The sequence below is a fragment of the Erwinia sp. PPS120 genome, assembly GCF_047918655.1.
GTDB lineage: Bacteria > Pseudomonadota > Gammaproteobacteria > Enterobacterales > Enterobacteriaceae > Erwinia > Erwinia tasmaniensis_A.
Genome location: NZ_JBLREF010000034.1, coordinates 1 through 55,975 on the forward strand (window position 1 = coordinate 1; position 55,975 = coordinate 55,975).

Genomic DNA, 55,975 nt, shown 5'->3' on the forward strand with positions numbered 1-55,975 from the left:
GATTTGTGATGTTTGGCGATTGATCAGATCGCACAATCCGGGCTGAGTTCCCTCAAAGTGATCTATTATTCGGAACAGCTATTTAGACGATATACGCCAGCTAGTTTTACTTTTTCGGTAATGAGAATTAATATATCGATTTCACTTTTCTTAGGGACTATCATCGAAACACCATGTACAAGACGATTTCTAATTTGAGTAATATGTTTAATAAAATCTGCGTCCTGCGCAGAAATTATTTTATTTTGTACTAAAACATCGACTACTTTTCCTACAAAAAGAGGGCGTTTAGGTTCTTCTACCGAACAAACATTATACCTTGCAACTTTTTCAAAATTAATCCAAGCAGAGATAAAGCAAGTAAATCCGGATACAAACATATATTCTTCATGATCAATATCCGGTAGGTGCCCGACAACTGAACGAATCATATCATCTGGTAAGTTGAAAAGGTCGTGCTCAAGATCCTTCGCTACAATAACCCCAGTATCAATCAAGTTAAAATCACTTTGCAAATTAATTAACTCCTTGTGCAACTGCGGCAAGGAACCCTTATATTTATCATTTAAGACAAAGTAGTATTTTTTAATATGGCATATATCATGCCAGTATTCCATTAACCCTTGAAAATCATCTTTTATTTTATTTACAGCAGCTAGTACATTGTTAGATGCATCTTCTGGCGCATACACCTGATAATAAACTCCCTCATCCTTAATAAAACCATCATTCTTTCTATCTCCAACATTCCCATAGGGTTTAACCTGCTGAAAACCTTGCGATTTATAGTACATTATTTTTGAAAACAAGTCTTCAAAGCGAACTCCGTCAGACTCATAAACTTGGAGGTGAAACATGTTTCTTGCAATAGATAATGAGATATCATCCATAGTCAGACCTTGCATAATTATAACAAATCCATTGACATTTATTAGCTAAGTTATATGAAAAACGACGTTACCACAATAACAGGAAATATTAAATTGTTAGTTCTTCTAACTTGCTCCATGTTGATTAGCACAGCGCGATTTAAGTAATGCTGTTATCAGAGGTTAGAACAGTTACCCGCTTCAGCTTTTCGCTCATAGCAGACGTCATGTTCCTCAAGCCTGCCTGCTTCGTGTCAGAAATAGTCTTCAGAACCCGATTTGACATGTTGCAATAAAGAACGCTGCGTGCAATATTGCACGTAATGATCAATAAAGAACATTATGTTCAATACGGACGAGCAGGTATTGTGAATAAATTGTATGAACTAAAACATTTTGTGAAAGGCGACAGGATTCATGTTCAGGCTCAACAAATCTGGCTAATTCTCGTTAGCCATATCGAAAGTTCCAAACTCAGTAACCCTCGCCCACGATGGGTGCAACCTATCACGTAAGTGAAGTCGCTTCCCGCATGAAACGTAAGGAGCCTAACGCCGGATTGTTTCTTTCGAGACAATTGGGGATCCTGGGAAATTTGTGCCTTGAAAATGGCTTACCGCCCATCAACTGCATTGTTGTGAACAAAAGTACTCGTGTACCGGGAAGTGAAGTCGTGCTGACAGGTGATGATTCGCTTGATGACGATCAGAAGGCAGTGTTCAGTTATGACTGGTTTAGTGTAAGAGTACCTACAACAGGAATGCTGCGTAGCGTCTGGGAAGACAGGGCTAGCTGGAAATAAAATTCGCCAGACCGAAGCGCACTAAAGTGTTTAGGATATCTGGCCTGTGTTTTAATGCCCAAACCGCGTAAGAAAACTTCTCGCGCTGCTTTTCCAGCCTAGCCATTGGACCAAGACAGGACGCGCCTTCCGGGTTACTTTCAATGAAGCTACTCCATTCTCCGGGAAGCCTGAAGAAGGCGAATAGTGTGGCCCATCGGTGCAGTATCAAAAATGATATGATCAAAACGAGTTAGCAGAGAAGTGTATGTTAATAAGCCAATGAACTCATCGAACGCCGTAATTTCAGTCGAACAAGCTCCTGCAAGCTGCTCAATGATATTATTGGGTATCACCCCTCCATCACCGTTTCACCATCCAGCAACAGCAGCGGAAGCCCTTCAGCTCCTGATGCTTCGAGCAATGATTTCACTTTTTCGTTCTGAACGAAGCTCATAGGCTGTTGCGCTAGCTTGTAAAGTTCGACCTGTACACCATGCCCTTTACAGCCATTGCACAACAGCAGAAAAATCGAACAGAACTTCAGTTTTTTCAATAACGAGTTTACATCACAAAAAGAGAGGATATCATCATTAAAAGTGTTCATCATGGATGCAGGGGCATATGAGTTCAACAAATCAAGAATACCTATACCGACAGTTCTTTCGATTGAAAGTTCATGAAAGCATGGGGGACGCCTTCCAGGCTCTTTTCTCGAAGGTAATGCAGTATACAACCCCTGGATTTCAAGCCGTGTCTCCATGGGGGAATTGGGGAGATGGGGGAAATGATGGGTGGATAGATACCGAAGCTCATTACTTTCAAGTTTACGGTCCTAAACCTTCAAATCAAATCAAAGAACTAGAAGCTGTTAATAAATCTATTGGCGATTTTGATAAGTTAGTTGCTAAGTGGGGAAGGGTCTCGAAATATACCTTTGTCATGAATGATTATTTCAAAGGTATCCCTGCCCCTGTGGGGCATTCACTAAAAAAACTTGCAGCGGAAAAATGTCTTGAATATTCAGGAGCAATGGGAGGAATGGAGCTTCTGAAAGAATTCATGTCATTATCAGAATGCGACAAACAAGATATTGTAGGATTGATACCAAAAGTTGACTTAGATTTTGTTGATAGTCGCGCAGTTGGTGAGGTATTGAGTTTCTTAGCGTATAAATCGTCGTCGAGTTTAGCTTTTTTAAGCGAAACTGCTCCCGACTTTGATGAGAAAATAAAAATTAATGGCATTACAAAACCTATAAAATTGCGGCTTGAAACCTTTAGCTATCAGCTGTATTTAATAAATGAGTTCCTTCATTCTGTCGATAACGGTTTGGAACAAAGCATAGCCCAGGAAGTAAAAGAAACTTATGCGCAAAGTAAATTAGCCGTATCTGAAAATATCCCTGATTGCTCAGACTTAAGGTATTTATGGATGATTGATAAACTACTTCCACCTGGAGTTCATGCAAGTGCTGTTGCAAGTTATAGGTTCGCAGCTGAACTGATTTTAGCCAAATATTTCGAGACATGTGATGCGTATGAACACCCAAACAATACTTCTGCCACATAAACATATTAGGTTTAGTAACTCTTTAGTCGCAATTGCAGGATACATACGTACAATTATCGACGAGCCCATCTCTATCGATGAACTCTGGTTAAAAGTGGAACAAAGAAAAAACACAGAATTAATAAAGCCATCATTTACACAACTTATATTTTCTATCGATATTCTATTTTGCATCAAACAGATAATTGTTGATGAAGAAGGCCGAATAATTTTAACGACTCAAATCGATAATAAATAATAGCCGAAGGGAAGCTAAATGAAACTGATTCGTTTAACTTGTGATCAACCAACATTTCATCCAGTATATTTCAATGATTCTGGATTAACATTGATCATAGGTGATAGCTCAAAAGAAAAAGAAGGTAGCAGCAATGGCGTTGGTAAAACACTGGTCCTCGGTCTTGTACATCATTGTTTAGGAGCCAATGCCGATAAAAAATTAACTTCAGCTGTTCCTGACTGGTGGTTTTCATTACTTTTCTCGCACAATGGAACTGAATACTTAGTTTCAAGAACCGGTAATGGTAAAAAGATTTTATTAAATGATAAGCCTATATCATTAAAAGCTTACAAAGATCTATTGGACAAGTGTGGCATATTTAATCTAAATAATAACATTCCATACCTTTCCTTTAGATCGTTATTCAAGAGATTTTCTCGATACACAAGAGATGACTGCATAAATCCAGCTCGAACTAAAAAAGAACAAGATTTTGATGCATTGCTTCGCACAACTTTTCTATTAGGCATCGATCACACTCTAATTTTGTCTAAAAGAAATAACAAGCAAGATTTAGATAAAGTAAGCCAATCTTTGAAAAATTGGCAGCAAGATGATGTTTTAAAAGATATGTTTAGAGCTGGCTCTCAACCCAAAGTTCGTTACGAATGGCTTGAGCGAGAGATTCCAAGGCTACAAGGTGAGCTAAATGCATTTCAAATCCATGAAAAATATAGAGCTATTGAAGAGGAAACAAATAGCTTAACGAAAACGGTTCGAGAACTTGAAAAAAATAAAAATATAATTGAATTTAAAATAAATAACATAGAGAAAACTCTATTATCACATCCTGACATATCAAGAGAGGATCTTCTTGAGTTATATTCCGGTCTACAGGATATTTTTAAACCAGAAACTTTGGTACATTTTGAGACAGTTGAGAACTTTCATAACTCACTTTCTTTTAACCGAAAGAAACGATTAGAGAATGATAAAGTCAGACTGTTATCTGAGTTGGAAATACTCCAATTCAATATTACTGAAACTTCGATGCTGCGCGATTCAAATTTACAATCTCTACATGGGAAAAGGGCACTTGATGAATATGCAATCATTGCAAGGCAACTTGCTGAATTTGAAGAAGAAAAAATAAGACTGAACGATTATTTAAACTTCTCAGTCAACCTTCAAGAAAAAGCACAAAAATTGAGAGAGCGAAAAGTCGAGCAGGACAGATTGGCCGTTGATTATGCATCAACGAACCCTTTATCAGAATACGATAAAATATTCGCAGAGCTTGCTGAAATAATGTATCCGAGAGTGCCAGCTGGCATAGTTTTAGATGTAAATACTGGTGATAATCAAATTCGCTACGATTTAAGCATTCAAATAGAAGGTGATGACTCTGATGGTATTAATGATGCTAGAATACTATGTTTTGATTGGTTAGTATTTATGTTTGGTGAAAATCATGCAATGAATATGTTATGGCATGACAATCGCCTATTTGCTGATATTGACCCGGGAGTACGTTCAAGGTGGTTTGCTTTCGTCAATCAATCAGCAAAACTAAGTGGTAAACAGTATATAGCAACGTTAAATACAGAAAATTTCCAAGCTATGGCTGCAACTCTGTCTGAGCAAGAAATGAAAGAATTGGCATCACAAATTGTTCTCACTCTGCGAGGAGACAAGCCTGGAAATAAACTCCTAGGTATACAATTTGGAAGCAAAAAATAAAACATTTTAATAAATATCACTCAACTTAATACTGGCATCTGAGTTTTTTAATTTATCATCCCCCTTTGGTTTTCTGGGCGAAGACATTAGTCTTCGCCCAGAAGTATTTCATTTTTTCCTTTTGGTATTTTCAGCGGTTATTCCAAAAGAAATCTTTGAAAATATTTCATTAAATTCAGGTGGCAGTTTTATAGCTTGTTGCAGATATTCAGAAGCAAGTAAAATGAATTTTGTTGCATATGGATTTTCATTTGCAATATCTAATTGAAAATTGGTTTGTTCAGAATTAGTTAACATGCAAAGAGATAACTCTCGAGCTAATAAAGCAGCAGCCATAGCTTGCTGTGGGGCTTGCATTATTTCTCTAATCAAATGTTCAAATTTATTTGTTTCTGGAAAAATACTTAATGCATCACCTTCATTTTGACCAGTTGCTAGGCTACGAATTTTAATAGCTGCATTAAGGTTCTCATAACCTCCATATAGGTATGCTAATACAAGAGAGGAAAAATCATCTTTCTCAGTTGGTGAAATTAATACTAGCAGTAATTTATTTGCTATGTTTGAAATTGTCATCAAAAATAATGAAAGAGCATCACCAAATATGCATAAATGTTCATTCTTAGATGGATCTAACTCTGATCTTATTCTTCTCAGTTTAGCGACAACCTTCCTACACTGTTCGCCTGGCTCATTTATCATCCAAAAAGATGAACTAGAAAATAAAAGATATTCTGACATGTTAGGATATTTTTTGTTAAGTTCCGACAACTTTTCCCATGCTGAAATATCTGCCGCTACTGAATAGTCTATATTTATAGACGTCGTCCCACCGGTACCGATAGATAAACTTTCAAATTCATTTTCTTTAAGTAATGAAATATGTAGATCTGCTGCAGTTAATCTGTGATCTTTCCCAATATTTATTTTCGAGTTCATCAGGATAAAACCGTGGGATGAGTGCGTTTTTTCCATTACTCCTTTTAACCAAAAAACACGTCCTATCGGTGATTCTCTGTTTCCACTTTTACAATCGAAAATAAATTTAACCTGTTCGCCGACAGGAGATAAAGCAATAGCAAGAACATCTAAATCAGTAAGCAGTAAATTTTGCTTTTCAATTCGCTTGCTTGACTCTATATTTACCTCGAGTTGTGGTAACCAGCGTTTGGATATACAAAATTTCAAAGCTAGTGCTTTTTGGGCTCTGTCTTTTAACATTAAATCTTCTCCAAAAGCAACTGTGTTAATTCATTCTGTGTTTCTTCAGAAAGCGATATATTTTCCTTTTCACGCATTAATTTGGAACTAACTAAAGACTCTACATATTCACGATCACCTGCCATCGCTTTCATTACATCATTATCAACTACTAGTTCGGGTATTTTATCTCCTTGAACTAATTGATATGCAATTTTTAAGGACTCTCTATTTTCCGGTGTATCAATAATATCGAGTTGATGATAGCCATTATTAAGGGTGACCAGTTTTGCTATACGTAAGTGCTGAAGATTTTGATATTGTTCAGCATAATCACTGGTTGGTGCCAGCTTAAGCTCGGTTTTCAATTTGTATAAAACAGCTCCAGGGCTTCTAATTCTGTATTTATTTGGTAATAGTTCTCCCTGCCGTATAGCAGAAACAATTGCTAGGGCCCGTTCATATTGCTCTCTTTTAAACGGGCTAATGTTTGTAAAATTAGGTGTAGGAGTAAATATAAATGAGTTATCCCCAGAGTAAGAGGTGATGATAGATGGTGGTTTTACCATACCGTCTTGTGCCAACCTTTTGATCAAGCTAGTTTCATCGTCGGAGAGAGAGTACCCGGATATTTCCTTAGTTTTCAAGATTAGTGATAGAGGCCACCCTTGAGCTTTTTCTAGCAGACGTAGAGTTTTTTGTACTGTTCTAGCTCCTGACTTTGCGACTTGATCGGCAAATATATCTGCATTCTCGGAAAAATATGTAGGATTCAGAAGTATTTTTTTAGATCTACATCTTCTGGAGTAGATATAATTTCCTTTTTCTCCAATCTCAATACTTTGATCAAAGTCTTTTCTATCAGCACCTAATTTATTTGCTAGAGAATCAATATTAAAAGGTGATCCTGCCAATGAATCTACTATTATAAGGGACAGTTTCTCGAACTCATCAGGATTCGACTGATTTTCAAAATACTCACCGATCCCGTCATATAAATCTTCGAAATAAGGAACATTAGGTAGTACAGCTTTAATACTTTTTCCTTCAGAGTGAATTTTAACAAATCCAATCTCTGCCAAAAGATTGACGATTCTATCAACAGCTAACCGAGGTATTCCTATAAGAGAAGTCGCCACCATTTTTAGAAGATCATATTCAATAATCGGTAGTCCTCTTATGTGAAGAGCTAATTGCACCGCCATTCCTATTTCAGGTATTTTTTCAAACTTAGTAACTTCTTTATCTCGTATAGCCAATTGGATTTCATGACATCTTGCTACTGCGATTTTTCTATCCATGCCACCCTCGAAAGTTTTCACATTAATTTGCACTTATGCTAAACGTTTTATCTAAAATGCGACTAAGTAAATAAGTAGAATTGGCACCTTAATGTATAAGCATTTCAAGGGCCTTTCAATATTTTTTCTTTTCAAAAAAGCGGTATTATTTCTAAATATCACCTACTGGACATCTAGCCGTTAACATAGCTAGATGTCTTTTTTTCATGAGACGTTTTTTAAGTTACTTGCAGAAAGGCTGTGAATATATTCCGCATACCACTGCAACATCCCCCTACGCTGCTCTAGGTACTGCGCATGGTTGTACGTGCCACGAATGGTGTTCTTATCCACATGAGCAAGCTGTAACTCGATCCACGCTGTGTTATAGCCCTGTTCATGAAGGATAGTACTCATCGTGTGCCGGAAACCATGTCCTGTCGCCTTCCCGTGATAACCAATCCTTTTTAATACCTGATTGATACTCGCTTCACTCATCGGTTTAGTGATGTCGTTACGCCCAGGGAAAACAAGATTATAACGACCTGTCACCACTTGAATCTCACGAAGTGACGACACAACTTGATCCGATAAAGGCACCAGATGCGGGCGACGCATCTTCATCCTTTCTACCGGGACCTCCCAAACACGTTTCTCGAAATCAAATTCTTTCCATTCAGCCATACGCAGTTCAATAGTACGAATGCCTGTTAACATCAGAATCTTTGTCGCTAGCCGGGTTATTGGGCTGCCGGAATAATCAGCAAGAGCTTGTAAGAAAGCCGGAAAGTCATCTGCTAACAGGTGAGGGTAATGAACAGATTTTGGTGGGGTTAACGCACTCGCCAGCTCTGAGGCTGGGTTAGTTTCAGCTCGACCAGTGACAATGGCGTAACGAAATACCTGATTACAGGCCTGGCGGATTTTGCGCAGTTTGTCTAAAACACCACGTTTTTCGAGTTTACGAAGTGAACTGAGAATCTCCAGAGGCTTTATCTCTGCAATTGGGCGCTTACCGATATCCGGGAAGATATCGTTTTCAAACGCTTCCATAATGTCTTCAGCGTAACCCTTCGACCAGTTAGGGCGCTTGTACTCATGCCACTCCAGTGCGATAGCTTTGAAGGTGTTTTCTACCGTCGCTTTGCGAGCTTGTTTGTCAACCTTTTTCTGTTCACTGGGATCAATAGCGTTAGCGACTTGCCGTTTAGCTTCATCTCTGCGTTGTCTGGCTTCAGATAACGAAATCTCTGGATAGATACCTAACGCCAGCATCTTTTGTTTACCGTCAAAGCGGTACTGTAAGCGCCAGTATTTAGATCCATTGGGATGAACCATTAAATGCATTCCTTCGCCATCGGTAAGCTTGTAAGGCTTATCGGTAGGCTTTGCACTTCTTACCTTTACATCGGTTAATGCCATTTAAGGCCCTCCGTTGCTGGCTGTTGGTACAAGATTTTATTGAACGGGGATGTACCATCACATATACCAACAGATACTACTTGATGCTGGTAGATGTAGGTAGACTTGCAGAGAATCTCGACGCACTAAAATCAACCAACTTACTGAATTTTAGGCATAAAAAAAGACGCCGATTGACGTCTATTTACTTCGAAATGGTACGCCCTACAGGATTCGAACCTGTGACCTACGGCTTAGAAGGCCGGTGCTCTATCCAACTGAGCTAAGGGCGCATAGTGAACTGCGTCGAATTATACGGAGCGGGGCTGCTGAGTCAACGATTTTACCTGATGCGGAGCGCTGTTGCTGCACTATTGCACAGTAGCCGGCAAAACTGTGCCTGACAGCGGCCGCCGCTTCTGACAAAATAGGCGCCATTCCCCGTTTTAACTCAACACAGATGGATCCCCTCTCTGATGGTAGCAAAGATTATTGACGGTAAAACGATTGCGCAGCAGGTACGCCAGGAGGTTGCTGAGAAAGTGCAGCAGCGTCTGGCCGCTGGAAAACGGGCGCCTGGGCTGGCCGTGGTTCTGGTGGGTGAGAACCCGGCTTCGCAGATTTACGTAAGCAGCAAGCGTCGCGCCTGCGAAGAGGTGGGCTTTATCTCCCGCTCTTACGACCTGCCCGCGACCACCAGCGAAGCAGCGCTGCTGGAGCTGATTGAGCAGCTGAATAACGACGGTGAAATCGACGGTATCCTGGTGCAGCTGCCGCTGCCGGCAGGCATTGATAACGTTAAGGTGCTGGAGCATATTTCGCCAACCAAGGACGTGGATGGCTTCCATCCTTATAACGTTGGCCGCCTGTGCCAGCGTGCGCCTAAGCTTCGCCCCTGTACGCCTCGCGGCATCGTTACCCTGCTTGAGCGCTATAATATTGATACTTTCGGGCTTAATGCGGTGGTGATTGGTGCATCTAATATCGTGGGCCGTCCGATGAGTATGGAGCTGCTGCTGGCGGGCTGCACCACGACCGTAACCCACCGTTTTACCAAAGATTTACGTCGTCACGTCGGGCATGCGGATCTGCTGGTCGTTGCCGTCGGCAAGCCTGGCTTTATCCCCGGCGACTGGATTAAGCCCGGTGCGATTGTGATAGATGTGGGCATTAACCGCCTGGAGAGTGGCAAGGTCGTCGGCGATGTGGATTTTGAAACCGCCTCCGCGCGCGCGTCGTATATTACGCCGGTTCCTGGCGGCGTTGGCCCGATGACGGTCGCCACGCTTATCCAGAATACCCTTCAGGCATGTGAAGAATTTAATGATGGAGCAGCACAGTAATGGCAACGTTCTCTTTAGGTAAGCATCCGCACGTCGATCTCTGCGATCTGCTAAAGCTGGAAGGCTGGGTAGAAAGCGGCGCGGTAGCGAAATCGCTGATAGCCGAAGGCTATGTCACCGTTAATGGCAAGGTTGAAACCCGTAAGCGCTGTAAAATCGTCTCAGGCCAGAAGGTGGAGTTCGACGGCAACAGCATTACGGTGACCGAATAAGATTACCTCTTCCCGGTGCCCCGCCCGCAGGCTGAGCACCGGGAGAAGCGTCAGGAGCGAGCGCCCTGACGCTGTTTACTACTTCCGACGCCAGCTGGTGCCCTGCGGGCCATCTTCCAGCACAATACCGAGTTCGTTCAGCTTGTCGCGCGCAATATCCGCCTGCGCCCAGTTTTTCTCTCTACGGGCGTTAATCCGCATCTGCACCAGCGCATCAATTTCCGCCGAGTTATCATTCGCGTCCTGTGCTCCGCTCTGCAAAAATAGCTCCGGATCCTGCGCCAGCAGGCCCAGTACGCCAGCAAGCGAGCGTAGCGTTGCGGCCAGACCGTCAACGGCGGCAACGTTCTCAGCCTTCATGCGGTTCACTTCGCGCGCCAGATCGAACAGCACCGAGTAGGCTTCCGGCGTGTTGAAGTCATCATCCATCGCCTCGCGGAAGCGGGCCTCGAATGCTTCCCCCCCCGCGGGTGACGCCGACGCATCCGTATTACGTAGCGCAATATAGAGGCGTTCCAGCGCCGATCGCGCCTGTTTCAGGTTATCTTCGCCATAGTTCAGCTGGCTGCGATAGTGGCCCGACATCAGGAAGTAACGCACCGTTTCCGCATCATAATGTGTCAGCACGTCGCGCATAGTGAAGAAGTTACCCAGCGACTTCGACATTTTCTCACGGTCTACCATCACCATGCCGGAGTGCATCCAGTAGTTCACATAGGGACCGTCGTGCGCACAGCTGGACTGGGCGATCTCGTTCTCGTGGTGCGGGAACATCAGGTCCGATCCGCCGCCGTGGATATCAAAATGGTCGCCCAGCTGCTTGCAGTTCATCGCCGAACACTCAATATGCCAGCCCGGACGGCCTTCGCCCCATGGAGAATCCCAGCCCGGCTCGTTGGCTTTCGACATCTTCCACAGCACAAAGTCCATCGGATTGCGCTTGACGTCTTCCGCCACGTCCACACGGGCACCGGCCTGGAGCTGATCCAGATCCTGACGGGAGAGCTGGCCATAATTCCGATCGCTGTCCACCGAGAACATCACGTCGCCGTTGCTGGCAACATAAGCGTGATCGCGCGCGATCAGCTTTTCGACAATTTCAATAATTTCGCCGATATGGCGCGTGGCGCGTGGCTCGCAATCCGGCGGCAGGATGTTGAGAGCAGCAAAATCTGCATGCATCTCGCTAATCATCCGGTTGGTCAGCACTTCTATCGACTCGCCGTTCTCGTTGGCACGTTTGATTATCTTGTCGTCAACATCGGTGATGTTACGCACGTATTTTAGCGAGTAACCCAGATAGCGCAGGTAGCGTGCCACCACGTCAAAGGCAACAAACGTGCGTCCGTGTCCAATGTGACAGAGGTCATAAACGGTAATGCCGCACACGTACATGCCGACAGCACCAGCATGAATGGGTTTAAATTCCTCTTTTTGACGACTCAGGGTGTTGTAAATCTTTAGCATTGAGACATTCCGTTTTTAACGTGTGCGGGATAAACCAGTTTGGTATTCTGCCGTATTGTTAACGTAACCGCCACGCAAAGCAAGGCGCTGGCGCGGTCCCGTTATGCAGCAGGGCTGACTCGACATAACAATTTGTGATATAAAAGCGGTCTGCCAAAAGCGTGCGAATGCCCTGAGGGCACCGGCACTTGCTTACCGATAAATACTTCAATTTCGACAGGATGATAATATGGTTACTTTCCAGACTAATCATGGCGATATCGTTATCAAAACCTTTGATGACAAAGCGCCCGCTACCGTTAAAAACTTCCTGGAATACTGCCGCGAAGGTTTTTATAACAACACCATTTTTCACCGCGTTATCAACGGCTTTATGGTTCAGGGCGGCGGTTTCGAACCGGGCATGAAGCAGAAAGATACCAAAGAAGAGATCCGCAACGAAGCCAGCAACGGTCTGAAAAACACCAAAGGTACGCTGGCCATGGCCCGGACTCAGGCTCCTCACTCCGCGACCGCGCAGTTTTTTATCAACGTGGCGGATAACGACTTCCTGAACTTCCGCGACGAAAGCCTGCAGGGCTGGGGTTACTGCGTATTTGCAGAAGTGGTTGAAGGTATGGACGTGGTTGAGAAGATTAAAGCCGTTGCCACCGGCCGTAGCGGTATGCATCAGGACGTGCCAAAAGAAGACGTTATTATTCAGAACGTGATCGTTAGCGAATAATGTCCTGCACGCTGTTTATCGCAGATTTGCATCTCTGCACTGAAGAACCGGCAATTACTGCCGGTTTTCTTGCTTTTTTGCGACGTGAAGCTTTCCACGCCGATGCCTTATATATTCTCGGCGATCTGTTTGAAGCCTGGATCGGCGACGACGATCCGCAGCCGCTGCATGCAGAAATCGCCCTTGCCCTGAATGCGTTAAAGCAGCGTGGTATTCCCAGCTACTTTATTCATGGCAACCGTGATTTCCTGCTGGGGAAGCGCTTTGCCGCCGCCTGCGGCATGACGCTTCTGCCCCAGGAGACGGTGCTGGAGCTGTACGGTAAACGTATTCTGATTATGCATGGCGATACGCTCTGCACTGACGATGCAGGCTACCAGCAGTTTCGCCGACGGGTACATCAGCGCTGGCTGCAAACGCTGTTCCTTGCCCTCCCCCTCTCCCTGCGTCAGCGCATTGCTGCGCGTATGCGATCCGGCAGTAAACAGGCTAACAGCAGTAAAGATGTCGCAATTATGGACGTCAATTCCGCTGCGGTCAGCGAGTCGATGTCCCGTCATCAGGTGCAGTACCTGATACATGGCCATACCCACCGACCCGCCGTTCATCAGCTCGAGGTTAACGGCCAGCCGGCCGAGCGCATGGTGCTGGGCGCCTGGCACACCGAAGGCTCCATGATCCGCGTCAGCCCCGATGAAACGGCATTGATCGCTTTCCCCTTTTAGACGGTTGAATGCGTTTTTTTTGCGGATGAAGGGCATACGCAACCGTTTTCCTTGCCCTCCAGTCATGTTATTCTCTCAGCCCTTCCCATCCGGCGGCCCGCTCAAGTAAGTGCAGGTCTTCCGATGACGTATGTACAATCACAGGAGTCAGACCCGCATGTCTTCCAACGCCGCATCGGCCCGCATTGCTATTGTTATGGGTTCCAAAAGTGACTGGGCAACCATGCAGTTTGCTGCGGAAATTCTCACCGGCCTGGCCGTTCCCTTTCACTGTGAAGTCGTTTCGGCCCACCGCACGCCGGACAAGCTCTTTAGCTTTGCCGAACAGGCGCAGGAAAACGGCTTTCAGGTGATTATTGCCGGTGCGGGCGGTGCGGCCCATCTTCCGGGTATGCTGGCTGCAAAGACGCTGGTGCCGGTCCTCGGCGTTCCGGTACAGAGTGCAGCCCTGAGCGGCGTCGACAGCCTCTACTCTATTGTACAGATGCCGCGCGGTATCCCGGTCGGTACGCTGGCCATTGGCAAGGCGGGCGCGGCAAACGCAGCGCTGCTGGCTGCGCAGATCCTGGCGCTGCATGATGCAGGCCTGGCTGCACGCCTCACCGACTGGCGCAAAAGCCAGACCGACGAGGTGCTCAATAATCCAGACCCACAGGTGACCCCATGAAGCCCGTCTGCGTACTGGGTAACGGACAGCTGGGGCGCATGCTGCGTCAGGCCGGTGAGCCGCTGGGCATTGCCGTCTATCCTGTTGGCCTTGACGCCGAGCCGGAGGCGCTGCCCATCCAGCAAAGTGTAATCACTGCTGAGATCGAACGCTGGCCGGAAACGGCGCTAACGCGCGAGCTGGCCAGCCATACCGCTTTTGTTAACCGCGATATCTTTCCGCTGCTGGCGGATAGGCTGACGCAAAAACAGCTCCTCGACCGGCTGGGCCTGGCCACTGCGCCCTGGCAGCTGCTGGCCGATGCCAGCGAGTGGCCGCAAATTTTTGCCACTCTGGGCGAGCTGGCGATCGTTAAGCGCCGCACCGGCGGCTACGATGGCCGGGGCCAGTGGCGTTTACGCCAGGGCGAAACCGATGCGCTGCCCGCTGACGGCTACGGTGAATGCATTGTGGAAAAGGGCATTAATTTTTCCGGCGAAGTGTCGCTGGTCGGTGCGCGGGCACCTGATGGCAGTACGGTTTTCTATCCGCTGACGCATAACCTTCATCAGGACGGTATTCTGCGCACCAGCGTGGCGCTACCAGAGCCGGATAAGGCCCGTCAGCAGCAGGCAGAAACGATGCTGTCGGCCATTATGCATAAGCTCAACTACGTCGGCGTGATGGCGATGGAGTGCTTTGTGGTGCCGGAAGGTCTGCTGATCAACGAACTGGCCCCGCGCGTGCATAACAGCGGGCACTGGACGCAAAACGGCGCCTCCATCAGCCAGTTCGAACTGCATCTGCGCGCAATCCTGAACCTCCCTCTGCCGAAGCCGGTGGTCAGCACGCCGTCAGTAATGATCAACCTGATCGGCACCGGGGTGAATGTGCAGTGGTTAGATCTGCCGCTGGTGCATCTCCACTGGTACGAAAAAGAAGTTCGCGCGGGCCGGAAGGTTGGACATCTCAATCTGAACGATGTCAGCGTGAAATCGCTACAGGTGGCAATGCGTAACCTGGTGCCGCTGCTGCCGGAAGATTACGCCAGTGGAATAGCCTGGGCGATTGAAAAGTTAAAGGGTTAAGTGAGATCAGATGCAGCCTGCGTAGGGATACGCAGACTGCATCTTACCGCACAAGTGACAGCGGCTAAAAAATCGCCACCAACTATACTTAAGTAGAGCTATCCTTTTTGCCAAAGAAAATTTATCTTATAGCTAAACCAATTTAGTGATTCGATATTTTTAAATTGCCAATATACAGGGATCTTTTTTCATAAATTTATAAAACCCACCCACTCCATGATTGTGTCAGGCTGAATTAATTTAAACCTGCGTCAAAGACAGGTAAACGGTGTACCCGTTTTGTATTTATAAAACCAGACAGGGTTTTTCGAGGAAAGGATATGATTCAGCCCTTGTTCAATAAGGAAGCTATTAATGCAGTCATTCAGGACTACCTGGAAGTGGAACTGAAGACGCTTAAAAACATTAACTACGCATATGCGATCCGAAATAAGAATAATCCAGCCGATTTTTCGATTATCTCCAACAGGCGTGAATGGTTTGAGATCTATATCGATAATAGCTTTCACCATATCGATCCTGTTCTGAGTCGTGCCCAGCAAAGGCTTACCCCTTTTTTCTGGGATGAAAAAAGCCTTATGCAACGAGGGGTCCAGATACCACGCCTGTTTGATATGGCATGTCATCATAATATCACCAGTGGCTGTACCTTCGTTGTCCACGACCAGCACAATTACCTGCAACGCCAAACACGCCATCAGGCTGGGTGTTGAATTAGATATCATCCGACCCCACTACCCCATTTAGTCATCAGGCTGGCTGCCGAACGTACTCCCGCCAGCCAGCCTGATGACTATGCCGCGTTAAACCCTCTAAACAGCGCTTTCCCTTTCAACAGCCGCACGCCCAGCCATCCTCCGCACAATGACAGCAGTAGCGCACCCGCTAGCGGCAGTACAAGCCAAATCAGCAGGTCAGGCTGCCACGGGAAATCAAATACGTAGCGTTGCAGGCCCCACAGGGCCGCTTCGGCACCGGATGCGGCGGCCAGTCCTGATACGGCACCCAGAAGCGCAAACTCACACCACAGCGTATGCCGCAGAAGCTTTTTACCGGCTCCCAGCGTACGACAGACCACCAGCTCCTGTCTGCGCTGGCGCATTCCAACCTGAATCTGCGCCAGCAGCAGCAGGATGCCACAGGCGGTCACCAGAATAACTATCACTTCCAGCGCCCTGCTGACCTGGGCAAGAACCTGCCCAATCTGCCGCAATAGCGTACCGATATCCAGCAGGCTGAGACCAGGAAACGCGCGGTTTAACTGGGCCAGCATCGCCGTGTTGCCCTCAAGCCGAAAACTGGTTAGCCAGGTTTGCGGCTGGGCATCCAGCGCGCCTGGTGGGAAAATAAAGAAAAAGTTAGGTTTCAGGCTCTCCCAGTCTACCTTGCGCAGGCTGGTAATTTTGGCCGAGAAATCCTGAGTGTCACCGGTGAAGGTCAGCGTGTCACCCAGCCCTACCCCCAGCCGGCCGGCAAGCGCCTCCTCCATTGACACCTCTCCCGTTTTTGGTGGCCAGCTACCCGCCACCAGCGGGTTGTGATCGGGGAGCTGCGTCTGCCAGGTTAAGTTAAGCTCGCGGTTAAGGGCGTTATCGCGCGTCGGATCGGCAGGCTGGTGGTTGATCCCCGTCAGCCTGACCCGGGCGATCGGATAAAAGGTCTGTGGCTGGACCTGATGCTGTTCGAGGAATGCCCTGACCTGCGGTACCTGATCCTGCGTCAGGTTCAGCAGAAAGTAGTCAGGGCTGCCGGGCGGCATCTGCTGTTGCCAGCGATCCAGCAGATCTCCGCGCATAATCAGCAGCAGCGCCAGCAGCATAAATGAAAGTGAGAAGGCCGCCAGCTGGCTGAGAGTCGTCCACGGCTGGCGCAGCAGCCGGTTTATCGCCAGACGAAATGGCAGACTCCGCCCGGTCAGTCGACGCATAACCCATAATCCGGCCCAGCCGACTGCGCCCAGCAGTAGTGAAAGCAGCACAATACCCGCAACCAGCGCCCAGAGCAGGCCGCTGCCGCCAACCAGTATGGCCAGCAGTGCCACCACTGCCAGCCCCATGACGGGCAGGTAGAACTTCAGGGGCCAGACGTTGGCGACAGCATCCTGCCGGAGAACCCGCAGCGGCTGCGTAGCCAGCAGCAGACGATAGGGGCGCAGCCCCACCAGCAGTGAAATAATAAACAGCGATCCCAGCGCCCAGAGCCACGGCCAGCCGCTCGCTGGCGGCAGCTGCGCCGGCAGCACCGGCCCGAGCAGAAGCAGCAGAATGCGCTCAAAGGCCAGTCCGAGTACGCTGCCGCCCGTTGCCGCCAGCAGCAGTACCGCCAGCCACTGACCGACAATCAGCTTTCTGAGGGCGGTGCGACCCGCTCCCAGCGTCTTAAGGACCGCCACCAGATCGTAGCGGCTGCGACAGTAGTGGCTCATGGCAACGGCGACGGCCGCAATGGCCAGCATCAGCGTTAACAGCGCCGACAGCAGCAGGAACTGCTGCGCACGCTGCATCGATTTACTCAGGGCATCCTCTGAGTTTTCCACGCTTATCCAGCGCTGATCGGGTTGGAGATGCGCAGCAATGAAGCTGTCATACCGGCTGAGCTGGGCGGGCGTACCGGCGAACTTATAGCGCCAGGTAACCCGACTGCCAGGCTGAATTGCGCCGGTCTTCTCCACGTCGGCCAGGTTCATTAACAACCGTGGCGCAGTCTGGAACGGATTGAAACCCGCATCCGGCTCCTGAACGACCACGCCCGCGACGCGCAGCGTCGCATCACCAACATCCAGCTGACTGCCTGCGGGCAGATTAAGCAGCGCCTGCAGGCGCGGTGCCACCAGCACCGTCCCCACTGCGGGTTTTAGTGCCGCAGGTTCGGTCGCCAGCTGTCCTGCCAGGGGGTAGCTGTCATCAACGGCCTTTACCGAAGCCAGCTGGGGCGTATCGCCGGAAAAGGTCATGGTCATAAAGGTGAGCTGCCGCCCCACCCTCAGCCCCAGCTGTTGCGCGTTATCAAGCCACGCCTGGGGTACCTCGCGGGCACTTTGCAGCGTGCGATCGCCTGCCATGTAGTCACGACTCTGCTGAGTCAGTCCTTTTTCCATCCTGTCGCTGAGTGAACCGAGTGCCAGTACGCAGGCCACCGCCAGCGTGAGCGCCAGCCAGACAATCAGCAGCGAGGGGGACTTCCACTCTCGCCAAAACCAGCGCCAGATCATGCCTCCTCCCACAGTTTACCGTCACGCACGCGTAGCCGCCGATCGCAGCGGGCAGCCAGCTGTTCATCATGCGTGACCAGAATCAGCGTGGTCGCATAGTCGCGGTTGAGCCCGAATAGCAGGTCGGCAATGCGATCGCCGGTTTTACGATCGAGATTTCCGGTAGGTTCGTCGGCAAACAGCAGCGCGGGACGTCCGCTGAACGCGCGGGCCAGCGCTACGCGCTGCTGCTCACCGCCTGAAAGCTGTGCGGGCAGGTGCGTCATGCGCGCGGCAAGGCCAAGCTGGGTTAGCAACGCCTGCGCCTGAGCACGACTCTGCCTGTCGCTATCGCCGCGCAGCAGTGCCGGAAGCTGAACGTTCTCCAGTGCGTTGAGCGTGGGAACCAGCATAAAAGACTGAAAAACAAAACCAATACTCTTCGCCCGTAGCGCGGCCCGCTGCTCCTCATCCATCTGATGAAGGGGCGAACCCAGCAGCCTAACCTCTCCCCCGGTCCCATCATCAAGCCCGGCTAAAATACCCAACAGGGTTGACTTGCCGGAGCCTGACTCGCCAATCAGTGCGAGGGTTTCAGCTGGTTTGACAACCAGCTCAACTCCGGTAAGGATGGAGAGCTGATGCTCACCCCGACCGACGGACTTACTAAGACGATGAACTTCAAGAATGTTTTCCGCTGGCATTACCCTGTCCTTTTATTACTGGCTTTGATATCGCTACGCGCGGCGGCGGCAGATAGGCTGCTGGTGCTCGGTGACAGCCTGAGCGCTGGTTATCGCATGTCCGCCAGCGCCGCATGGCCCGCGCAACTTAATGATAAGTGGCATAGTTCGCCCGCTGTCGTTAACGGTAGCATAAGCGGCGACACCGTGGCGCAGGGGCTGGCTCGCCTGCCAGCTCTGCTTAAACAGCATCAGCCGCGGTGGGTATTGATCGAGCTGGGTGGAAATGATGGACTGCGCGGCTTCCCGTCACAGGCTATCGAGAAGGATCTTAGCGCGATTATCAGCCAGGTCAAAGCGGCCGGTGCTCAGCCTTTGCTGATGCAAATCCGCCTGCCTGCCAACTATGGCCGACGCTATACCGAATCCTTCGGTGCCATTTACCCACGGCTGGCGAAAGAGAACGCCATTCCGCTGGTACCTTTTTTTATGGAGCAGGTCTACCTGAAGCCGGAATGGATGCAGCAGGATGGTATTCATCCTAACCCTGATGCTCAGCCCTTTATTACCGGGCTGATGGCCAGCGAACTGGCTCCGCTGATTAAGCAAAAATGACCGGTTGTGATGACCGCTCACAGGTAACCCTATGCAAAAAAATATTGTTATTACCGGCTGTTCCAGTGGAATAGGCTTAATTGCTGCCAACGACCTGCTGCGCCGTGGGTACCGGATTCTGGCTGCCTGTCGTAAACCCGAAGATGTACAGCGTATGAACGCGCTGGGTTTTACCGGCATCCAGCTCGATCTCAACGACAGCATCAGCGTGGAGCGGGCTGCCGGGGAAATTATCGCGCTGTGCGATAACCGCCTGGATGGGCTTTTCAATAACGGCGGCTATGGCGTATACGGGCCGCTGGCTTCCATCTCTCGCCAGCAGCTGGAGCAGCAGTTTGCCACCAATCTGTTTGGTACACATCAGCTCACTACGCTTCTGCTGCCCGCGCTGCGCACCAGCGGCGATGCGCGCATCATTAATACCAGCTCGGTACTGGGTCTGATTTCCACACCCGGACGCGGTGCTTATGCAGCCAGCAAGTACGCGCTGGAGGCATGGACTGATGCGCTGCGCATGGAGCTGCACGGCAGCGGTATACGCGTGAGCCTGATTGAGCCCGGACCAATCAGTACCCGCTTTACCGACAACGTTAGCCAGGCCGAGCGCGATAAGCCGGTAAAAAATCCCGGTATTGCCGCACGCTTTACCCTGCCGCCGGAGGCAATATTACCCAGGTTGCGCCATGCTTTGGAGAGCAAACATCCGCGGCTGCGCTATCCCGTGACGCTGGTCGCGCACGCAATGACGATATTACGGCGCTTACTTCCGGGCTGGATACTGGATCGCATTTTGCGTGGTAAGTAGCCTGCTGATGTCATCAGGCCTTGAAGCTTACGCGGTCGCCCCAATACAATGAGAAACCCTGATAAGAGACGAACTCATGTCACCACAAGCTAGCATCATTACAATTGACGAAACTAACCTCCAGCAGACGCTTGAACAGTCGATGCAGGTGCCCGTGCTGTTTTACTTCTGGTCTGCACGAAGCCAGCACTGTCAGGAGTTAACCCCGGTGCTGGAGCGCCTGGCGCAGGAATATGCCGGGCAGTTTGTCCTTGCGGAGCTGGACTGCGATGCACAACCCGCCGTCGCGCAGCAGTTCGGCCTGCGTTCCATCCCGACCGTTTATCTTTTCCAGAATGGTCAGCCGGTGGATGGCTTCCAGGGCCCACAGCCGGAAGAGGCTATTCGCGCGCTGCTGCATAAGGTGCTGCCAAAGGAAGAGGAGCTGAAAGCGCAGGAAGGTATGCGCCTGATGGATGAAGGCAAGGTGCTGGATGCCCTTCCCCTGCTTAAGGAAGCCTGGCAGCTGAGTAATCAGAACAGCGAAATGGGCTTTTTGCTGGCCGAGGCGCTAATTGCCCTTAACCGCAGCGAAGAGGCGGAAGAGGTGCTCAAAGTCGTGCCACTTCAGGATAAAGATACGCGCTATCAGGGGCTTATTGCGCAAATCGAACTGCTTAAGCAGGCCGCCGACACGCCGGAAATTCAGCAACTTCAGCAGCAGATTGCGTCCCAGCCGGACAACGCTGAGCTGGCAACGCAGCTGGCTTTACAGCTGCATCAGGTAGGACGCAATGAAGAAGCGCTTGAGCTGCTGTTTGGTCACCTGAAAAAAGATCTCGGCGCGGCTAACGGCCAGGTACGTAAAATATTGCAGGACATCCTTGCGGCGTTGGGCACCGGCGACGCGCTGGCAGCTAAATATCGCCGCCAGCTTTACTCCCTGCTTTACTGATTGCTTCTGTACTATTAAGAAGCAGCTAACCGCCCGACATGCTGTAGAATGATGGGCGCGGGCCGAATGATTCGGCCCTGGCAGCAACAATCCGGAGGTTAATTTATGCTTACTGTTATTCCTGTCATTATCATCCTGGCGTTGATCGTCGTCTGGTCAGGCATCAAAATCGTTCCACAGGGCTATCAGTGGACGGTAGAGCGGTTTGGCCGCTATACCAACACGCTCCAGCCCGGCCTTAACCTGATTGTGCCCTTTATGGACAGAGTTGGCCGTAAAATCAATATGATGGAGCAGGTCCTCGATATTCCTTCGCAGGAAATTATCTCCCGGGATAACGCCAGCGTAACCATTGATGCCGTGTGCTTTATTCAGGTAGTGGATTCTCCTCGCGCCGCTTATGAAGTCAGTAATCTGGAACTGGCGATCATCAATCTGACCATGACCAATATGCGTACCGTGCTGGGTTCGATGGAGCTGGATGAAATGCTGTCTCAGCGTGACAATATTAATACCCGGCTGTTACGCATTGTGGACGAAGCCACCAACCCCTGGGGCATCAAAATAACCCGTATTGAGATCCGCGATGTTCGCCCGCCTGCCGAACTGATTGCCTCAATGAATGCCCAGATGAAAGCTGAGCGAACCAAACGCGCAGACATTCTGGAGGCCGAGGGGGTTCGACAGGCAGCGATCCTGCGCGCCGAAGGGGAAAAGCAGTCGCAAATTCTCAAGGCTGAAGGCGAAAGGCAGTCGGCATTTCTTCAGGCGGAAGCGCGTGAAAGAAGCGCAGAAGCCGAGGCGCAGGCGACTAAAATGGTGTCGGAGGCTATCGCCGCGGGGGATATTCAGGCAATTAACTACTTTGTTGCGCAAAAATACACTGACGCGCTGCAAAAAATTGGCACGTCCAGCAACAGCAAAATGGTGCTGATGCCGCTGGAAGCCACCAGCCTGATGGGCTCCATCGCCGGTATTTCTGAGCTACTCAGTGAGAGTAAGAAGGATCGGAAAATCTGATGATGAGCGATCTGCTGGCAACACCCTGGGTGCTGTGGCTGACGCTGGGCGGTGTCCTGCTGGCGGCGGAAATGCTCGGTGCCAGCGGTTACCTGCTGTGGAGCGGCGTGGCCGCTGTACTGGTCAGCCTGCTGGTATGGCTGGTGCCGCTGCCCTGGGAGTGGCAGGGGATCAGTTTCGCCCTGCTAACAATCCTTTCAGCGCTGTGGTGGAACCACTGGCTGAAAGATCAGGACCGCAAAAAACCTATTTCCACCCTCAACCAGCGTGGTAGTCAGCTAATTGGCCGACAGCTAACGCTCGATGAAGCGCTGACAGATGGTTTTGGGCACGTGCGGATTGGTGACAGTAGCTGGCGCGTTCAGGCCGGAGAAGACTTTCCTGCCGGGACGCCGGTTACCGTAGTTTCCGTAGAGGGTATTACCCTGCGCATTATCAGACGCCCTGCCAACGCCGGAGGGACGGACACCAGAGTGATACGCTGAACGGATCTGCCGGGATGCTATGTTGCCCATGCCAGTAGCTGCAAATGTTACTAATGATGCTGCTGGCGCAACTCATGCTGCAATGCTGCAGGCACGAATCATGCTACAATGCTGCTGGCATGAATTATGCTGGGGGGCTGCCTGTGCAGCTACAGCTACCGGGGCTGCTCATTTCTGGCAAATGCGGCTTAGGGGTGGCAGCAGCCTGCAAAATTATTGATAATCGGGCACTCGGCACTATCATCGCCGGGGCAACTCTCTGCCAGAGCCAGCAGACGCGTACGCATCAGGTTCAGCTCGTGGATATGTGATTCAATTTCCGCCACTTTATCCAGGGTACGCGCTTTAACATCCGCACTGTGCCGCTGAGGGTTATTGAACAGGCCGATCATTTCACGGCACTCCTCAAGGTTAAATCCCACCTGCCGCGCCTGTCGCAGCAGCGTCAGTTCCTCAATGTGCTTACTGGTATAGCTGCGATAGCCGTTCCCACTCCGCAGCGGGGGCGTTACCAGTCCCTTCTCTTCATAAAAGCGGATCGTTTTACTGGTTAATCCGGTCTTCTTAGCCACATCGCTGATATTCATGGTGTGCTCCTTGACCTTCCCCTTGATGGGGGGAATCTTAACCCCGCAGCCACCTAAGTGACTACGGGGAATTAGTATATTATCTACCCTTTATACCCCATTTACCCCCGTTTGACCTGTTAACTGTGGTCGCAATGTGGACACTTTGGAAAGCGGATTAAAGTTTACCGCGTCGGCTAAGTAGTCCGGGGAGAAGTGTGCGTAGGTCATAGTCTGCGACACATCCGCATGTCCTAGTATTCTTTGCAGGGTGATAATGTTGCCGCCCTTCATCATAAAATGAGTGGCGAAGGTATGGCGTAATGCATGGGCTGCCTGACCATCTGGCAGATTAGGTTTTGCCGCCTTCATCATCTTGCGGAAACGGCTGTAACTCACTTTAAATAAGCGGCCTGTTTCACAGGTATTTACAATGTCGGCCACTTCCTGGGATATGGGAACAACGCGTTTTTCTCCATTTTTAGTATGGGAGAACATCACGTTATTGTGAATGATATTCTCAGCTTTAAGACCGTAAGCCTCACCCCATCGCGCACCCGTTGCCAGGCAAAGTACGGCTATCCGGTAATAATCCCCCTTTATCGAACTAAGAAAAATATCAATCTCGCTTTCCGTAAGGTACGACATTTCCGAACGAACTTCCCGCAGTGGGGCAAGTGTCGCGATCAGGTTTTCTCCGTGGAACTCATCAATTGCACCCATTGCCTTAAAGATACCGCTCAAAGCAAAAAGATCGTGATTGATGGTGGATGCTTTAATCCCATTTTCCAGACGTTCAGCCCTGTAATCGACTAAGCACCTTGAGTCTATTTGGTAGAGCATTGGGTCGTCCATATCGCGGCAAATTCCGTTCACTGTACTTAACCTACGCCGAGCGTATGGCAGGTTACGGCCTAATAGCATCCACCAGGTCTCAATGAATTCGCTCAAACGACGTTTATCAGCTGGCCGATTGAGATAATCATTGTTCTGGTATTTAGCGATGATGCTTCGCTCATAGGCATGAGCATCAGCCTTGCGGTCAAACTTTTTACGGATACGCTTTCCATTGCGTCCCCGCGGTCTTACATCTACTTCAAAGCGACCATCTTCGAGTTTCTTAATTGACATAAGATAACCCTCCGATGTACTGCTCAACTCTTACCCTCAGTTCTTCAGCCCAAAGGTAATAAATATCTAACCAGTTCTCATCCCTTAGCGGCTTGAGGTTGTTTCGTCTGGCATATAGTGCGCAAGCGCCGGAGCAATCTGCCCCTTCGCCGGATCCGTCCGATCATACATAAACCAGTCCTGGTATTTGTTAAATCTTGGATGACCAAAGAGCTTAACAGCCGATTCTAAGGTCATTTTAGATTTATCACTCTCATACCCATGATATGTGCCGTAGTTAATTCCTGTTAAATCAGTTAATTGCCTCTTTGTAATCCGCTCAGAGTCACGGATAAGAGCCAACTTCTCACCTTGCGTTCTTGACATAGTTCATAGTTCTCAACATAATTAAGCGTACTCAACTCAGGAAGTGGCAAAGCACATCCTGTACCCACTTAGCCCCTATGGGGGCCAATTGAGGGATTTTAGCATAATGAAAAACATCAGCGAAATTGACACACAGTACGCAAGACAATTCCCTGTTGATACGGGACGTGCGCTGCGAGTATGCCGTATGACAGAGAAACAAATTCATAAGTTGCGGGATATGTCGACAGACGAGTTAGCGAGCCAGATTTTTGTCTGTGCTGAGGAATTTGCGTACCTGACTGGTCGCACCCTCAAATCGGTGCAACACCTGATGGACAGAAATCAGATTCCCGTTCATCGCGAAGGGATGCCAGGTTCAAAACGACCTAAACGCTTCATCATGATGCAGGAATATTTAGACGCTTTGCGCCATTGCCGCGCCATCATCACCGCAGACGAGCGTTATCACATTGATCGCCTCATGCGCGACAAAGCGACTTACCGTCGTTCGACCGGTAAAGGTTCACGGCCAGCAAATGGACGGGCGTCTGTATGAGTCATTCAATCCGTGAAATCAGCCGCTATTCCTCAATTTATCGCGGCTTCTTAATTACCCGCCGCCCTAAAACGCTTATCAGCAAGATTGCTCGCTACGAAGTAAAATTCGACGAGCAATCTTTCGGGTTATTCGACGCGCAGGCCCAGGCGACTGCGTACATTGACGAACTTCACAGCCAGAAGGAGAAAGCGGCATGAAGACACCATTTTTGGCAGCGGGTAACAAAGTTCTGAGCATGTACGAACGTCGCCAGTTAGTTGCGACCGCAAAAGCACCGGCACACTCCGAAAGTGAAATCTATTGGGCCTGTGAAAAGTTGCGAGAGATTGCCGGGGCGGCTGCTTATGCAGGCAGTGCCGAGGCTATCAAATTAAGTACCGCCGCCGAACTGTGGAGTAAAACCCATAAAATCCCTGAACCGTTTACCGTTATTTTCGACGAGGCTTAATCATGGAACCGATCCAATGTCCGGCACTTGCCGGATTATTAACGAACGGCCAGATTGTCACACACCGTGCTCACCATCGCGGATGGATTGAAACCCCGGACGGTCGTTTCTTCCAGCCCAAAGCCACAGACGTGCAATTCGTTAACGGTCGCCGTCTTCCCTTCATGTCCCGCCCACGAAATAAACGTCGCTGGTTCGCCCGGTTGATGGGTATTTTCGCGTAGTTAATTCGCAGGGTGATTTATGCAGACTTCAAATAATCAGTATATTGCGCCGTTACCGTTTGAAGAATTCCAGATAACGGCTCGCAAGCTTTTTAAACGTCATGAAAATATTGCGTTGCGCCGGTTCAATATGGCCAGTGATGATTTCAAGTTCGTAGTGTTGACGCTATCGAACCGCCGCACACCCAAACTATTTACCCCGTCTGACATCGGAAAACCTTTCGAAGATTTCAGCGAGTACCAGCGGGAAAAGATAATCGACTCAATGAATAGCCTGTCCAAATGGGGGCACGCACTACCTAATTACATTTCGGCGTCTGACCGAATTCTAGATATTTAAACCAACCGAATTTTTTATATAGGCGCTCACACGTCGGGCTTTCTGCATCCACAAATCAGCGAATCTGAGGAAACACTATTAACAATAAAACTAACACCAGGGGCCGCATGGCCCCCACTCCACCTCCTTCATACCCCGGCAACGCTGACGCGTTCGCTGGGGTTTATCCGTGGAATGCCCCTTTAAAAGCGATCGGCGTCGACAAAACACCTGCGCCGGTTGTTGCCGCCTCGCCGGTGGAACAGCATCCCGCCGTTGTTGCTCACCTCAACCGCCTGGAAAAAAAGGGCGCTCATGAATCTGACGAGATCAGCACGGTATTGCGTGACCTGCTACAAGCCCGCGCAGCTGCCGAACGCAGCGCTTTTGAACGTGCCCAGGCGTCGTGGTCAGAAACCCCGGGAGGCATCGAAGCGCGGTTCCATGAACAGCCGTATTTTATCCGCGCGCCCTTTGAGAAAAAAATAAACTGGCTTCGCGATAATCGCGGGACTAAGCACACCAATGCGTTTTTGATGGGCACCATTAAGAGCGCATTGTTGCGCCTCGACGCTGTCCGTAAATATCACGGCGTCGGCACCGGCCACGACTCCGAATTCATCGCCTATTATCGCCCGTCATATTTCCATCTGGCTGAATTTACAAAATCCAGAGTCAAAACCCTGGCTAATGAAGTTGCGGGACGCCTGAATGAAATGTTCACGACGGCCGCAGATGAACGCGGCGGGAATGCCACCGGTCTGACTGACGCCGAATTGTTATTTATTTATCGTCATATGGCCGTTGAGGTTAACGCGCTTCGCGTTCGGCCACCATTTTGGAAGGTCATAAGCCCGTTATTCAATCCGTTAGTATTGCCGCCTGAACCGCTCGACCGTGCGGTTTTTGTATCAGCTATGGCCCGCATGATTAACCCGGACTGGTGGGAGCGCCAGTTGTGGCGGCTTCGCTGCGACTGGCGGGAAAACCAACTCCGCGCTATCGGCAACGTTCACAAACGAGCCACGCCCTACATCAGTCGCGATGCCCTGGCCGACTGGCTGGAACAACGCAGGAAAAATCGCGAATTCTTTAAATCTCACGAACTGGCAGACGATGAAGGGAACCGGGTTTCCCTGGAGTCTATGGTAGACGCCAGCATCAGTAACCCGGCGATCCGTCGTAACGAACTAATGGCCCGAATGAAAGGCATAGAGTTTGTGGCCCAGTCGCGCGGCGACGTTGGCGTTTTTTATACCATTACATGCCCGTCGAAATATCACGCCACGAATGCCAGCGGCCACGCTAACCCGAAGTGGAACCACAGTGATGTAAAGCAGGCGCAAAAATACCTTACCAGCCTCTGGTCGCGTATCGGTTCGAAGTTGGGCCGGGAAGGCCTGCGGGTCTATGGGTTTCGGGTTGCCGAGCCACACCACGACGAAACGCCGCACTGGCATCTGTTGCTGTTTATGCGCCCGGAGGAACGCAACGCGATCACGACTATCATGCGCGGCTATGCCATCAAAGAAGACCGTAGCGAACTGAGTAAACGCACCAGCGCCCGTTTTACGGCCAAACGCCTGGACCCGAAGAAGGGCAGCGCGACCGCGTACATAGCCAAATACATTTCGAAGAATATCGACGGTTACGCCCTGGACGGAGAAAAAGACCATGAAACCGGCAAACCGCTGAAAGAAACTGCCAGGCTGGCCATGGCCTGGGCATCCCGCCACCGTATCCGCCAGTACCAGGCCATCGGCACACCGCCGGTCACGGTCTGGCGGGAACTGCGCAAACTTAATAATGCGCTGGTCGGGCAGCTTATCAAGTCGCATACATTCAAGCGCGGTCAGCGCCTTTTATCGGATCCGGCGATGGATGCCGTCTTGGCGGCGGCTGATGCCGGTTGTTTTGCCACCTACATCATGAAACAGGGCGGCGTACTCATTCCCCGCGAAAGTTACGTTGTGCGCCTGGCTTACCACGACGCCGACAAGCCGAACGCTTACGGGGAAATCGTAGAAAAGATTTTCGGCATCTTCTCGCCGCGTCTGGGGGATGATTCCCGCGTTTGCACCCGTCTTAAAACATGGACAATTGTCGCCAAACTCAAGACGCCACAGACCGAAGACGCACGCGAAACCTCGGAGATTTTGACCTTACCGGACGGCCCCGCCGTCCCTTGGAGTTCTGTCAATAACTCTACGGACATCGAAAAAATAACCGATTTGATGCCGTTCGATGAGGCTATGACAGAAGAGTCTGAAGAAAAAATAACCGATTTTGAGGCAATGGACGACGCCACGCGGCGCAGGCTGTTGCGGAGACTACGAGCCCCCCCCGGCACGACCAAAAAATGGCTCCCCTTACATCCCAGGCAGTGATTTGGACGTAGCCTGGCGTGAAGCCGTGGAAAAAACCCGCAGGCGTGCTGCTGACAAACAAGCTAGGATTCAGGCAATGGCGCCAGCTATCGGTCGGATTTTAGCGGGAAGCGAACTGCAACAGCTTGCGATAACCCAAACACAGGCAATTTCCCTTCTACGGGGTGGAAGCATATTATTCGGAAACCGAATTTATTGGGCTAGTAAAACCGTAGATTTATTAACCAACTTCCAATCTCTCCGTGTCCAGCGGGTCGAAATCCTTTGGAAGAAGGTTCGTGCGGCTAGTTTTCTAGTTCCATAGAAACCTTACTAGTTCTATAGAAAATGATGCCTATTTTGTATATCGTAACTACCACTTATTCAAAATGGTTATGCCTATAAAAAAGTTTAAGGTAGAAAATGGACGAACATATTTCTGAATTTCTTTTCAATAATTACAGCAAAGATAATTACTCATGGAAACTATTGGCATGGTTAATTATTGATAAAAATAGCACTGCTAACAGGATTACCGGCCGCCTTAAGCATGCTATTGAAAATCAAAATGCCATAGCAAAACCCTCGTTTATACGTAGAATTGATAAATATCAAAAATTCTATGACTCACACCGCCCCCAGCCGCTAAACCCTACAAACTCACTTAAAAAAATAAACACGTTGCAGGTTTGCGATTTTCGCGGATTTGGTCGTCTAACCGAAGAGGATTTAGGAGTTAAAATTCAATTTAATAAATTGAATAATATCTTCTTCGCACCTAATGGTGGTGGAAAAAGTAGTTTATGTGAGGTGCTTGAATATCAAACAACTGGCGATATTAAAGAGGCGGGGAGAAGGAAAACTTCAATAAAAAACTACATAAGGAGAGATGGTAAACACTCTATCACCTTATTAGACCATACCAACCAAGCAATACAAGCAAATCCAGATTACAAATTTAACTTTATTGACCGCAATAGACTCCAAGAATTTTCATTATTAGGTTCTGATGATACAAAATTTGGTGAGCGTGATGTATTAGCTGCCCTTGTAGGGCTTGAAAATTTTGATGACTTTCTAGGAACACTTGTTGCACCTAAAAGTTTCAATGCTCTTAATTTTCTAAAGACTGTTCATGAGAATCAATTGGAGGTATTTGAATCCAAGCTTGAACAATTTAGAAAAAAATCATCAGAAAACAGTATCGAATTACAAAACATCAAGTTAGAAATTATAAAATCTTTAGGTTGTGACTATAAAAATCTTAGTGAACGATATTTTTCCAACGTGGTTAAAATAAAACTCCCACATGTCAAAAATTATCTATCAACAATGAATGAAAAAAAAGAGCAGTTAAGAAAAGGAATACCTTCAGTCGAAATAGATATAGGGAAATCTCGCCAAGTAATTTCTATACTTTGCAATCTTATAGAGAAAAAGAAAAGAATAGAAACAAAGCTTAAAGAAACCGTTTACGATGAAAACAATATTGCTTTATTTAACTTATCGAAAAAGGTTTTGGAAAACCAAGATTACAAAACATGTCCTCTTTGTCGAACTCCTCTGACTGAAGTACATAAAGATCCATTAGAAAACTCTATTGAGATATTGAACTCATTTATTTACATAACAAATTTACAGAAATATCTAACCAATACTAAAAGTAATATAGATAAAAAAATAGAAATTGTGTTAGTAAAATTAAGAGCGTTTCTCATATCACCTACAAATACAATTATTAATTGCGATTTCAATAGGCTTTCAGAAATTTCAAGTAATTTAAACAAAAGCAATGACAGCGCAATTATTGAGCAATTAACTTCATTAGATGAAATGTTATTTTCATGTGATATGTTGGACCAATACAACGAAAAATCCAAACAGCACAATGAAACAATTAAAAACATAGAAGCAGCACTACAAAAATTAAATATAAATATTGAGTCTACGAAAGGAGTAATATCATCAATTGAGAATAATTTTGCAATTTATCGCTTTAAAACTCATGATAAAAAGAAAAAAAAGGAGGCTTTTGATGGGTTACTAAACTCTATAAAAAAAGAAAAGGAGTTATATCTTAAAGAGGTTGAACACAATAATTTTTTAAGGGAGCTCCAACGCGAATATGAAGACTTTTACACCAAGGCCTATGCTTTCAAAAGGTCTAAAGAACTACAAATTATTGTTGGTATAAATAACTCCATTGTACATTACTACAACGAAATAAATAAACATGATGATGACAGCGAAAAACTTGACAGCATAGCATTTGTTTATGTTGATTCTTTGAAATCATATCGATTACAACTTGATATTAATGGCGTACAAACTGATGCTTTTGTCAGACTTTCCGAAGGACATCTAAAATCACTAGGGTTAGCTATACTATTAGCCTTGGCTAAAAAGAAACAATCTCAATTCATAGTTTTTGATGATGTGGTTAATGCCATCGATACCGAACACAGATCCAATATCATCAATACCTTTTTAACTGATCCTTATATTAAAAGAACTCAAAAAATAATAACAACCCATGATAAACTTTTTTGGGAACTATATAGTAATAGAGAAAAAAGCTTAGGGAATGGTGAATTTTCTAGCTTTATACTTGAGTGCTATCCACATGGTATTCATTATGAAGAACGTGATATTTCGTTTGAAGGAAAAATAGCAGAAAGTTTAGAACACTATGATATACGACAAGCTCTTATTTATTGCCGAATTTGGTTCGAGTCACTAGCAACCTTACATTGTGTTGAATCAGAACTAAGCCTTACAGCAAGCTTCACTAACAGAGACTATGTAAAGCCTAACTTAATCAAAGTCAGCTTAGAAAAAATGTACGCCGTACTTATTGAATCGTTAGGAGATAGATTAGAAAACATTAATCAAATTAAAAATAACTTCTTAAGTTGGGGGATGCAGAATCAAGAACACCATGCTTTCAGTGAAAACAATTATAATATAATCCACTCAAAAACCAGCCAAGAAATACAAGTGATATTTGATTCAATAAGAAAATTTAAAATCCAACTATCACCAGAAACTAGTATAGTAAGTCTTACGGATAAAATTTTATCTCTTGAAGATAAAATAAATAAAATTGAAATAAGAATCCAAAATGCTAACCCAGCAATCCCTGCTGATGTTGTACGTAAATGGAACAATGATAAATCTAAGTTTGTTAAAGAAAAAACAAAAGTAGTTGAGCTAAAAGTTTATTGTGAGAGCTGTCTTCCATAACTTCGAACGAGTAGAAATACAAGCCCCGTTAAATCGGGGCTTTCATCATACTACTGAGTATTGAGAAGATTTAAAGCAAATTGCCTTTCCTCGGGTTTAAGCTGATCAATCAGAAATTTAACCAGCTTGTTTCCCGTCAACCCACTGGGACTCAGTGAGTGCGAGAACGTCGCGTTAAAAACAAACGTATGGCCGCACTCAACTTCTGAACAGGCACAGTACAAATCCGCCAGCTTTTTATCTTTCCAGTCTGATTTACGAATGATTGCCGGTGATCCACACTCCGGGCAATTAATTTTGAATATACGCATGTTTACAACCCCGCACGCCAGTGCCAACAATTGGGCTGATTTTAGCTTATCTGCGCTCATTTTTCGCCCTTATCTGGCTTAATTACCGGGATTTCAACGTCAAAATTCAGGTGTAGATGTGGAGGGATTTCCGGGTCGGTGTTGATACCGTTCATAAATTTGCGTTGCAGCGGGATCACCTCGTCTTTCCGGTAAGTACTGCGGGCCGTTTCCGGGTTCCCCATGACCGCGCCGTTGGTCGGGATGATACCGGCCAGCCCGGAAGGGAACCGATGGGCGGTTAAAATATCCTGGGCGGTGATACCCTTAATGTTCGCAAATTCATCTTTCGCGGCAACCTCGCCGACCGGTATCAGCTTGACCCCTTCCGGGTCGCCCTTCGGTATATTGATAAACATGTTGCGGAAATTGCCCAACCCTTTGGACTGCTCAATTTTGGCTTTGATTTCCGCTTCCACTTCGCCGGTGATGTTCGGGTCATTGGCATACAGAATGAACCCCATATGAGCGCCGTTGTTGTAATACCGGCGCCGGAATATCGTCGCCTCGCTGTTTAGCAACACGGAATGGATGCCGCCGATATAATCCGGCAGTCCGTAAACCTGTTGACGCGGGTCATACATTTTGAAAAACACCACGTCGCACGCGTCATAAACCAGTGATGGCCCTTCCTGCAACACCACAAATTCGCCCGTTTTCCGGCAACGCAAATACAGAGACGGCAGCGGCAACAGGTCGATGACTTCGCCGAAAACGTTGCGAATTTTCAGGACGGCCACGTCGCCGAATAGCAGATAGTCGAACGCCATCTGCTCGATTTGATCCGCTGATAACCCCCCGCCCAGGTAGCCACCGGCCACCATATTGCGCCGCGCATACAGTACGCCGCCGTGCTGGCCGTTCAGATTCGGCAGCTGTGCCAGGGCCATGCGATCAATCGGGAGGCTCCAGTGGTCATAGCCGTTTTCATACCAAATATTCAGGTAATCCGTGCCGGTCGTCAGTATCGGTTCAGGTTCCCCGAAGGTGATAACGCTGCCCTTTCCGGCTGCTGGCGTGAACGTTTTAGGTTTCGCAGCGGCTGCGACACGTTGTTTTTTCTGCTTACGCTGTTTTGTTGTCATGCTGCTTGTCCAAAGGCCCAGGTAGACGGGCAGTCAAATTCATAGTCGATAGGTTCATTAATCACGGCGTGGGAAATGGCAAAGAAAACGTCCGCGTGGCCGGTGGCGTCCGACCGTTCGGCGACGAACGTCAGCGCGTTGCCGCTGGCCGTTGTAGTCCGGCGTATTGCCATAAAGCTGGCCGGTATTTCTGCCCGTTCTTTGTTGGTTTCGTCCTGGGCATCCTTCGCCCATTCGATGCGCTTACGTTCCACCACATCAATCATCTTCATCACCAGGCGGTTTTTACTCTCGACGCTGTACAAAATCGCGGTCGCTTCGCGGGGTGCGAACTTGGTCACCAGGTCAAAAACCCCCTTTCCGATGCCGGTCGTGTCGATACCGATATAGGTAATATTGAACCGGCGCATCAGCCCTTTTATCTGCTCTGCTTGCCAGCTAAAATTAAGCCCCTGCCACTGGTAGATAGCGAGAACGCGGAAGCGCTCGCCATCGAAAATCGGCGGGGCCACTATCACAAAGGTGGAATTATCCCCCGACCGGGACGGGTCAAAACCGGCCCACACTTCCCGGTTACCAAATGGCCGGGCGGCGGTCGGGTCGTAATCGCCCCAGGTGCCCGCGTCTACTTCGCAGGCCACCAGAGACGCCAGTTTGAAAACGGCGTCTTTGCTGTCAACGAACTGGCACATGTAAAGCATGGCGAAGGCGGTCGGATTGTATTTGTTGCGAAGGCGCTCAATATCGACCAGCGCGGCGAGTCCGCTTTCGATGGCATCTTCCATCGTGATGATGTACCGCCAGATTTCATCAGGGCAGCGGATACCTGCTTCACGCATGGCCTTCTCTTTGGGGAAGACCTTACCTTTACGTGTCGGGTCGTCCTCGCTCCACGCTTCCCCCGTCCACACTGTATACGCCTGGTGGGTCTTCGCGCTGGGTGTGGAAAAATAGGTCGTGCGGAATTTGTTGTGCGTCGCCATTGCTGACGCCACTTCATGCAGGCGAGTGAATTTTGGGATCCAAAACACTTCATCGCCATACAGGTGACCATTAAAGCCCTGGGCGGTGCTGGCATTGGTGGACAAAAAACGCAGCACGGCGCCGTTGCTGAGTCGGATGTTTTTCCCGGTCAGCGTGATGCCGAAATGTTGCTGTGCAATCTGGACGATGTATTCCCGAAAGATTTCCGACTGGGCGCGGGAGGCGGAGAAAAAGACCTGATTGTCGCCGCTGACGACGGCATCTTCGAAGGCTTCCCATGCAAAATAGTAGGTCATGCCAACCTGTCGGCTTTTGAGGATAAACCGCCAGTCTTCATCCTTATGGTCGCGACAATGCAGCTGATAATCGAACAGGTGTTCGCGTGCCCACTCGTCGAGCATTTCCGCCGTGATGCCGGATACGTCGTTTTTCTTATATTTTCGTTTTCGCCCTTCTCCAGGTTCGGCGCCGTCGAAGCCGTCACCGTCATAGGTCACCACGCTTTTAGCCTTAATCTCGGCCATCTTTTCAGCGTGTTTATTATGCTGGGCCATCAGCTTGACGTGCTGGGCGACCAGGTCGCGGAGTTCTTCCAGTTCCAGGGACGTTTTTTTCTCGCGGCGCGTCAACTGGTCGATGCGCCTTGCGATCACATGTTCGACCGAGTCCACCGGCAACAGTGATGCCCACTGGCCGACGTCCGCCCAATGGTAAACCGTGCGCGGCGGGAGGTTTAATTCCTGCGCGATATCTTTCGGCTGCCAGCGTTTAATATATAAGGCGCGGGCCGCTTCTTTTATTTCATCAGAGTATTTAGCCATGCGGCCATTATGACGGGAGATAACAAAGCCATTTATCATTAAATATCGGCAATAGTAGGCTAACGCCTTATATCCGAACGCACCCGAAATAAAGCGGGTGCGCGTTATTCTTCAATTCGTAATACTGCCCTTCACAGAATACCGTCTGATAAACTCATTACATTATTAAGGTCAGTTATGCCGCAACCTAATTACCGCACTGATTGGTTATGTATCGCCACGTCGGGGCAGGCTGTTGACGGTCGCACCATTGAGGCGCAATGGTTAATTGATGCGGCAGAAACTTACAGCCGCGATACCTACACCGCGCTGATTTGGCCTCACCATCCGCAGTATGAATATGCAGAGCGGGAATTCACCTGCAACTTGGGTGAAGTCGATGCGTTAAAAACCGAAGCCGTGGACGGCGTTGTAAAACTTTATGCCCAGCTTATTCCAAATCGTTTTCTTATTTACGCCAATGAAGACGGGCAAAAGTTATTTACCTCTGCTGAATTCATGGGCGACTTTGCCGGAAGCGGTCGCGAATATTTAATGGGTTTAGCCGTGACAGATATTCCGGCAAGCCTTGGCACTGAGAAACTCAAATTTAAATTAGCAGGTGAAGAAAAGGACGCTGAACACGGCAGCCTGGAAACGTTCAGCCTGGGGAAATTAAAGACTCAAAAGAAAGAATCCTCTTTTTGGGGGAAATTATTTTCCACCCGTAAAGAGTTTACGCCAACGCCAGAACCCAACACCGACACCAACAAGCCCAACGAGGGCGAGGAACAAAAGATGGATGAATTAAAAGCCCTCTTGCAGCAAATGATGCAAATGCTCACCGACATGAGCGACGCCAGCACTGGCGACGACCCGGACGTTGATAACACTGACCAGGCAGCCGACGCGGTCGCGGATATCGCAACGGATATCGCCGAAGCCGCCGACCAGGTCGCCGAAATTGCCGCCGACGTTGCCGATAACCCAGACGACGAAGTGAAAGCGGCAGAATTTACCGTCGCAAAAGCCAACCTGGTGAAAGCCATGAAGGCGTTTAACGTCGGTTCGAAACCGGCGCGAACGTCACGCCGTGAGCGCCGCCAGTTCAGTGCCCGCCGCTCTGGTAAGCAAAACAAAAATGACGCGATCACCCAACTGACAACGCAGCTGTCAGAGGTCATGACCAAGTTGTCAGTCCAGGAAAATGGCGGCACGCAGCGCCCAAACCGCGCCCCTGCCGGTAGCGATAAGCCGCGCGATTTAGTGTAAGGCGCCCGTTTATTGCGTTAACGCGTCATTTTTTAAGGAAAACACCATGCAACAAAACCAGCAACTATCACCCCAGGCCGAAGGACTGCTCCATAAGTTCACAACGGCCCTGGCTAAATCTTACGGCGTGCGTGACACCGCGAAGTTTTTCGCGATCACCCCGCCAAAAGAAACCATCCTGCGCAACGCGCTGCTCGAAGCGTCCGACTTCCTGCGCCTGATTAACGTCACCGACGTGAACCAGACCACCGGCCAGGTCGTCAGCACCGGCAAACCGGGGATTTATACCGGACGTAAAAAAGGGGGCCGATTCTCTCGCCCGTTGGGCGTGGAAGGCAACGAGTACAAGCTGTACGAAACGGATTCCGGTTCGTACCTGGACTACAACACCCTGACCAACTGGGCAAACTCCGGCAGCGAAGACGAGTTCTTCCAGCGTATCCAGGCGTTCAGTAATGAATCCTTTGCGCTCGACATGCTGCGCGTTGCCTGCAACGGTACCAGCGTTGCAGAAACTACCGACCCGGAGGCCAATCCGAACGGGGAAGACGTCAACATCGGCTGGCACAAAATCGTCAAAGACCGTTCACCGGCCCAGATTATTACCGACGCGGTCACGCTCGGCGGCAGCGGTGCGGATTTCGTGTCACTGGATGCGGCGGTCACTGACCTGCTTCATGCCTGCATTTTGGAACAGTACCGCAATGATCCACGCCTGTGCGTACTGATTTCCGGTGACCTTATCGGTAAAGACGCCACCACCATGATGAACATGGTTGACCGCCCGACAGAGAAAGTCGCCGCGCAGCTGATGAACCGCCAGATTGCTGGCCTAGACGTCTACCGCCCGCCATTTATGCCGGAAGGCCGTTTGATCATCACCACGCTGGAAAACCTGCACATTTACACGCAGGCCGGTACCCGCAAGCGTAAAGCCGACTGGAGCGATGACCGCAAACAGTTCGAAAACAGTTATCTGCGCATGGAAGGCTACGCCGTAGAGCACGATGAACTGTATGCGGCCTACGACAAAATCGACCTGGCGGAAGCGGTCACACCGCCAGCAAACGGCGGAGGCGAGTAGCGCTATGGCCATGTCCCCTTGTCAACGTCACCGCGCACGCGTGAAGGCTACTCAGGCGCTGGATAACCGCGAAGCCCTCACGGCCTCGCCGGTCAGTTTCCACCTGCAAAAACTGGAACTGGAAAGCGATGTCGCGCAGCTGCGCAGCCTGCCACGCACGGAAGACCGCATCGAAATGAAGCGGGACGAACTGCTGCCGCGCTGGTTGCCGACCGTGGAAGCCTACCTCGCCGGTGATAAGCGTTATGCAAATCCGGCGCTGGTGTACTGCGTGATCTGGTTGCTTGACACAGGGGAAATGGAAAAGGCGCTCGACTGGGCAGATACGGCAATCGCCGAAGGCCAGGTCATGCCGGAGAACTTCAAATCCACTTTACCGGCGTTCGTGGCCGATACCGTCATGGAATGGGCCATCAATGAGGCCGCCGCAGGCCACAGCATTGAGCCGTACTTTAGCCGGACGTTTAACAACATCCGCGATAAATGGCGTTTGCATGAAGACATCAACGCCAAATGGTTCAAGTTTGCCGGTCTGTACATGCTGCGCGACGAGAACGGCGCACCGCGTGCCACCGCAGTGGAAGATGTCGACACGCTGGAACAGGCCGACGCGTTGCTTGCCCAGGCGGAGAAGTTCAACCGTAACGCCGGTGTAAAAACCATGCGCGTAAAAATCCAGGCCCGTATTAACAGCCTGATCGCGCAGTAAAGACTACCGCAAGCCGGGGCGGGCGCGGTGGAGGCATAAAGCCCGTAAGGCTTTTTGGCCGTGGAAACCGTTAGCCCGCTTCTCTTTTTAACAAGGTGTATCCGATGAATAGCCCAAGTTTCAGTATCAGCGGCAGGCCGGTGGGATATCAGGACGACGCCATCACCAACGGCGTGGCGTTCTGGCCGGATTTGAATCTCGCCGAGTTTCAAAAGTCGCGCACCATCCCCGCCGACCTGCCGCCCGAAATTGCAGGCGTCGCCGTACTGGCGGCCATTGCCGAGGTCAACAGCACGTTAGGCGACGTGGTCACGTACTGGACGGGCAAAGGAAATGCCCAGGCCAAAGACGTGCCCGGCGCAAAGATGGGCGACGAAAATCAGCTGACGGCCCAGTACAAAAAGGCCGTCTATGCCAGGGCAAAGGCCGATTTACTGGGTGAATTTGCCGCCATCGGGCGCCGGGAATCACACCCCGGACAAGAGAGCACAGACACCCGCGCCAACCTGTTGGCCGAAGCGGCTTATGTCATGCGCAACATGTTGCAACTGCCGCGCGTCGGGGTGCATCTGATATGAGCCAGTTAGAAGAACTGACGGACTTCATTACGGCCAATATGCCGCCCGATGCTATGCAGATGTTTCAGAGTTCGATGGATGATTGCGAAATTGTCCGCAGTGCCAAAGCGCTGGGACTGGGTCAGCGTCGCGTCGGCGTGTTGCGCTACAACGCCCGGTTGTCCTGGGATAACTACCCGTACCGGCGTTATTCCCCCGGCGTGGTGTACGCCCTGGTGTTGGCCTGGATTGCAGAGTCCGCCAACGAACTGCACGACGAGCTAAAACTCGCCGACCCCACGGTCGACCCGGAATTTGATGATGAGGGTGCGTGCATTTTGGAAATCGTCGTCGCCCTGGCTGACCCGATCATCATCGCCCCGACAGACAAGGGCGTGATCCCTTTCAAAGGGCAGCGCTGGGACGTTGTAAACCCCGAAATCTGGACAGCAACCGACGCTGAGTTTGTGACCCACCGAGAGAATGAATTGTGATCCGGGGGGAACTGAATCAACGCCAGCTGAAACAGCTGCGTGCGGCGCTGGCCGCCGCAGACCTGCCGCCGAAGAAACGCCAGCGCCTGCTATGGCGAATCGCAAAACTTGGCATCATCGTGGCGGCCAAACGCAACCAGCGGAACCAGGCAGACCCGGACGGGACGCCGTGGTCACCGCGAAAGCGCGGCAAAGGCAAGATGCTGCGCGGCCTGCCCAAACTCCTGGCCGTGCGGGAAATGCCGGAAATCCAGGGCGTGCGGATTTACCTCAAAGGCGGGAATTACCGCAACGGGGCGAAGCCAATTGCGGCGGGCCTGGTCGGCGCCGTGCAACAGGACGGCGCCCGCATTCAGATGAATGCCAGCAACGCCCCGCGAAAGCCGCAGGCCAACCGGCCCGCACTCCCGCGACAGGCTAAGAAGCTGCGTGCGTTGGGGTTCAAAACTCGCCTGGGCAAACGCTGGGTCAAGCCGTCGAGTAAGCACATCGTGGCGACCATGAGCATGGCTCAGGCGGGATTACTGATTAAAAAGCTACGGGGCACATCGTCAAAACGCACCTGGACAATCGACATACCGGGCCGCGTATTTTTAGGCGTGAGCAACGACGAATTTAACAAAATACTTGCGCGGCAATTGCAGGCGATAGGCTTCGGCTGGGACGTCAACGCGCAGGATATCAGGGGGTAGCCATGAACTGGCCCAACGTAAATGTCAGTCAGATTAACCGCTATAACGGCACAACAACCGACGTTGAACGCGTCGTCCTGTTTGTCGGGTATGGCAAAACCAACCTCGGGAAAACCCAGGCGTTAAACACCGGAAGCGACCTGGACACAGCGCTGGGTGCAGCCGATAGCCTTCTGAAATCGCTGGTATCCGCAGCGGCCAATAATGCGGGGCAAAACTGGTTCGCCTACGTGCATGTTATGACTGAACCCGACACGGAAGCGGAGGGATATAAGCCAGATGTTGACTGGATGGCCGCCGTCATGGCGGGCCAGAACGCCGCATCGGTGGAAGGCGTTGTCCTGGCCTTTGATACGACGGCAGCGGCCACCATCAACCGGGCCACGGAGATGCGTAACACGCTAAAAGCCAAATTTGGCCGGTTCGTGTGGTTCCTGCTGGCCGTCAGCGGCCCTGATGCAGATGAATCCTGGACAGATTATTTAACCCGCATGACCGTGCTGCAACAGGGCATTGCGTCCCCTGGCGTCCAGCTTGTACCACGCCTGTGGGGTAATGAACCCGGCGTTCTGGCCGGTCGCCTGTGTAACCGCTCAGTGACCGTTGCCGACAGCCCGGCCCGCGTAGCAACGGGAGCAGTAACGGCACTCGGCAGCGACAGCCTGCCCAAAGACGGCGACGGTGTGGAACTGGACTTAGCCACGTTGCAGGCGCTGAACACCAACCGTTTCAGCGTTCCGATGTGGTACCACGATTTTGACGGCATCTATTGGGCTGACGGTTGCACGCTCGACGTCGAAGGCGGCGACTACCAGACCATTGAAAACGTGCGCATCGTCGATAAAGCCTCCCGCCGTGTGCGTTTGCGTGCCATCCCGAAAATCGCCGACCGTTCGCTAAATAGCACGCCGGGCAGTATTGCGGCCCACGTGACGTATTTCGGCAAGCCCCTGCGCGAAATGGCGATCACTTCCCAAATCAACGGGATTGAATTCCCTGGGGAAGTGAAACCGCCGCAGGACGGGGACATCAGCATTACCTGGGCGAGTAGCGTCAAGGTGCAAATTTTTATCGTGGTGCGACCTTACGAAAGCGCGAAAGAAATCGCGGTCAGTATCGAACTCGACACCTCACAGGAGAGCTAACCCATGACAGAACGCATTAGCGGCGGGTCGTTCGATGTGAACTATGACAGCGTCATGATCCACGTCGAAAACGCCACGGTGACCATCACCGACAACAGCGCCGCCGTACAGACGCGCGGCGTGCCCAACGGCCATGTCAAAGGGTCAGTCTCGGCGGATGTGGAAATCGAAGTCGATTCCCTGAATTTCAAAAAATTTACCGCCGTGGCCCGCGCTGCCGGTTCCTGGCGGGCAATCGCGGCGAAAGACTTTTTGTTTTATGCCAACGCGGGCGACGAAGAAGAAAAAATCGAGGTGTTCGGCTGCGTGCCGACGCTGTCCGACCTGGTGAACATAGCACCTTCTGAGGCCAGTAAGACCACGAAAAAAATCAAATTCATGGTTACCAGCCCGGACTTTGTAGCGATTGACGGCGTGCCGTACCTGTCAGCCCGCGACACACGCGACCTGAAAGGATAAGGCCATGCCAAACGGTGAAACCTCACTTCTGACCAAGCTGTTACTGATTGGCGCGGTCATCGGGCTGGGGCAACTGATGGTCAGCAACGAGCGCATTACGGTGCGCACCTTGCTGGGCCGGATAATTTTAGGGTCGGCGGTCGCGCCGATTGCCGGTATCGCCCTGCTGCAATTCGAAAACATGCCGGAACTGGCGGTGATTGGTATCGCATGCGGCCTGGGCATTTTGGGCAGCGCGATCATCGAAGAATATTTTAAACGCTGGCTTGATTACCGGCTGGCAAAAAAGAGGGAAAACAACCCATGACACTGAGCCAAAAACAGCAGCTGTTCACCCGCATGACCGGCCAGCTGATTGCCTGGGCCGATGCGAACGGCTACGCCCTGACTTACGGCGAAGCCTTCCGCACGCCGGAACAGGCAAAACTCAACGCTAAAAGCGGCGCCGGTATCGCCAACAGCCTGCACACCCAACGCCTGGCCGTGGATTTCAATCTGTTTATAGACGGCCAGTATCAGACCCGAAGCGAAGCCTATTTACCGCTCGGCGAATATTGGGAAAGCCTGGGCGGGAGTTGGGGCGGTCGCTTCAAGTCCAACCCGGACGGCAACCATTTCAGCCTTGAACATAACGGCGTTCGCTGATGCGTACCGCGTGGGGTTACTTGCTGATTTTGGCCGCCGTGTTTTGTTTCGGCTGGTCGGCTCACGGCTGGCACAACGCAAAAACCGAACTGGCCGCTAACCAGTCAGCGGAGCAAACCCGCCAGGTAGTCACGGAAGTGACGCGGAAATCTGGCGAAGTATTAGAAGCCAAACTCGCGGAGTTAAAAGCCAATGAAATTCATACCGAGCGGGAAATCCGCACGGAGATTATTAAGCCGGTGTTTAGCAACGTCTGCGCTACTGACGAGTCTGTTCGGGTGTTCAACCAAAGCGTTGACCAGGGCGAGCGAACCTTATCAGGAAAACCAGCTGACATTGTGCCCGGTCGACCTGCCGCGACTGGCGGGCAAAACCGGCACTGATTTTCATGCGGCGCTGATCCGGTATTTTCAGCTGTATACCGACTGCGCCGTAAGACATAACGCCCTGGTGGGCATCATCCGACAACGTAAGGATTTAGACCAATGAGCAACCCAAAAAATAAAACCATTTCCATGACCGTGGCCGGTGTCGCGCTGACCTTCGAGCCGAACAAAACCGCCTTTAATGGCCTGATGAACGAAGTCACCGCGACCAACAAAATGGCGCCAATGGTCACCTATCTGGGCCGCATTGTGTCGCCTGACGATAAGGCCGCGCTCACGCAGCTGCTTGACGAGTATCCGGGTGTCGAACTGCAAATCGCTGAGAAGGTGAACTCGATTTACTCGCCGGTTGTTGAGATTGAAATAAAAAACTGACGGCGCGGGTAGCGGCCATCCGGGCCAATGCGCTGGAACAGTACTTGACGCTGCGTCGCTACTACCTGCCCCACGAAGAAGACACCGAAGAAAGTCTCGCCCGCGCGTTGTGGCTTGATGAATATTTCGCGAAGACCAAAGCCTATAAAACGGCGGAGGGGATAGCGATAGCCCTGAACGGAACCTGACATGAGCCACTTAGATTTTACCCTGAGCCTAATCGACAAGCTGACGCGACCGCTAAAAACGGCCCAGTCGTCGCTGTCTGGTTTCGCCGAAAAATCGCAGGCGTCTTTCGGGAAAATCGGTATCGGGGCCGCTGCAATGTGGGGAGTTGCTCAGTCTATCAAGGGAGTTTTAGGCCCTGCATATGAGATGAATGCAGCCCTTGCCGAAGTCGGTTCGAAAGGCGTTACACAGGCGGCATTAGATAAGCTGTCAAACGAAGCCATTAAATTTGGTAATCGTTTCGGCAAAAGTGCGGTCGACGTGGTCAGTTCAAGTTACGCCATTAAAGGCGCAATGGCCGGGCTTGCTGACCAGGACTTACCCCGTGTGACTATTGCAGCCAACATGCTGGCCGCAGGCGTCAAAGCCAGTGGGGAGGAAGCCGGGGAATACATCGGCGCGATGGCTTCACGGTTTAACAGTGAACTGTCCAGCCTGGGCCACGTCCGGTTCGCGGAAGAACTGGCGGGCAAGACTGCCTATATGGTGCAAAATTTCGGCGTCAAAATGCAGACCATGCAGGAACTGATAGAGGGCACCAAAAACGCCGGGGCCGACTTTGGCGTCAGCATGGACGAACAGTTCGCCGTGCTGGGCAGCTTGTCGCGCACGCTGGGCACCGAATCCAGCGGCATTTACGAACAGTTTCTGCGCAGTGCGCCCGCCGCAGCCCAAAAGCTGGGCATGAGCTTTGTCGACGCCACCGGCAAAATGCTGCCAATGGGCGACATTTTGCAAAAGCTGCAAGACAAATACGGCCAGAGCATCGAAGGTAACGTCAAGGCACAGCAGGATTTAGACGCCGCGTTCGGCGGCGGCGCCGACGTCATTAAAAAACTGTACGGCCAGCAGAATATTTTAAATCGCAGCATCAGCGAACTGGGCCGCAACGATGGCATGAAGCGAGCCAGGGAAATGGCCGAGAAAATGGTTAACCCGTGGGAACGGCTAACACAAATATGGAAAAACATGCGCATCGCTATCGGTAACACACTGATGCCGGTGTTGAATCCGTTGATTAACCGGGTGGCCAATATCGGGGCGAAATTCGCCCGCTGGCTGGACATGTTCCCCAACATTGCCCGCTGGCTGGGTTACATCACTTTGGCCGTGTTGTCCTTCGGCCTGGTCGGCGCCGGGGCCAATATCGTGATGGGGGTGTTTGGTTTCACCATGATGGGTCTTTCTGGCATCGCCAAAGTACTGGTCACCGCCTGGAAGATGCTCACGTTTACGCTGAATTTGCTGCGCCCGCCCCTGCTTATGACCCGCATCGGCCTGGCCGGTCTTTGGATCCAGTCCAAATTACTGGCCGTCTGGACGGGCGTCTGCCGCGTTGCCTTGATTGCCTGGAATGGCGTCCTGAAAGCGGGCGCCATTGCCATGCGCATTTATGGCGTCGCGACCATGTTCGCAGGTGTTGCCATGCAGATTCTGACCAGTCCGATCACCTTAATTATTGCCGCGCTGGCGGCGCTGGCCGTGGGTATATGGTATGTGGTGACCCACTGGGATGAACTCAAAACCGCCATCATGGAAACCGCCGCGTTTGCCTGGGTGATGGATATGGCCGACCAGGTCGGGCAAGTCTTTTCCGACGTGTGGGCGTCCATTTCAGCGGGCTGGGATGCCGTGGTGCAGTTCTTTTCCGGTCTTTCACCGGTGGCCGCGTTCGAAGGGTTTTCCGCTGCTATCGGCGGCGTGTTCAGCAAGCTGTTTGACGTGCTGAAAAATTCCTTTGCGTCGACCTATAACTGGATAGTTGAAAAGCTAAACAAAATTCCCGGCGTCGATATTGACCTGAAAACCACGGCGGCGACCGGCCTCGGCAGCACGACGGCCCCGGAGCTGAGCAGCGCCTCACTGCTTACCGGCAACAGCACCGGTTCGGCGATACCCCGCGACGGGCTAATGAGCCAGGTTAGATCCGACAGCAAAACCGTGGTCGACAGCCGCAAAACGTGGGGAGACACCTACATTAACGCACCGAACGGCATCACCCCCGGCCAGCTGGCCGAATGGCAAGAGATGAACGCAGGATGAGCGACACACCGATTTACATTGATTTGCTGATAACTGACGGGGATTTCACCCTCGACAGCGGCAACGAACCGCAGTTGTGTAACGACCGGGTCAGCATCGGCCAGGACATTATTCACAGCATTCTGGAAAGCGGTATCACAGCGCAGCTGATTGGCGAACGCAGCCCAACAATGCGCGGCGATGTGCTTACCCAACTGACACTACTGGTGGAAAGTGACACCCGTTTGATTCCGGGCACTATTGTGATCACCGAAGAAAGCCTGTCACGCCTTTACGTGACTGCTGAAACCTATGATTTTGGCGACGTCGGCCAGGGGGTGAATTATGTCTGAGAAACCTACCGTTGATTTTGAGCAGGTGTTACGTGATAGCGGGATGCCGACCACGGAAGACGAAATCGGGGCGGCGTTTAAAACCCTGGTCGCCGATGAAAATTACGTGACTAATACGTCTCGCATGTCGCCATTTTGGCGGCTGATTAACAAGATTGTCAGCACGCCGGTGCTGTGGCTGAAAGACGCCCTGGTCAACGTCGTGTTAACCAATATGTTTGTTGCAACCGCGACCGGCCAAATGCTGCGCCTGTTAGCCTGGGCGGTGAATATCGAAGTCAAACCGGCCAGTTCGGCGGCGGGCACCCTGCGCTTTTACAAGACCACACCGGCAAACGCCGTGACCATTCCAGCCGGGACGATTGTCCAGACTGAGCGCATTAACGGCGTGGTGTATGCGCTGGCCGTCAGCCAGGACATGACGTTACCCGAAGGTGACGAAAGTGGGTTAGTCGCCGTGACCGCCACCGGTACCGGCAGCGGGTACAACCTCGCACCCGGATATTACCGCATTTTGCCGGTGGCCGTGGCCGGGATTGCCAGCGTGGTTAATGAAGACGATTGGCTCACCACGCCGGGCGCCGATGAAGAATCCGACGACGAGCTGCGCGATCGTACCCGCAACCAGTTCAATTTAGTGGGTAATTACCACACCGACGCCATCTACCGCAGCATGATAGCCGGTGTGGTGGGCCTGAGTGTCGACCGCATTTTTTTCCTGCACGACGCCCCGCGCGGCCCCGGTACCGCAAACGCCTATTTGCTGCTCGACAGCGGCGAGACGTCACAGCCTTTTATCGACGCGGTCAACGACTACGTTAACACCCAGGGCCACCACGGCCACGGTGATGATTTGCAGTGCTTCGCCATGCCGGAAACCTCGCACACGCTGGCCGTCACGGTGTTTGTCCTGAGCAAAGAGAACATGACGGCGGAAGAACTGGCCGACCTGCAATCGGGCGTCACCAATCTGATCCGCTGCGCGTTTCGGGAAAATGCCAATTACGACGTCAAAAAGACCTGGCCTTATGCGCGATTCTCCTTCTCCAACCTGGGCCGGGAACTGCACAAGACGTTTACCGTTATCGACTCGCTGAGTTTTTCACTGACCGACATCATCAGCGATTTATCCGTCCCGCGCCTGGCCTCGCTGACCGTGGAGATTAGCAATGACTGATTTTTCGACCCGGCTCAAAAGCCTGAAACTGCCGTCCTGGATGGATAGCGGCGAACCGGCCAAATTGTTGCGGGCCAGCGTGTGTTTCTGGTCGAAGGTTTACGACTGGATCACCTGGCCGCTGCGTCAGTTTGACCCGCTGACCTGCGCCGAGCCGTTGTTAAACCTGATTGCGTGGGAGCGCGACATCACCCGCTTTGACGGTGAGCCGCTGGAACTGTACCGCAAGCGGGTGAACTACGCCTTTATCAACGCCCAGCAGGCGGGCGAGGTGGCAGGATTTATTGCCATTTTCAGCCGACTGGGTATTGGTTATGTCGAATTGCTGGAACGCCAGGACGGGCTGGACTGGGACGTCATTGTCGTACGGGTGACCGACAGCCAGGTCGCTGACAACAGCGATTTGTTGCTTGAAATCATCCGCAAATATGGCCGCACCTGCCGCCGCTACCAGTTCGAAGTGATCACCGCCCTGCCGCTGCATATCAACATAGGCTGGTATCAGGGTGAATATATTTGCTACCCGGCCAGCCTGGGCAATATCGCAACAGAATCAAGCGCGACCTATAGCGCAAATTTGTAGGGGAGAAACATGTCACAAACCGTTATTACACAAGCTTTTGTCGAATGGAAAGCCCAACAGGCCGCAGACAACCAGCCGGTCACCCTGGACGAATTCATTTTCGCTTATGTGCCTGACCTCGATGTCAGCAAACCCATCAGCAACACGGAAGGCGTGCCCGCTGCCGATAAAATTGTTTACCGCCAGACGGTAAGCAAAACCGGCGTCGTGAACGCTAATTCCGTGGTGTATTCCGTTACGATGGGCGCCGAGGTTGGAGATTTTGATTTCAACTGGATAGGACTTACCAACAAGGCCAGCGGCACGCTTGCCATGATTATCCATGCGCCGACACAGCGTAAAGTGAAGAACGCCAGCGGCCAACAGGGCAACGTCCTGGTGCGCTCAATGCTGATGGAATACAGCGGCGCTCAGGCATCGACCGCCATCACGACACCCGTGGAAACCTGGCAGATTGACTTTACCGCCCGCCTGGCGGGTATGGATGAAGCCGTCCGACTGGCCGCGCTGGACATTTACGGCGCCGGGGCGTTCTTCGATACGGGCTTATTGGTGGCAAAGACCGGGACGCAATATTTTGTGACCAAAGGTCTGGGCTACGTGGGCGGCCTGCGTGCCGCTCTGGCCGCTAATCAAAACGTCTCCGTATCAGCCAAACCGACAAAAGTCTGGGCAGATGTGTGTTACCAGGGCACGTTGACCAGCGCCTACAAAACGGCGATTACTTTCACGGTCGCGGATACGCTGGAAGACCACATCACTGACGGCGTCGCGCATTATGTGTTTGCTCTGGCAAGTATTGACGCGGCGGGGGCCATTACGGATTTACGGCCAAAAGGCTCTTTGGCTGATCAAACCTTTTTACGTAAAGACAAAAACCTCACCGATATTGCAAACCCAGCAACAGCACTCAAAACGTTAGGCGGCGTCCCAACGGGCCGGACAGTCAACAAAAAGCCATTGTCTGAGGATATTAATCTCGCCCCGGATGATGTCGGGGCGCTGCCTTCCGGGGGCACTGCCGTTGCTGCCAAAAAGCTGGAAACGGCGCGAAAAATTGCTGGTGTAGAGTTCGACGGCACGAAAGATATCTCAATGACGGGTGCCAATATCGGGCTTGATAAAGTCGGCAATTATGCCGCCGTCCAGGCCAATGGCGGGCTTCACCACGAGAGTACGCATCGTATTTATTTGGATTGGGCAATCGACGGAAAGTTATACGCGACCGTTGACAACACCGACCAGGGCGCCTTTTTTACGACAAAAAACCCGCCTAATTACGGCCAGGTAGGAGCCTATCCCCAGTCAGGGGGAAACGTCGGCGGCTATGTAAATGCAACGTATTTGAGCGCTACCCAACCCCCTGCCCCAGGAAAAGAAGTTCAGGGAACTTTCATCGGCTGGAATGAAACGGGCGGACGAGGTGAATCTGATTTTGTGAATAACCGTGGCGGGGGCGTAGGCGGATTTCATTTTCGAACGGTTAACTCAAATAACAGTGTACAAAGCGGATACGTCAACTTTACAGGGACTGGCGATATATCAGCCCAAGGGAATATTAACACTGACTCCGGTGGGGTATTCGAGAAAGGTCAGCGCGTTTATAGCCCTAATAATCCCCAGCCTAACATTGTCCAGGATATGCGTTTCGGGACGTCGGCAGAATTCCAGGAGCGATCGAACAATGAGCATATTAACGGCGGGGTAATGACCTCCTTCAAAGACTCAGGAAGTTCAAATTATTGGATACGCGTCCGTCAGCTACAAAAATTAATTAATAACACTTGGTATACGGTGAGTTACACATGAAAGCTAAAATTTACGGCCCTTTTTCGCCACGCGAAAACCTGACGCAAATTGAAACAGAATTAGCCACGACGCGCAGCGTTAAATTTATCAGCGACCCCAAAGGAAACGACTGGTACGCGCTGGTTAAAAAAATCCCAGCTGATACGTTAAAAATCATTTTCGATGATACCGGCATAATCCGCATGGCAAGTTACGACGCTTCCACCCTTTGGCCGAACGGGCAAAGCGTGGCGGAAGTTGACGCCATCCCCGAAGAGTTCAACACCGATGCATTGCGCGAGCGTTGGGTTTTCGACGGCAAGAAAATAATCGCGCGTACCTACACCGCCGACGAACTGGCTGAACAGGCAACAGTTACCCGCGATAACTTGCAGGCCGAAGCCACGCTGAAAATTGCCCCCTTGCAAGATGCCGTTGATATTTACGATGCAACCGAGGAAGAGCGGGCAAACCTGACAGCCTGGAAAAAATACCGCGTCGCGCTGAACCGCCTGGACTTATCGACAGCGCCGGAAATCACCTGGCCGGAGGTGCCCCAGTAATGTGGCAAGAGTCGAAGATCCAGATTGCTGACAATATAGCCCCATTGTCCTGCGCCGTGACACCGGCGCACCCGTGGGTTTATGGTCTGGGACAATCGGCAGACTCAGGCGGTTACCTTAGCCCGCACAATGCGCTGGGCTATCTTGCCAAAAAGCTGGCAACCAGCGGGGCTAGCGGTGATGTGATTGTCCTGATGATTGCCGAAAATACGCATGATGCATTTATCCAGGGATTGAACAGCCTCGCCACAGTATTTCCGGCCCCGGCCTTTACCCAGGTAAGCCGGATGGCAAAGGCGGCCGCCGAACTGAGCACGGTAAAAATGCAGCTGCCCGCCAAAGTAGCCTACGCCCTGCCCGCTGCTGCGCCGCTGTCCGTGTCAACCAATCGGGCCGCCGTGAATGCCCAACGTGTTGCCGCCGCGCAGCTGGCCACCGCCGTCAATACCGGAACAGCCGGACTACAAAAGCAGGTCACCGAATTTGTCCAGGCCCGCGCCGCGCAGCTGGCATCCGTGAGCCAGGCGTTTGACAACCTGAAAGGGGCCAGCGCCAAAGTGTGGGCATTTACGCATAGCGGGAATTACGTCACCGGCGCCACTGAATTACTGAAAAACATCCCGCAGACCACCGCCGTGCATACCGCCGCGATGATGTTCACCGGGGATTCCCTGGCCGATTTGGAGAAGATGTTACATGAGCCAGACCGCGTTACTCGCTCTTAATGGTGAAGGCATTTCGATGCAAAACATGCTGGTTTCGCCTTCAATGCAATTCCAGGAAAAAGACCAGTCCGGCCAGACGTCCAGCACGGCCAATGCCGAACAGGGCATCAAGGCTAAAGAGTTGCGCGTTTCCGGGCTGATTACCTTTGACGACCAGGCCGTGTTACAGCGCCTGTTTCAAATTGCTTCGGCGACAGAATCCAGCGGTTCCCTAAAAACCTACCGGGTCGCACATGAAACCGCGACGGCTATCAACTTTCGCGAAGGCACGTTCACCGGCCAGATTGACGCCGTTCCCCAGGAAGACCGGCTCGCCTGGCAAGTCAGTTTCACCCTGCGAGAAAAAGGCAGCGTCCCGGAGAAACGCCAGGCGCGAAACGCCAATAAAACAGGCAGCACGAAACAAACCGGCGCCGCAGGTGGGGCAACCAGCGCCGATGAAACACCGGAAAAAATGAGCTGGTTCGAGCAGAAAGTCTTAAAACCTGTTAACGATGCGCTGGGATAACTGGGCCATGAAACCGATAAAACGTTTGTATCTGTCCAGTGATTTAGTGCATTTGGTCGACGTCAATCTGGTGTTAGAACTGAATGCGTGCGGTCGGGGATTTATCACCGCCGAAACCCTTACGGACTACACCGGCAAAATGGTGCGCCTTGATATCGGCTATGACGGTTTAGTTCTGCGCTGGTTTACCGGTTATGTCGAACGGTCTCAGCCCACACAGAAGGGTGCCCAGCGTCTTTTCGTCCGGGAGCTTATCGGCATATTCGATAAACTGTGGCCGTGCTCATTTCAGCATCCGACACTGCGGCAAATTACTGACTGGATAAGTGAACAATCCGGGCTGACCGTCGCGCCGCCAGCCGGGGCCAGCTATGCAGATAAGCCAATCCCCCATTTCACCCACAGCGGCACCGGATACCAGCTTTTTGCCAATCTGGGCAAAGCGTTCAGCGTCACAGATTATCTCTGGTACCAGTTGCCAGACGGGGCCGTCTTTGTGGGCGCAGCACAGGACAGCATGTTTGCCGGTAAACCCGTCGATATCACCAGCGAATTTAGCCAGGCCACGGCGGGCGGGAATTCCATGACCCTACCCATGATTCAGAGCTTACGGCCAGGGGCCGAGGTAAACGGCCAGCGCCTTAACCTGGTACGGCTTGAAAACGACGACATGGCGATCACCTGGCAGCAGCGCAACAAAACTACCGGCCAGCCCTTGCAGAAAACGCCAATACAACGCCAGGTTGAAGGCGCTTTCCCGGAACTGGCTTCCGGTCTTCACCTGCCAAAATTTGCCCGCGTCGAATCACCGAGCGAGGACGTCAGCAGCGGTAATATTGCCGACCCATTCCGCCCGCGCTATGCGGTCGATTTGCAGCTGCTTGATGCTGACGGCAATCCCGCAGCCGACACGCCGGTTTATCCTGCCGTGCCGCTGCCGGTACCGATGGCCGGAAGTGAATCCGGGATGTTCCAATTTCCGCCACCTGGCACACTGGTGGAAGTGGGTTTCACCGATGGCCGCCCGGATAAGCCGTTTGTGCGCCAAAGTATGCCGCAGGGCCAGAACCTGCCATCAGTAAAACCGGGCGAACAGCTGCAACAGCAACGTGACGGGGTATCGCAACGCGTGACCGTCGCCGGTGACTGGGAACGCCAGACAGACCAGACCATCCGCGAAAACTCCATGAGCAGGGAGATAAATGCCGACGACGAAACCCGCAAACTGGTAGCCAGGGAAACCACCGTTCAGGCCACGGATAAAACCACCGTGCTGGGCACGCTCACACTTCTGGCCGGAGCGGTGACGCACATAAGTGAAGGCGATTACAGCGTGGGGACATCGGGCAGCCTGACCATGACGAGCGGGAAAGATGCGAACGTCAAAATTGCCTCAAACTTTAAACGCGACATCGGCAACAACCTGGAAGACAACATCACCGGCAACGCCTCGATATCGGTCGGCGGCACGCTCACTGAGAAAATCGCCGGGATACGCCGCAGCGTCGCCCAGGCACAACAGCTGATTGCGCCGTCCGTTAAACTGGGCACAGACGAAATCAACGTGTTAACCCTTCTGACCGACACGCTGGACGTTGTCAACGCGCTGGCGAAACTGGTCGCCACCCATACACACCCAGACACAGGGGCCAGCCAGCAGGCGAGCCAGTTCACCGCAATAGCCGGTAAAACCGATACTTTACGCACCAAATACGCCCCACTTATCGCCTGACGGAAACCAGACGAAAACCCACATCGCTTAAAACGATCTGTAACGCCCACCATTGAACGCAATAACCCAAGGCCGACACCGTTCGGCCTTCTTTGCGTTCGTTAAACCACGCTCCACAGCCGCGACAGAATCACGTACGCGAAAGCGCCTCTGAGACGGAAACGGCGCTACACCGCACCCGCCTGCACGAATTGGATCTAAAAAATTTTGCAAAAGTAATTTTGTGCAAACCACCCCGCCAGCCCCTGCGGCGTCTGGGATTCTTCGCAGTGGCTGCGTTTGCACACGCCGCAAGGTTTTGCGAGGTTTTGCAAAAAATGCCGGAGGGTCAGCGGCTAACCATCTGTTTAACTGATTGTTTTTGATTGGATCTCTTTACTTTCCGTCTGGATCGCATCGGAACGCGGCCAGTTCCCTAGCAAAAGTGGGGAACTTCGGGAAGCCTTGCGGCGCAAGGGATTGCAGGAAATAACGGACGATTTTATTTTTGCAAAACTTTGCGCATCGGATCCCGTTCGGATCCCCGCGCTTGCGTGCTGAATACTCGCCAGGCCGTTGTCGGCGGAATAGATTCCGTCATGATTCCGTCCGTTTGATTCGATCGGTGGCACCGATCAATAAGGCGCGATTGATCTATTAAAGCAATTGGACGGAAGTCCATCAGCTGAGTAGGGTTATCGAATGAGCAGGGAATGAAGGTATCAGGATGAAAATATTAGCTTTAAGGCTTTGCCAGGAATGCGGCATCAAACGAAGTTACATTGACCGTCTGTTCTATACCGATAATGAACTTTGCGACAATTGTTATTTTGAGTTAGTGAATGCAGTGCGAGAACGCCACGACTAACACCACGGAAACACCGAAACCAGCCTCCGGGCTGGTTTTTTATTGCCCAAAGAAAAGCCCGCAAAATGCGGGCCTTAGTCGAAGTGTGGTCGCGTTGTGGACAGCGTTGATAAAAATCCTTTTGCATCAACATAATATTGTATTGACCTTCCCCTTGATGGAAGGTTTATCCTTCTTATCTACTGGAAATTCGTTTTCCGGTCAAACCGAACTATCAGGAGGCTTTACTATGTCACAAACCACTCTGCTAACGCTGGACGGCCTGACCTGTGGCCACTGCGTGAAGCGCGTGAAAGAATCGCTCGAAAAGCGCGAAGATGTCGAGCTGGCAGATGTCTCGATTACCGAGGCTCGTATCAGCAGCAACGCCAGTGCTGAGGATCTGATTGCGACCGTTGAGCAGACTGGCTATCACGCCAGCCTTAATCAGGGCGGCACGCGCCCAAAGCCTGAACCGCTGACAGTAACAGAGACCCAGCCGGAAGCGCTGACAGCGGCCCCTGCAAAGCTTCCGGCACAGGACACCGACAGCTTTCACCTGTTGATTGACGGCATGAGCTGCGCCAGCTGCGTCAGTCGCGTGCAGAACGCGCTGACGCAGGTACAGGGCGTCAGTCAGGCCCGCGTTAATCTTGCGGAACGCAGCGCACTGGTGATGGGCTCCGTGCCGCCACAGATGCTGATCGAGGCGGTAAAAAACGCGGGCTACGCCGCGGAAATCATTGAAGATGACGGCGAGCGACGTGAAAAGCAGCAGCAGAAAGCGGAGCAGGCGACGCGACGGTTTCGCTGGCAGGCCATACTCGCCATGACGCTGGGTATCCCGCTGATGATCTGGGGGATGATCGGCAATAATATGATGCTGACCGCCAGCAACCGCAGCGGCTGGCTGGCTGTCGGTATACTGACGCTACTGGTGATGATCGTGGCAGGCGGCCACTTCTACCGCAGCGCGGCGAAAAGCCTGATAAATGGCACTGCCACTATGGATACGCTGGTCGCGCTCGGAACGGGCGCCGCCTGGCTCTATTCCATTAGCGTTAATCTCTGGCCCGACGTTTTCCCCCCGCAGGCCAGACACCTTTATTATGAAGCCAGCGCCACCATTATCGGTCTGATTAATCTCGGCCATATGCTGGAACAGCGCGCCCGCCAGCGTGCTTCCCAGGCGCTGGAACGCCTGCTTGATCTAACTCCCCCTACCGCCCGCGTGGTCACCGCTGAAGGCGAGCGAACCCTTGAACTAAGTGATGTTATGCCGGGAATGACCCTGCGCCTGACCACCGGCGATCGGGTTCCGGTCGACGGCACCATTACCCGTGGCGAAGCCTGGCTGGATGAAGCAATGCTGACCGGCGAAGCCATCCCGCAGCAGAAATCCAGCGGTGATGCCGTGCATGCCGGTACGGTGGTGCAGGATGGCAGCGTGCTTTTCACCGCCGAAGCGGTCGGGAAAAATACCACCCTGTCGCGCATCATTAATCGCGTTCGTCAGGCCCAAAGCAGCAAGCCGGAAATCGGCCAGATGGCTGATAAAATTTCCGCCATTTTTGTGCCTGTGGTTGTTGCTATCGCCCTGCTGAGCGCGGCGGTGTGGTATGCGGTTGGCCCGGCGCCGCAGCTGGTTTATACGCTGGTGATTGCCACCACCGTCCTGATTATCGCCTGCCCCTGCGCGCTGGGCCTGGCCACACCAATGTCGGTGATTGCGGGCGTGGGTCGGGCGGCTGAGTCTGGCGTATTGGTACGCGACGCCGATGCGCTACAGCGAGCCAGCACGCTAACGACGCTGGTATTTGATAAAACCGGTACGCTGACCGAAGGCGCGCCGCGCGTGGTCGATATTCAGCTGTTTAACGGCGCTTCGCAGAAGCAGGCGTTAAGCTGGGCGGCAGCGCTGGAACAGGGATCGCAGCATCCCCTGGCGAGGGCGGTCCTCGATCGCGCGGGTGATATGCGTCTGCCCGACATTACCCAGTTCCGTACGCTGACCGGTTTGGGCGTAAGCGGCAGTCTTGACGGCTTACCGCTGGTGCTGGGCAATGGCGCGCTGATGGCGCAGCAGGGCATTGATATGTCGGCTGCCAACGATCTGATCGCCACTCAGGCCGCCCAGGGCATTACGCCGATCCTGCTGGCCGCAGACGGCAGGCTCACCGCGATGCTGTCAATTCGCGACCCGCTGCGCGCTGAGACGAGCGCGGTGAT

The 55,975-nt window shown here is 51.3% G+C and carries 59 protein-coding genes, 1 tRNA gene and 2 pseudogenes (1 of these 62 cut by a window edge); 46 read left to right on the forward strand and 16 right to left on the reverse strand.

Features of this window, described 5'->3' with window-relative positions:
* Nucleotides 1-65: 65 nt before the first annotated feature.
* Entirely contained in the window at nt 66-905 is an 840-nt protein-coding gene (locus ACLRGG_RS15800) for a hypothetical protein (RefSeq protein ID WP_416250671.1), read from the reverse strand.
* Nucleotides 906-1,401: 496 nt separating this feature from the next.
* On the opposite strand from ACLRGG_RS15800, the gene ACLRGG_RS15805 reads away from it, so the two are divergent.
* The gene (locus ACLRGG_RS15805; protein ID WP_416250923.1) at nt 1,402-1,671 is read left to right on the forward strand and encodes a hypothetical protein; all 270 of its coding nucleotides are present in this window, start codon (nt 1,402-1,404) and stop codon (nt 1,669-1,671) included.
* A 52-nt stretch (nt 1,672-1,723) separates the two neighbouring features.
* Here ACLRGG_RS15805 and ACLRGG_RS15810 read toward each other — a convergent pair.
* Both ACLRGG_RS15810 and ACLRGG_RS15815 read right to left on the reverse strand, forming a co-directional pair.
* A pseudogene (locus tag ACLRGG_RS15810) lies at nt 1,724-2,003 on the reverse strand (ArsA-related P-loop ATPase); the annotation flags it as partial.
* A 2-nt stretch (nt 2,004-2,005) separates the two neighbouring features.
* Nucleotides 2,006-2,195 (reverse strand): annotated as a pseudogene (locus ACLRGG_RS15815) (arsenic metallochaperone ArsD family protein); the annotation flags it as partial.
* A 79-nt stretch (nt 2,196-2,274) separates the two neighbouring features.
* Between ACLRGG_RS15815 and ACLRGG_RS15820 the strand changes: the two are divergent.
* From ACLRGG_RS15820 to ACLRGG_RS15830, 3 genes are read left to right on the forward strand one after another with little or no spacing between them, the layout of a single operon-like run.
* Complete coding sequence (locus ACLRGG_RS15820) at nt 2,275-3,222, forward strand: ABC-three component system protein (protein WP_416250673.1); 948 nt, start codon at nt 2,275-2,277, stop codon at nt 3,220-3,222.
* Nucleotides 3,191-3,460 carry an ABC-three component system middle component 6 gene (locus ACLRGG_RS15825; protein WP_416250674.1) on the forward strand — a complete coding sequence of 90 codons (270 nt, stop codon included), beginning with the start codon at nt 3,191-3,193 and terminating at the stop codon, nt 3,458-3,460. Before ACLRGG_RS15820 ends, ACLRGG_RS15825 begins: the two co-directional genes overlap by 32 nt.
* 18 nt (nt 3,461-3,478) lie before the next feature.
* Complete coding sequence (locus tag ACLRGG_RS15830) at nt 3,479-5,182, forward strand: DUF2326 domain-containing protein (protein ID WP_416250676.1); 1,704 nt, start codon at nt 3,479-3,481, stop codon at nt 5,180-5,182.
* A 108-nt stretch (nt 5,183-5,290) separates the two neighbouring features.
* On the opposite strand, the gene ACLRGG_RS15835 is transcribed toward ACLRGG_RS15830, so the two are convergent.
* The 4 genes from ACLRGG_RS15835 to ACLRGG_RS15850 form a co-directional block, all read right to left on the reverse strand.
* Entirely contained in the window at nt 5,291-6,403 is a 1,113-nt protein-coding gene (locus ACLRGG_RS15835) for a hypothetical protein (protein WP_416250678.1), read from the reverse strand.
* Entirely contained in the window at nt 6,403-7,704 is a 1,302-nt protein-coding gene (locus ACLRGG_RS15840; RefSeq protein ID WP_416250680.1) for a hypothetical protein, read from the reverse strand. Before ACLRGG_RS15840 ends, ACLRGG_RS15835 begins: the two co-directional genes overlap by 1 nt.
* Nucleotides 7,705-7,887: 183 nt before the next feature.
* Nucleotides 7,888-9,084: a tyrosine-type recombinase/integrase gene (locus tag ACLRGG_RS15845; RefSeq protein WP_416250681.1), complete on the reverse strand. Its 1,197-nt coding sequence runs from the start codon at nt 9,082-9,084 to the stop codon at nt 7,888-7,890.
* 195 nt (nt 9,085-9,279) lie between these two features.
* Nucleotides 9,280-9,356, reverse strand: a tRNA-Arg gene (locus ACLRGG_RS15850).
* Between the two features lie 183 nt (nt 9,357-9,539).
* Between ACLRGG_RS15850 and folD the strand changes: the two genes are divergently transcribed.
* Entirely contained in the window at nt 9,540-10,406 is an 867-nt protein-coding gene (folD, locus tag ACLRGG_RS15855; protein ID WP_416250682.1) for a bifunctional methylenetetrahydrofolate dehydrogenase/methenyltetrahydrofolate cyclohydrolase FolD, read from the forward strand.
* Nucleotides 10,406-10,618, forward strand: coding sequence for a ribosome-associated protein YbcJ (gene ybcJ / locus ACLRGG_RS15860; RefSeq protein WP_416250683.1), 213 nt, complete (start codon nt 10,406-10,408; stop codon nt 10,616-10,618). Before folD ends, ybcJ begins: the two co-directional genes overlap by 1 nt.
* Nucleotides 10,619-10,696: 78 nt before the next feature.
* Here the strand turns inward: ybcJ and cysS are convergent, their stop codons facing one another.
* The gene (gene cysS, locus ACLRGG_RS15865; RefSeq protein WP_416250684.1) at nt 10,697-12,085 is read right to left on the reverse strand and encodes a cysteine--tRNA ligase; all 1,389 of its coding nucleotides are present in this window, start codon (nt 12,083-12,085) and stop codon (nt 10,697-10,699) included.
* 229 nt (nt 12,086-12,314) lie between these two features.
* Between cysS and ppiB the strand changes: the two genes are divergently transcribed.
* From ppiB to ACLRGG_RS15890, 5 genes are all read left to right on the forward strand, one after another.
* A complete protein-coding gene (gene ppiB, locus ACLRGG_RS15870; RefSeq protein ID WP_345830997.1) occupies nt 12,315-12,809 on the forward strand; it encodes a peptidylprolyl isomerase B in 495 nt (164 codons plus the stop codon).
* A complete protein-coding gene (gene lpxH / locus ACLRGG_RS15875) occupies nt 12,809-13,534 on the forward strand; it encodes a UDP-2,3-diacylglucosamine diphosphatase (protein WP_416250685.1) in 726 nt (241 codons plus the stop codon). The genes ppiB and lpxH overlap by 1 nt, the downstream gene beginning before the upstream one ends.
* A 157-nt stretch (nt 13,535-13,691) precedes the next feature.
* The gene (gene purE, locus ACLRGG_RS15880) at nt 13,692-14,201 is read left to right on the forward strand and encodes a 5-(carboxyamino)imidazole ribonucleotide mutase (protein ID WP_416250686.1); all 510 of its coding nucleotides are present in this window, start codon (nt 13,692-13,694) and stop codon (nt 14,199-14,201) included.
* Nucleotides 14,198-15,268, forward strand: coding sequence for a 5-(carboxyamino)imidazole ribonucleotide synthase (gene purK / locus ACLRGG_RS15885; protein WP_416250687.1), 1,071 nt, complete (start codon nt 14,198-14,200; stop codon nt 15,266-15,268). Before purE ends, purK begins: the two co-directional genes overlap by 4 nt.
* Nucleotides 15,269-15,588: 320 nt before the next feature.
* Nucleotides 15,589-15,981, forward strand: coding sequence for an autoinducer binding domain-containing protein (locus tag ACLRGG_RS15890; protein WP_416250688.1), 393 nt, complete (start codon nt 15,589-15,591; stop codon nt 15,979-15,981).
* Nucleotides 15,982-16,061: 80 nt separating this feature from the next.
* Here the strand turns inward: ACLRGG_RS15890 and ybbP are convergent, their stop codons facing one another.
* The gene (gene ybbP, locus ACLRGG_RS15895; protein WP_416250689.1) at nt 16,062-18,479 is read right to left on the reverse strand and encodes a putative ABC transporter permease subunit YbbP; all 2,418 of its coding nucleotides are present in this window, start codon (nt 18,477-18,479) and stop codon (nt 16,062-16,064) included.
* Nucleotides 18,476-19,162, reverse strand: a complete 687-nt coding sequence (gene ybbA / locus ACLRGG_RS15900) for a putative ABC transporter ATP-binding protein YbbA (RefSeq protein WP_416250690.1) — start codon at nt 19,160-19,162, stop codon at nt 18,476-18,478. Before ybbA ends, ybbP begins: the two co-directional genes overlap by 4 nt.
* On the opposite strand from ybbA, the gene tesA reads away from it, so the two are divergent.
* The 5 genes from tesA to ACLRGG_RS15925 all read left to right on the forward strand — a co-directional run bounded on the left by tesA (nt 19,133) and on the right by ACLRGG_RS15925 (nt 23,000).
* A complete protein-coding gene (tesA, locus tag ACLRGG_RS15905; RefSeq protein WP_416250691.1) occupies nt 19,133-19,756 on the forward strand; it encodes a multifunctional acyl-CoA thioesterase I/protease I/lysophospholipase L1 in 624 nt (207 codons plus the stop codon). The genes ybbA and tesA overlap by 30 nt on opposite strands.
* Before the next feature lie 31 nt (nt 19,757-19,787).
* Entirely contained in the window at nt 19,788-20,561 is a 774-nt protein-coding gene (locus ACLRGG_RS15910; RefSeq protein ID WP_416250692.1) for an SDR family oxidoreductase, read from the forward strand.
* 76 nt (nt 20,562-20,637) lie between these two features.
* Nucleotides 20,638-21,495 (forward strand): co-chaperone YbbN, encoded by an 858-nt coding sequence (locus ACLRGG_RS15915; RefSeq protein ID WP_416250693.1) that lies wholly within the window; start codon nt 20,638-20,640, stop codon nt 21,493-21,495.
* A gap of 105 nt (nt 21,496-21,600) precedes the next feature.
* Entirely contained in the window at nt 21,601-22,515 is a 915-nt protein-coding gene (locus tag ACLRGG_RS15920) for an SPFH domain-containing protein (protein ID WP_416250694.1), read from the forward strand.
* Nucleotides 22,515-23,000: an NfeD family protein gene (locus ACLRGG_RS15925; RefSeq protein ID WP_416250695.1), complete on the forward strand. Its 486-nt coding sequence runs from the start codon at nt 22,515-22,517 to the stop codon at nt 22,998-23,000. The genes ACLRGG_RS15920 and ACLRGG_RS15925 overlap by 1 nt, the downstream gene beginning before the upstream one ends.
* Before the next feature lie 188 nt (nt 23,001-23,188).
* On the opposite strand, the gene cueR is transcribed toward ACLRGG_RS15925, so the two are convergent.
* The 3 genes from cueR to ACLRGG_RS15940 all read right to left on the reverse strand — a co-directional run bounded on the left by cueR (nt 23,189) and on the right by ACLRGG_RS15940 (nt 25,063).
* Nucleotides 23,189-23,587 carry a Cu(I)-responsive transcriptional regulator gene (cueR, locus tag ACLRGG_RS15930; RefSeq protein WP_416250696.1) on the reverse strand — a complete coding sequence of 133 codons (399 nt, stop codon included), beginning with the start codon at nt 23,585-23,587 and terminating at the stop codon, nt 23,189-23,191.
* A 90-nt stretch (nt 23,588-23,677) separates the two neighbouring features.
* Nucleotides 23,678-24,697 carry a phage integrase gene (locus tag ACLRGG_RS15935; protein WP_416250697.1) on the reverse strand — a complete coding sequence of 340 codons (1,020 nt, stop codon included), beginning with the start codon at nt 24,695-24,697 and terminating at the stop codon, nt 23,678-23,680.
* 84 nt (nt 24,698-24,781) lie between these two features.
* Entirely contained in the window at nt 24,782-25,063 is a 282-nt protein-coding gene (locus ACLRGG_RS15940) for a helix-turn-helix domain-containing protein (protein ID WP_416250698.1), read from the reverse strand.
* Between the two features lie 106 nt (nt 25,064-25,169).
* Here ACLRGG_RS15940 and ACLRGG_RS15945 point away from each other — a divergent pair, with 106 nt between their 5' ends.
* The 7 genes from ACLRGG_RS15945 (at nt 25,170) to ACLRGG_RS15975 (ending at nt 32,204) form a co-directional block, all read left to right on the forward strand.
* Entirely contained in the window at nt 25,170-25,601 is a 432-nt protein-coding gene (locus ACLRGG_RS15945; RefSeq protein WP_416250699.1) for a hypothetical protein, read from the forward strand.
* Nucleotides 25,598-25,801 carry a hypothetical protein gene (locus ACLRGG_RS15950; protein WP_416250700.1) on the forward strand — a complete coding sequence of 68 codons (204 nt, stop codon included), beginning with the start codon at nt 25,598-25,600 and terminating at the stop codon, nt 25,799-25,801. Before ACLRGG_RS15945 ends, ACLRGG_RS15950 begins: the two co-directional genes overlap by 4 nt.
* Nucleotides 25,798-26,052: a hypothetical protein gene (locus ACLRGG_RS15955; protein WP_416250701.1), complete on the forward strand. Its 255-nt coding sequence runs from the start codon at nt 25,798-25,800 to the stop codon at nt 26,050-26,052. Before ACLRGG_RS15950 ends, ACLRGG_RS15955 begins: the two co-directional genes overlap by 4 nt.
* Nucleotides 26,053-26,054: 2 nt before the next feature.
* The gene (locus ACLRGG_RS15960) at nt 26,055-26,276 is read left to right on the forward strand and encodes a phage filamentation protein Fil family protein (protein ID WP_416250702.1); all 222 of its coding nucleotides are present in this window, start codon (nt 26,055-26,057) and stop codon (nt 26,274-26,276) included.
* A gap of 19 nt (nt 26,277-26,295) precedes the next feature.
* Nucleotides 26,296-26,616, forward strand: a complete 321-nt coding sequence (locus tag ACLRGG_RS15965; RefSeq protein ID WP_416250703.1) for a hypothetical protein — start codon at nt 26,296-26,298, stop codon at nt 26,614-26,616.
* A gap of 107 nt (nt 26,617-26,723) precedes the next feature.
* Nucleotides 26,724-28,982, forward strand: coding sequence for a replication endonuclease (locus ACLRGG_RS15970; RefSeq protein WP_416250704.1), 2,259 nt, complete (start codon nt 26,724-26,726; stop codon nt 28,980-28,982).
* Nucleotides 28,983-29,384: 402 nt separating this feature from the next.
* Entirely contained in the window at nt 29,385-32,204 is a 2,820-nt protein-coding gene (locus ACLRGG_RS15975) for an AAA family ATPase (RefSeq protein ID WP_416250705.1), read from the forward strand.
* A 50-nt stretch (nt 32,205-32,254) separates the two neighbouring features.
* On the opposite strand, the gene ACLRGG_RS15980 is transcribed toward ACLRGG_RS15975, so the two are convergent.
* Genes ACLRGG_RS15980 through ACLRGG_RS15990 form a run of 3 tightly spaced genes read right to left on the reverse strand, consistent with a single transcriptional unit; the run spans nt 32,255 to nt 35,444 of the window.
* Nucleotides 32,255-32,575 carry an Ogr/Delta-like zinc finger protein gene (locus tag ACLRGG_RS15980; protein ID WP_416250706.1) on the reverse strand — a complete coding sequence of 107 codons (321 nt, stop codon included), beginning with the start codon at nt 32,573-32,575 and terminating at the stop codon, nt 32,255-32,257.
* Nucleotides 32,572-33,639: a phage portal protein gene (locus tag ACLRGG_RS15985; protein ID WP_416250707.1), complete on the reverse strand. Its 1,068-nt coding sequence runs from the start codon at nt 33,637-33,639 to the stop codon at nt 32,572-32,574. The genes ACLRGG_RS15980 and ACLRGG_RS15985 overlap by 4 nt, the downstream gene beginning before the upstream one ends.
* Complete coding sequence (locus tag ACLRGG_RS15990; RefSeq protein WP_416250708.1) at nt 33,636-35,444, reverse strand: terminase large subunit domain-containing protein; 1,809 nt, start codon at nt 35,442-35,444, stop codon at nt 33,636-33,638. The genes ACLRGG_RS15985 and ACLRGG_RS15990 overlap by 4 nt, the downstream gene beginning before the upstream one ends.
* Nucleotides 35,445-35,621: 177 nt before the next feature.
* Between ACLRGG_RS15990 and ACLRGG_RS15995 the strand changes: the two genes are divergently transcribed.
* The 23 genes from ACLRGG_RS15995 to copA form a co-directional block, all read left to right on the forward strand.
* The gene (locus ACLRGG_RS15995; RefSeq protein WP_416250709.1) at nt 35,622-36,695 is read left to right on the forward strand and encodes a GPO family capsid scaffolding protein; all 1,074 of its coding nucleotides are present in this window, start codon (nt 35,622-35,624) and stop codon (nt 36,693-36,695) included.
* A gap of 46 nt (nt 36,696-36,741) precedes the next feature.
* Nucleotides 36,742-37,779, forward strand: a complete 1,038-nt coding sequence (locus ACLRGG_RS16000; protein WP_416250710.1) for a phage major capsid protein, P2 family — start codon at nt 36,742-36,744, stop codon at nt 37,777-37,779.
* Nucleotides 37,780-37,783: 4 nt separating this feature from the next.
* Nucleotides 37,784-38,488, forward strand: a complete 705-nt coding sequence (gpM, locus tag ACLRGG_RS16005) for a phage terminase small subunit (protein WP_416250711.1) — start codon at nt 37,784-37,786, stop codon at nt 38,486-38,488.
* Nucleotides 38,489-38,592: 104 nt separating this feature from the next.
* Nucleotides 38,593-39,066: a head completion/stabilization protein gene (locus ACLRGG_RS16010; protein WP_416250712.1), complete on the forward strand. Its 474-nt coding sequence runs from the start codon at nt 38,593-38,595 to the stop codon at nt 39,064-39,066.
* On the forward strand, nt 39,063-39,539 hold the full coding sequence (locus ACLRGG_RS16015) for a phage tail protein (protein WP_416250713.1): 477 nt from the start codon (nt 39,063-39,065) through the stop codon (nt 39,537-39,539). Before ACLRGG_RS16010 ends, ACLRGG_RS16015 begins: the two co-directional genes overlap by 4 nt.
* Nucleotides 39,533-40,231: a hypothetical protein gene (locus ACLRGG_RS16020; RefSeq protein ID WP_416250914.1), complete on the forward strand. Its 699-nt coding sequence runs from the start codon at nt 39,533-39,535 to the stop codon at nt 40,229-40,231. The genes ACLRGG_RS16015 and ACLRGG_RS16020 overlap by 7 nt, the downstream gene beginning before the upstream one ends.
* 2 nt (nt 40,232-40,233) lie before the next feature.
* Nucleotides 40,234-41,376, forward strand: coding sequence for a DUF2586 domain-containing protein (locus ACLRGG_RS16025; RefSeq protein WP_416250714.1), 1,143 nt, complete (start codon nt 40,234-40,236; stop codon nt 41,374-41,376).
* Between the two features lie 3 nt (nt 41,377-41,379).
* The gene (locus ACLRGG_RS16030; RefSeq protein WP_309367655.1) at nt 41,380-41,835 is read left to right on the forward strand and encodes a phage protein; all 456 of its coding nucleotides are present in this window, start codon (nt 41,380-41,382) and stop codon (nt 41,833-41,835) included.
* 4 nt (nt 41,836-41,839) lie between these two features.
* Nucleotides 41,840-42,142, forward strand: coding sequence for a phage holin family protein (locus tag ACLRGG_RS16035; protein WP_309367654.1), 303 nt, complete (start codon nt 41,840-41,842; stop codon nt 42,140-42,142).
* Complete coding sequence (locus tag ACLRGG_RS16040) at nt 42,139-42,480, forward strand: M15 family metallopeptidase (protein ID WP_416250715.1); 342 nt, start codon at nt 42,139-42,141, stop codon at nt 42,478-42,480. Before ACLRGG_RS16035 ends, ACLRGG_RS16040 begins: the two co-directional genes overlap by 4 nt.
* Nucleotides 42,480-42,863 (forward strand): hypothetical protein, encoded by a 384-nt coding sequence (locus tag ACLRGG_RS16045; RefSeq protein ID WP_416250716.1) that lies wholly within the window; start codon nt 42,480-42,482, stop codon nt 42,861-42,863. The genes ACLRGG_RS16040 and ACLRGG_RS16045 overlap by 1 nt, the downstream gene beginning before the upstream one ends.
* 102 nt (nt 42,864-42,965) lie before the next feature.
* Nucleotides 42,966-43,241 carry a putative phage tail assembly chaperone gene (locus tag ACLRGG_RS16050; protein ID WP_416250717.1) on the forward strand — a complete coding sequence of 92 codons (276 nt, stop codon included), beginning with the start codon at nt 42,966-42,968 and terminating at the stop codon, nt 43,239-43,241.
* 44 nt (nt 43,242-43,285) lie between these two features.
* Complete coding sequence (locus ACLRGG_RS16055; protein ID WP_416250718.1) at nt 43,286-43,429, forward strand: DUF6890 family protein; 144 nt, start codon at nt 43,286-43,288, stop codon at nt 43,427-43,429.
* Nucleotide 43,430: 1 nt separating this feature from the next.
* Complete coding sequence (locus tag ACLRGG_RS16060) at nt 43,431-45,512, forward strand: phage tail tape measure protein (RefSeq protein ID WP_416250719.1); 2,082 nt, start codon at nt 43,431-43,433, stop codon at nt 45,510-45,512.
* The gene (locus ACLRGG_RS16065; RefSeq protein WP_416250915.1) at nt 45,509-45,844 is read left to right on the forward strand and encodes a DUF2590 family protein; all 336 of its coding nucleotides are present in this window, start codon (nt 45,509-45,511) and stop codon (nt 45,842-45,844) included. Before ACLRGG_RS16060 ends, ACLRGG_RS16065 begins: the two co-directional genes overlap by 4 nt.
* Nucleotides 45,837-47,021, forward strand: coding sequence for a baseplate J/gp47 family protein (locus ACLRGG_RS16070; RefSeq protein WP_416250720.1), 1,185 nt, complete (start codon nt 45,837-45,839; stop codon nt 47,019-47,021). Before ACLRGG_RS16065 ends, ACLRGG_RS16070 begins: the two co-directional genes overlap by 8 nt.
* Nucleotides 47,014-47,604 carry a phage tail protein gene (locus ACLRGG_RS16075; protein ID WP_416250721.1) on the forward strand — a complete coding sequence of 197 codons (591 nt, stop codon included), beginning with the start codon at nt 47,014-47,016 and terminating at the stop codon, nt 47,602-47,604. The genes ACLRGG_RS16070 and ACLRGG_RS16075 overlap by 8 nt, the downstream gene beginning before the upstream one ends.
* 9 nt (nt 47,605-47,613) lie before the next feature.
* Nucleotides 47,614-49,413: a phage tail-collar fiber domain-containing protein gene (locus tag ACLRGG_RS16080; RefSeq protein WP_416250722.1), complete on the forward strand. Its 1,800-nt coding sequence runs from the start codon at nt 47,614-47,616 to the stop codon at nt 49,411-49,413.
* On the forward strand, nt 49,410-49,955 hold the full coding sequence (locus tag ACLRGG_RS16085; protein ID WP_416250723.1) for a tail fiber assembly protein: 546 nt from the start codon (nt 49,410-49,412) through the stop codon (nt 49,953-49,955). Before ACLRGG_RS16080 ends, ACLRGG_RS16085 begins: the two co-directional genes overlap by 4 nt.
* Nucleotides 49,955-50,680, forward strand: a complete 726-nt coding sequence (locus tag ACLRGG_RS16090) for a hypothetical protein (protein WP_416250724.1) — start codon at nt 49,955-49,957, stop codon at nt 50,678-50,680. The genes ACLRGG_RS16085 and ACLRGG_RS16090 overlap by 1 nt, the downstream gene beginning before the upstream one ends.
* Nucleotides 50,652-51,188: a baseplate complex protein gene (locus ACLRGG_RS16095; RefSeq protein ID WP_416250725.1), complete on the forward strand. Its 537-nt coding sequence runs from the start codon at nt 50,652-50,654 to the stop codon at nt 51,186-51,188. Before ACLRGG_RS16090 ends, ACLRGG_RS16095 begins: the two co-directional genes overlap by 29 nt.
* Nucleotides 51,189-51,195: 7 nt before the next feature.
* A complete protein-coding gene (locus tag ACLRGG_RS16100) occupies nt 51,196-52,920 on the forward strand; it encodes a hypothetical protein (protein WP_416250726.1) in 1,725 nt (574 codons plus the stop codon).
* A 1,076-nt stretch (nt 52,921-53,996) separates the two neighbouring features.
* A protein-coding gene (copA, locus tag ACLRGG_RS16105; RefSeq protein ID WP_416250727.1) for a copper-exporting P-type ATPase CopA crosses the window boundary here: on the forward strand, nt 53,997-55,975 show its 5' portion. It continues 532 nt past the right edge of the window; only the first 1,979 of its 2,511 coding nucleotides appear in the window; it begins with the start codon at nt 53,997-53,999; the stop codon falls past the right edge of the window.

Bases quoted from the DNA above. Each gene is read 5' to 3' on its own strand.
- purK (WP_416250687.1), top strand. From the start codon at position 14,198: ATGAAGCCCGTCTGCGTACTGGGTAACGGACAGCTGGGGCGCATGCTG.
- ACLRGG_RS16000 (WP_416250710.1), top strand. From the start codon at position 36,742: ATGCAACAAAACCAGCAACTATCACCCCAGGCCGAAGGACTGCTCCAT.
- ACLRGG_RS15835 (WP_416250678.1), bottom strand. From the start codon at position 6,403: ATGTTAAAAGACAGAGCCCAAAAAGCACTAGCTTTGAAATTTTGTATA.
- ACLRGG_RS15830 (WP_416250676.1), top strand. From the start codon at position 3,479: ATGAAACTGATTCGTTTAACTTGTGATCAACCAACATTTCATCCAGTA.
- lpxH (WP_416250685.1), top strand. From the start codon at position 12,809: ATGTCCTGCACGCTGTTTATCGCAGATTTGCATCTCTGCACTGAAGAA.
- ybbA (WP_416250690.1), bottom strand. From the start codon at position 19,162: ATGCCAGCGGAAAACATTCTTGAAGTTCATCGTCTTAGTAAGTCCGTC.
- purE (WP_416250686.1), top strand. From the start codon at position 13,692: ATGTCTTCCAACGCCGCATCGGCCCGCATTGCTATTGTTATGGGTTCC.
- ACLRGG_RS16010 (WP_416250712.1), top strand. From the start codon at position 38,593: ATGAATAGCCCAAGTTTCAGTATCAGCGGCAGGCCGGTGGGATATCAG.
- tesA (WP_416250691.1), top strand. From the start codon at position 19,133: ATGAACTTCAAGAATGTTTTCCGCTGGCATTACCCTGTCCTTTTATTA.
- ACLRGG_RS16040 (WP_416250715.1), top strand. From the start codon at position 42,139: ATGACACTGAGCCAAAAACAGCAGCTGTTCACCCGCATGACCGGCCAG.
- ACLRGG_RS15960 (WP_416250702.1), top strand. From the start codon at position 26,055: ATGGAACCGATCCAATGTCCGGCACTTGCCGGATTATTAACGAACGGC.
- ACLRGG_RS15990 (WP_416250708.1), bottom strand. From the start codon at position 35,444: ATGGCTAAATACTCTGATGAAATAAAAGAAGCGGCCCGCGCCTTATAT.
- ACLRGG_RS15970 (WP_416250704.1), top strand. From the start codon at position 26,724: ATGGCCCCCACTCCACCTCCTTCATACCCCGGCAACGCTGACGCGTTC.
- folD (WP_416250682.1), top strand. From the start codon at position 9,540: ATGGTAGCAAAGATTATTGACGGTAAAACGATTGCGCAGCAGGTACGC.
- ACLRGG_RS16045 (WP_416250716.1), top strand. From the start codon at position 42,480: ATGCGTACCGCGTGGGGTTACTTGCTGATTTTGGCCGCCGTGTTTTGT.
- ACLRGG_RS16095 (WP_416250725.1), top strand. From the start codon at position 50,652: ATGAGCCAGACCGCGTTACTCGCTCTTAATGGTGAAGGCATTTCGATG.
- ACLRGG_RS15910 (WP_416250692.1), top strand. From the start codon at position 19,788: ATGCAAAAAAATATTGTTATTACCGGCTGTTCCAGTGGAATAGGCTTA.
- ybbP (WP_416250689.1), bottom strand. From the start codon at position 18,479: ATGATCTGGCGCTGGTTTTGGCGAGAGTGGAAGTCCCCCTCGCTGCTG.
- ACLRGG_RS15805 (WP_416250923.1), top strand. From the start codon at position 1,402: ATGAAACGTAAGGAGCCTAACGCCGGATTGTTTCTTTCGAGACAATTG.
- ACLRGG_RS16060 (WP_416250719.1), top strand. From the start codon at position 43,431: ATGAGCCACTTAGATTTTACCCTGAGCCTAATCGACAAGCTGACGCGA.
- ACLRGG_RS15985 (WP_416250707.1), bottom strand. From the start codon at position 33,639: ATGACAACAAAACAGCGTAAGCAGAAAAAACAACGTGTCGCAGCCGCT.
- ACLRGG_RS15980 (WP_416250706.1), bottom strand. From the start codon at position 32,575: ATGAGCGCAGATAAGCTAAAATCAGCCCAATTGTTGGCACTGGCGTGC.
- ACLRGG_RS15950 (WP_416250700.1), top strand. From the start codon at position 25,598: ATGAGTCATTCAATCCGTGAAATCAGCCGCTATTCCTCAATTTATCGC.
- ACLRGG_RS16065 (WP_416250915.1), top strand. From the start codon at position 45,509: ATGAGCGACACACCGATTTACATTGATTTGCTGATAACTGACGGGGAT.
- cysS (WP_416250684.1), bottom strand. From the start codon at position 12,085: ATGCTAAAGATTTACAACACCCTGAGTCGTCAAAAAGAGGAATTTAAA.
- ACLRGG_RS15940 (WP_416250698.1), bottom strand. From the start codon at position 25,063: ATGTCAAGAACGCAAGGTGAGAAGTTGGCTCTTATCCGTGACTCTGAG.
- cueR (WP_416250696.1), bottom strand. From the start codon at position 23,587: ATGAATATCAGCGATGTGGCTAAGAAGACCGGATTAACCAGTAAAACG.
- ACLRGG_RS15825 (WP_416250674.1), top strand. From the start codon at position 3,191: ATGAACACCCAAACAATACTTCTGCCACATAAACATATTAGGTTTAGT.
- ACLRGG_RS15800 (WP_416250671.1), bottom strand. From the start codon at position 905: ATGCAAGGTCTGACTATGGATGATATCTCATTATCTATTGCAAGAAAC.
- ACLRGG_RS15845 (WP_416250681.1), bottom strand. From the start codon at position 9,084: ATGGCATTAACCGATGTAAAGGTAAGAAGTGCAAAGCCTACCGATAAG.
- ACLRGG_RS15915 (WP_416250693.1), top strand. From the start codon at position 20,638: ATGTCACCACAAGCTAGCATCATTACAATTGACGAAACTAACCTCCAG.
- ACLRGG_RS16085 (WP_416250723.1), top strand. From the start codon at position 49,410: ATGAAAGCTAAAATTTACGGCCCTTTTTCGCCACGCGAAAACCTGACG.
- ACLRGG_RS15955 (WP_416250701.1), top strand. From the start codon at position 25,798: ATGAAGACACCATTTTTGGCAGCGGGTAACAAAGTTCTGAGCATGTAC.
- ACLRGG_RS15965 (WP_416250703.1), top strand. From the start codon at position 26,296: ATGCAGACTTCAAATAATCAGTATATTGCGCCGTTACCGTTTGAAGAA.
- ACLRGG_RS15945 (WP_416250699.1), top strand. From the start codon at position 25,170: ATGAAAAACATCAGCGAAATTGACACACAGTACGCAAGACAATTCCCT.
- ACLRGG_RS16025 (WP_416250714.1), top strand. From the start codon at position 40,234: ATGAACTGGCCCAACGTAAATGTCAGTCAGATTAACCGCTATAACGGC.
- ACLRGG_RS15820 (WP_416250673.1), top strand. From the start codon at position 2,275: ATGAGTTCAACAAATCAAGAATACCTATACCGACAGTTCTTTCGATTG.
- ppiB (WP_345830997.1), top strand. From the start codon at position 12,315: ATGGTTACTTTCCAGACTAATCATGGCGATATCGTTATCAAAACCTTT.
- ACLRGG_RS16050 (WP_416250717.1), top strand. From the start codon at position 42,966: ATGAGCAACCCAAAAAATAAAACCATTTCCATGACCGTGGCCGGTGTC.
- ACLRGG_RS15925 (WP_416250695.1), top strand. From the start codon at position 22,515: ATGATGAGCGATCTGCTGGCAACACCCTGGGTGCTGTGGCTGACGCTG.
- ACLRGG_RS15890 (WP_416250688.1), top strand. From the start codon at position 15,589: ATGATTCAGCCCTTGTTCAATAAGGAAGCTATTAATGCAGTCATTCAG.
- ACLRGG_RS16075 (WP_416250721.1), top strand. From the start codon at position 47,014: ATGACTGATTTTTCGACCCGGCTCAAAAGCCTGAAACTGCCGTCCTGG.
- ACLRGG_RS15995 (WP_416250709.1), top strand. From the start codon at position 35,622: ATGCCGCAACCTAATTACCGCACTGATTGGTTATGTATCGCCACGTCG.
- ACLRGG_RS15935 (WP_416250697.1), bottom strand. From the start codon at position 24,697: ATGTCAATTAAGAAACTCGAAGATGGTCGCTTTGAAGTAGATGTAAGA.
- ACLRGG_RS15920 (WP_416250694.1), top strand. From the start codon at position 21,601: ATGCTTACTGTTATTCCTGTCATTATCATCCTGGCGTTGATCGTCGTC.
- ACLRGG_RS16100 (WP_416250726.1), top strand. From the start codon at position 51,196: ATGAAACCGATAAAACGTTTGTATCTGTCCAGTGATTTAGTGCATTTG.
- ACLRGG_RS16090 (WP_416250724.1), top strand. From the start codon at position 49,955: ATGTGGCAAGAGTCGAAGATCCAGATTGCTGACAATATAGCCCCATTG.
- ACLRGG_RS16015 (WP_416250713.1), top strand. From the start codon at position 39,063: ATGAGCCAGTTAGAAGAACTGACGGACTTCATTACGGCCAATATGCCG.
- gpM (WP_416250711.1), top strand. From the start codon at position 37,784: ATGGCCATGTCCCCTTGTCAACGTCACCGCGCACGCGTGAAGGCTACT.
- ACLRGG_RS15975 (WP_416250705.1), top strand. From the start codon at position 29,385: ATGGACGAACATATTTCTGAATTTCTTTTCAATAATTACAGCAAAGAT.
- ACLRGG_RS16030 (WP_309367655.1), top strand. From the start codon at position 41,380: ATGACAGAACGCATTAGCGGCGGGTCGTTCGATGTGAACTATGACAGC.
- ACLRGG_RS16080 (WP_416250722.1), top strand. From the start codon at position 47,614: ATGTCACAAACCGTTATTACACAAGCTTTTGTCGAATGGAAAGCCCAA.
- ybcJ (WP_416250683.1), top strand. From the start codon at position 10,406: ATGGCAACGTTCTCTTTAGGTAAGCATCCGCACGTCGATCTCTGCGAT.
- ACLRGG_RS16035 (WP_309367654.1), top strand. From the start codon at position 41,840: ATGCCAAACGGTGAAACCTCACTTCTGACCAAGCTGTTACTGATTGGC.
- ACLRGG_RS16070 (WP_416250720.1), top strand. From the start codon at position 45,837: ATGTCTGAGAAACCTACCGTTGATTTTGAGCAGGTGTTACGTGATAGC.